Origin of the sequence: Citrobacter sp. wls619 (genome assembly GCF_005281345.1) — a bacterium.
In the GTDB taxonomy this organism is placed as follows: Bacteria; Pseudomonadota; Gammaproteobacteria; order Enterobacterales; family Enterobacteriaceae; genus Citrobacter.
The window spans coordinates 58,089-115,326 of the sequence record NZ_SZXJ01000043.1; the positions used below are offsets into that span (position 1 = coordinate 58,089).

The window sequence follows — 57,238 nt, forward strand, 5'->3', positions numbered from 1 at the left end:
TTGATGTCGGGATTCCGGTGCCACAGGCCATCGCGATGCTGACGGCAAACGTTGCGCGCTCGCTGGGTATTTCCGGAGGCGTGCTTTGTGCAGGAGAACGTGCTGATATTTGCGTGCTCAATGACGACCTCTCACTGGCCCACCTGTTTGCCGCCGGAAAGCCGTTACTGCGTGACGGTGAGTGTCTGGTCACCGGCAACTTTGAGTGAGGAGTTGAGAATGTCATTATTACTGGCGCTGGTCGCCATTATTTTTGCCGGGCGTCTGATCCTCAAAAAATATCACCCTCAGTCGGTGCTGCTCTTAACCGGGATCGTACTACTGCTTATCGCGCATTTTAGCGGGATGACTACGCTCAGTAGCCTGGTAAAAAAAAGCACCGGATTTGGTCCCTTTGACGCCTTTGAGTTTATTCGCGACACCCTGAGCGTGCGTCTTGGCGGTCTTGGGCTACAAATCATGCTGATAGGTGGCTTTGCCACCTATATGTCGGCTATTGGCGCAAGTCAGGTGCTGGTGCGCGTCACATCCCGCCCCTTGCAACGTCTGAACTCCCCTTATCTACTGCTCGGACTGGCCCTGCTACTGGGCCAATTTCTGTCGCTGTTTATCAGTAGCGCTACCGGACTGGGTCTGCTGCTGATGGCGACGCTTTACCCGCTGCTTACCCGTCTTGGCTGTAGCCGCGCCGCGGTTGCCGCCGTCATCGCCAGTACCTGTGCGGTTGAGTTTGGCCCCGGCTCCGGCAACTCTGTTCTCGCCGCCAAAACCGCAGGCATCGAGGTCGTGAACTATTTCGTGCAGGATCAGTTGCCGATCGTTGTGCCCGTCATTCTTTTCATCGCCCTACTGCATATTGTTGTGCAACGCTTTTTTGACCGTCGGGAAAGTGGCGACAATGCAGCTCAGCAAATGCAGACATTAACGGCGACTGATGAAGCCGACGCACCTATCGCCTGGCTGTTTCTGCCCATGCTTCCGCTGGTATTGATGCTAGTGTGCAGCGATTTAGTATTCAGCTCACTCAAGATCACGCTGGATACCGCCGTACTGATAAGCCTCGCTATTACGCTGGTTTGTGAGTACTGCCGTCATCGCAAGGCGCGCGAGGTGATGGCTGGCGTACAAAAAGTTTTCGACAGTATGGGCAGTGTGTTTGCCACGGTAGTCACGCTGATTATCGCCGGTGAAGTCTTTTCCGCCGGTCTGAAAGCCATTGGCGCGGTTGATGCGCTGCTGTCCCTCTCAGGAGAATTTGGCCTCAGCGCAGCGTCCATAATCTTGCTGATGACGCTCATCACCTTTGCGATTTCAGCGTTGATGGGCTCCGGGAATGCAGCATTTTTCTCCTTCGCCCCGATGGTGCCGGATATCAGCCGCCACATCGGCAGCGACGTGGCGGTTATGATGCTGCCGATTCAGATCTCAGCGGGCATTGGACGGACGTTATCGCCCATTGCCGGCGTCATCATTGCTATCGCGGGAATTGCAGGCGTTTCGCCTGTGGATATTGTTAAGCGTACCGCGATTCCGATGCTGGGCGGTTGGCTGCTGATGATTGCGCTGACCTTTGCCCGATCAGGGCATTTAATGGCGGTTCTGCCGTGGCTGGCAGTACTTGTACTACTGATGGTCGGCGGTTACGTCTGGCAGCGCCGACGTAAACACCAGCTTGCCGTACAGTAAAAAAAAGCCGGAGTATCTCAGACTCCGGCTCTTACGCTTTACGGAAAGGGTTAAACGGCTTTCACTGCATCCGCAATGCGGTGCGCAAACTCCGTAACCTGCGCTTCGTCTTCACCTTCAACCATCACACGGATTAATGGCTCAGTACCCGACTTACGCAACAGTACGCGTCCACGGTTACCCAGTGCCGCTTCAACCTCTGCCATCACCGCTTTCACGCTTTCATGTTCCAGCGGATCGCCGCTACCGGCGGTGTAACGTACGTTAACCAGCAGTTGCGGGAACATTTTCATGCCGCTGCACAGATCGTGCAGACTCATATGGTTACGCACCATCGCTGCCAGTACCTGCAGACCCGCCACAATACCGTCACCGGTGGTGGTTTTATCCAGCAGGATCACATGGCCTGAGTTTTCCGCACCGATACGCCAGCCTTTTTCCTGCATTTTTTCCAGCACATAACGGTCGCCCACTTTCGCACGGGCAAACGGAATGCCCAGTTGTTTCAGCGCCAGCTCCAGCCCCATGTTGCTCATCAGCGTACCCACCGCGCCACCGCGCAGTTGCCCCTGGCGCAGCGCTTCACGAGCGATGATGTACATGATCTGGTCGCCGTCGACCTTATTGCCCTCGTGGTCAACCATAATGACGCGGTCGCCGTCACCATCCAGTGCAATTCCCAGATCGGCTTTTTCCGCAATGACGCGCGCCTGCAGCGCACGAACATCGGTCGCGCCGACTTCTTCATTGATGTTCACGCCGTTCGGTTCACAGCCAATCGCAATGACGTTAGCACCCAGTTCGCGCAGTACATTTGGCGCAATGTGGTACGTTGCGCCGTTAGCGCAGTCCACCACAATTTTAAGCTCGTTCAGGCTCAGTTCATTCGGGAAGGTGCCTTTGCAAAACTCGATATAACGACCGGCAGCATCAACGATACGGGTAGCTTTACCCAGCTCGGCCGAATCCACACAGGTAATCGCTTTTTCCATCTCCGCTTCAATCGCTTCTTCAACGGCATCCGGCAGTTTGGTCCCGTCGGTGGAGAAGAATTTAATCCCGTTGTCATAAAATGGGTTGTGCGAAGCGGAGATAACAATCCCGGCTTCAGCACGGAAAGCACGCGTCAGATAAGCGACGGCAGGCGTTGGCATGGGGCCGGTGAAAGAAGCTGACAACCCCGCTGCTGCCAGGCCCGCTTCCAGCGCAGATTCCAGCATATAGCCGGAAATACGCGTATCTTTACCGATGATGATTTTGCGTGAACCATGACGTGCCAGCACTTTTCCTGCCGCCCAACCCAGCTTGAGCACAAAGTCAGGGGTGATTGGAGCGTCGCCTACACGACCACGAATCCCATCGGTGCCAAAATATTTACGATTACTCATAGCGTTTGTTTTCCTTTGCAGACAATGTGGCTTCCACCACACGCATCGCTTCTACGGTTTCTTTGACGTCATGGACACGAATAATCTGCGCTCCCTGCATTGCGGCAATGACCGCGCATGCAAGGCTGCCGCTCAAACGCTCAGATGGACCCACATTGAGCAATTGGCCAACCATTGATTTTCGTGACATCCCTACCAGCAGCGGCAGATTAAAATGATGAAATTCCGCCAGACGTGCCAGCAATGTGTAGTTGTGGGTAAGATTTTTACCGAATCCGAATCCTGGGTCGAGTAGCAATTTATCTTTTGTGATTCCGGCCCGTTCACAACGTGCTATTTGCTCCACAAAGTAACGATTTACCTCGGCAAATACATCCTCATACTTCGGCGCCTCCTGCATCGTTTTCGGCTGTCCCTGCATATGCATCAGGCAAACCGGCAACCCAGTTTCTGCCGCAGCTTCCAGCGCGCCCGGCTCAGAGAGCGAACGTATATCGTTAATGATATGCGCACCCACTCTGGCGCACTCACGAATGACCTCTGGTTTTGAGGTATCCACCGAAATCCACACTTCAAAACGTTGCGCAATTGCCTCAACAACCGGGATCACACGCTGCAGTTCTTCTTCCACGCTAACATCCGCCGCGCCCGGTCGCGTAGACTCACCGCCCACATCAATGATAGTCGCCCCTGCGTTAATCATCAGATTTGCGTGTTTTACCGCCTCAACCAGGGAGTTGTGCGCTCCACCATCAGAAAAAGAGTCTGGTGTGACGTTTAAAATCCCCATGACGTGGGGATGGCTGAGATCCAGCGAAGATCCCTGAGCAAAGAGTTTCATAGTGTTATCCCTGGTAAATCGTGAGTAAGCAGATAAGAAAAACCCCGGAGCAAGCCCCAGGGTTTTCAATTAAAACATGGTCATCAGATGACGATAACTTATTTGTCGCCTAACTGCTCTGACATGTTGCCCGGGTTCGGCGTACGCGGCTCTTCAGCCGGACGTGGAGCACTCGGGGTGCCATTGTTGCCAGAGTTGTTAGATGAAGCAGACTCTTCCCAACCCGCTGGCGGGCGCACATCGCGGCGAGCCATCAGATCATCAATCTGCGGTGCATCGATGGTCTCATATTTCATGAGCGCATCTTTCATCGAGTGCAGAATGTCCAGGTTATCGTTCAGCAGACGGCGAGCACGGTCATAGTTTCGTTCAATCAGCAATTTCACTTCCTGATCGATAATACGCGCGGTTTCATCGGACATATGTTTTGCTTTCGCAACAGAACGACCGAGGAACACTTCGCCTTCTTCTTCCGCATACAGCAACGGCCCCAGTTTGTCAGAGAAGCCCCACTGAGTGACCATGTTACGCGCCAGGTTCGTCGCGACTTTAATGTCGTTGGACGCACCGGTAGAAACATGTTCAGCACCGTAGATGATCTCTTCCGCCAGACGACCGCCGTACAGCGTGGAGATCTGACTTTCCAGTTTCTGACGGCTGGCGCTAATTGCGTCGCCTTCAGGCAGGAAGAAGGTGACACCCAGCGCACGACCGCGCGGAATAATCGTCACTTTGTGCACCGGATCGTGCTCCGGCACCAGGCGACCGATAATCGCGTGGCCAGCTTCGTGATACGCGGTAGATTCTTTCTGCGCTTCCGTCATCACCATGGAGCGACGTTCCGCACCCATCATGATTTTGTCTTTCGCTTTCTCGAACTCAACCATCGATACCACGCGCTTGTTGCCACGTGCTGCAAACAGTGCCGCTTCGTTCACCAGGTTCGCGAGATCCGCACCGGAGAAACCAGGCGTACCACGAGCAATGATTGCCGCATCGATATCCGGAGACAGCGGTACGCGACGCATATGCACTTTCAGAATCTGTTCACGACCGCGAACATCCGGCAGACCAACAACAACCTGACGGTCAAAACGGCCTGGACGCAGCAGCGCAGGGTCAAGAACGTCCGGACGGTTAGTTGCCGCGATAACGATAATACCTTCGTTACCTTCGAAGCCGTCCATCTCAACCAGCATCTGGTTCAACGTCTGTTCACGTTCATCGTGACCGCCACCCAGACCAGCGCCACGCTGGCGACCTACGGCGTCGATTTCATCGATGAAGATGATGCACGGTGCCGCTTTCTTGGCTTGTTCGAACATGTCACGCACACGAGATGCGCCCACACCGACGAACATTTCCACGAAATCAGAACCGGAAATTGTGAAGAATGGAACCTTCGCTTCACCCGCGATGGCTTTTGCCAGCAGGGTTTTACCGGTACCCGGAGGACCGACCATCAGGACGCCTTTCGGGATCTTACCGCCCAGTTTCTGGAAACGGCTCGGTTCACGCAGGTATTCAACCAGTTCAGCGACCTCTTCTTTCGCTTCGTCACAACCCGCGACATCAGCAAAAGTGGTTTTTATCTGATCTTCGGTCAACATGCGCGCTTTGCTCTTACCGAACGACATGGCACCTTTGCCACCACCGCCCTGCATTTGACGCATAAAGAAGATCCAGACACCAATCAGCAGCAGCATTGGGAACCAGGAAATGAAGATAGAAGCCAGCAGGCTCGGCTCTTCAGGCGGCTCGCCAACAACCTTGACGTTTTTGGTCAGCAGGTTATCAAGCAGCTTCGGATCGTTAACCGGAATGTAGGTCGTGTAACGGTTACTATCTTTCTTGGTAACGTTAATCTCACGTCCGTTGATACGCGCTTCACGAACCTGGTCCTGATTGACCTCTTGCAGGAAGGTAGAGTAATCAACCTTACGGCCATTAGACTCGCTGGGCCCAAAGCTCTGGAATACTGACATCAGCACAACGGCAATGACCAGCCAGAGTATTAGGTTTTTCGCCATGTCACTCAAGGGATTAACCTCATATTACAACTGTGTTAAAAACAGCGTCAGGATACTCTATATCCAGTGTCTTTCAAACTTTCGTTTGAAATCTACCGGTTATGGTTTACGCCCGGTCGCTACAATGTACACTTCACGCGAACGGGCGCGAGAAGAGTCCGGCTTACGAACTTTGACCTTCGTAAACAGGGAGCGAATGTCTCTTAGATACTCATCGAAGCCTTCGCCCTGGAACACCTTAACTACAAAACTACCACCTGGCGCTAATACATCACGAGCCATTCCAAGTGCCAGTTCAACCAGATACATGGCCCGGGGAATATCCACCGCCGGTGTTCCACACATATTTGGCGCCATATCAGACATGACAACTTGTACTTTACTGTCACCTACACGCTCAAGTAACGCTTTCAGGACTAATTCATCACGAAAGTCGCCCTGAAGGAAGTCCACACCAACGATTGGATCCATAGGTAAAAGATCGCAAGCGATAATGCGGCCGCTGTTTCCGATCTGCGTAACCGCATATTGCGACCAGCCACCGGGTGCAGCGCCGAGGTCAACAATCGTCATCCCCGGTTTAAAAATTTTGTCACTTTGCTGTATTTCATCAAGTTTAAACCAGGCACGGGAACGTAACCCCTTTTTCTGTGCCTGTTGAACATATTTATCGCTAAAGTGTTCCTGAAGCCAGCGACTCGAGCTGGCAGAACGCTTTTTACCTGTCATTTCACTTTCCCATCGGGCAGTTCATCGTAACCAATGGTGTAAATATCTACACAGCTATTTGGCGATATATGGGAGATGGCGGTAGAATGACCCGTTTTCAATCCCAACGTAAGCAAAAATATACGATGAATCTGAGTACTAAACAAAAACAGCACCTGAAAGGTCTGGCACATCCGCTCAAGCCTGTAGTTATGCTTGGCAATAATGGTTTGACCGAAGGGGTACTGGCCGAGATTGAACAAGCGTTAGAGCACCATGAGCTTATCAAGGTGAAAATCGCCTCGGAAGATCGCGATACTAAAACCTTGATCGTGGAAGCTATCGTACGCGAAACCGGCGCCTGCAATGTACAGGTCATCGGCAAAACGCTGGTACTGTATCGCCCGACTAAAGAACGTAAAATCTCGCTGCCACGCTAAGAATATCCCAAAGTTGAACACGAAGTTTGTGTAAAACGCGGGAATTTCCGCTAGCAGGAGAGCAAAATGCCACGCTCTCTTCGTTGATAAAAGGCCGCTATGCGGCCTTTTTCCTTTCTTTACAATACATCAACATCTTACAGATACACTAAATAATTCGAGCACCGCCAACGCGTATGCAACGTGAACCAGGATGTGCGTATTGGGAAGTTCTTACAGGTATTCGACCTTCGTCACTTCATACTCAACTTCACCGCCCGGCGTTTTGATAACCACCACGTCATCCTGCTCTTTACCAATCAGGCCACGAGCAATAGGTGAGTTCACCGAAATCAGGTTTTGTTTAAAATCGGCCTCATCATCGCCCACAATGCGCCAGGTCTGCTCTTCATCGTTATCAAGATTCAGAACGGTAACCGTTGCACCGAACACAACGCGGCCGTTATTTGGCATTTTAGTGACGTCAATAACCTGCGCGTTAGACAGTTTGGCTTCGATATCTTTAATGCGACCTTCGCAGAATCCCTGCTGTTCACGAGCCGCGTGATACTCCGCGTTCTCTTTCAGGTCACCGTGTTCACGCGCTTCCGCGATCGCGGCAATAATTTCAGGACGACGCACAGATTTGAGAAAATCCAGTTCTTCGCGCAGTTTTTCAGCACCACGTAAGGTCATCGGGATAGCTTGCATTTGTTATACCTCTTGAACATTCCTGTAGGGGGTGGTTGTCCTCACCCCGGCTGCTAAGCCCACCCTGGCATACGCCATGCCAGAGTCAGAAGCAAAAAAATACCGACCCGGGGCACGAGGTCCCAGGTCAGCTACAATTCTCTATTTGATGTTCATTTTACCCTGGAGTTCCCTATGGGTCATCGTTTACTTTTTAGGGCGTTGCGCCGTAGTATGACGGCCTGATTCCAGGTTGTTAGCGCGAGATTATGCGATTTCCCAGATTTGCCATTGGATTAACTGCCAGTATAGCGTTCAGCGTTCAGGCTGCGAATGTCGACGAGTACATCAACCAGCTTCCTGCCGGGGCCAACCTCGCCCTTATGGTACAGAAGGTTGGCGCGCCTGCGCCCGCGATTGATTACCATAGCCAGCAGATGGCGCTGCCGGCCAGTACCCAGAAAGTGATCACCGCTCTGGCGGCATTGATTCAACTCGGACCTGATTTCCGTTTCACCACGACGCTTGAGACAAAAGGCAACGTAGAAAATGGGATATTGAAAGGCGACTTAGTTGCGAGATTTGGTGCCGATCCGACGTTAAAACGTCAAGATATTCGCAATATGGTAGCAACTCTGAAAAAATCAGGGGTGATGCAAATTGCCGGAAATGTCCTGATCGACACCTCCATTTTTGCCAGCCATGATAAAGCGCCCGGCTGGCCCTGGAACGACATGACGCAATGTTTTAGCGCTCCGCCTGCTGCGGCGATTGTCGACCGAAATTGCTTCTCGGTGTCGCTTTACAGTGCGCAAAAAGCCAACGATTTGGCGTATATTCGCGTAGCGTCTTACTACCCGGTGACCATGTTCAGCCAGGTTCGCACCCTCGCACGTGGTTCTGCGGAAGCGCAATATTGTGAACTGGACGTGGTACCCGGCGATTTGAACCGCTTCACACTGACCGGGTGTCTGCCGCAGCGCGCCGAACCGCTGCCACTGGCGTTTGCTATCCAGGACGGTGCCAGCTATGCCGGAGCCATTCTAAAAGATGAGCTAAAACAAGCGGGTATTACCTACAGCGGCACGCTGCTGCGTCAGACGCAGGTCAACGAGCCGGGTACCGTAGTCGCCAGCAAACAATCAGCACCGCTGCATGATCTGCTTAAGATTATGCTGAAAAAATCAGACAACATGATTGCCGACACCGTTTTTCGCATGATTGGCCATGCACGATTTAACGTACCGGGTACCTGGCGGGCAGGTTCAGATGCCGTACGTCAGATCCTGCGTCAGCAGGCGGGCGTCGATATCGGCAACACGATTATTGCCGATGGCTCTGGCCTCTCTCGCCATAACCTGATTGCCCCCGCCACTATGATGCAGGTGCTGCAATACATCGCACAGCATGACAATGAGCTGAACTTTATCACCATGCTGCCGCTGGCGGGCCACGATGGCTCCCTGCAATACCGTGCAGGCCTGCATCAGGCGGGTGTAGATGGCAAGGTTTCCGCGAAAACAGGCTCACTGCAAGGGGTATACAACCTCGCAGGGTTCATCACCACCGCCAGCGGGCAACGCATGGCCTTCGTGCAGTATCTGTCTGGCTATGCGGTAGAGCCTGCAGACCAGCGCAACCGCCGTATTCCACTGGTACGCTTCGAGAGTCGGTTGTACAAAGATATATATCAGAATAACTGAGTGCATTATTGCCGGATGGCGACGCTAACGCGTCTTATCCGGCCTATAGCGCGTCCTGGAAACAAAAACCCCGGCAACATGGCCGGGGTTTTTATTGGGATTAACGCTTGTAAATAAACTCAACGCCTTCTTCGTCGTCTTCGTCCCAATCGTCATCCCAGTCATCTTCCGCTTCGTCTTCGACTTCAGCGAGCTGCTGACGGTGATAATCATCCCACATGAACTCAACTTTCTCCGGCTGTTTCGCTTCTTCAGCCTGAACGATTGGGTTCTCAATGATAAAGGTCATCACATCCCAGCAAAGATCCTTCACACCCAGCTGGCTGGCGGCAGAGATCAGGTAATATTTACCTTCCCAGCCCAGCGCTTCAGCGATGGCTTTCGCTTTTTCTTCCGCTTCAGCTTTGTCCATCAAATCAATTTTGTTGAACACTAACCAGCGCGGTTTAGATGCCAGATCCTGACTGTATTTTTCCAGTTCGCCAATAATGATACGGGCGTTTTCTACCGGATCGGAACCGTCAATCGGATCGATATCAATGAGATGCAGCAGCACACGGCAACGTTCCAGGTGCTTCAGGAAGCGGATACCAAGACCTGCGCCTTCAGCCGCGCCTTCAATCAGACCTGGAATATCGGCAACCACGAAGCTCTTCTCGTTGTCCATACGCACAACGCCGAGGCTCGGTACCAGCGTGGTGAACGGATAATCCGCCACTTTCGGTTTCGCCGCAGATACCGCGCGGATAAACGTCGATTTACCGGCGTTTGGCATGCCCAGCATACCCACGTCCGCCAGCAGCATCAGCTCCAGCATCAGATCGCGCTTATCACCCGGCGTACCCATCGTTTTCTGACGCGGAGTACGGTTAACCGAGGATTTGAAACGGGTGTTGCCCAGACCGTGCCAGCCGCCTTTAGCGACCATCAGACGCTGACCGTGTTTGGTCATGTCGCCCATCGTTTCGCCCGTACCCTGGTCGATAACGCGTGTCCCTACTGGCACTTTGATGGTAACGTCTTTACCACGCTTGCCGGTGCAATCACGGCTTGCGCCATTCTGACCACGTTCCGCACGGAATGATTTTTCAAAACGGTAATCGATCAGCGTGTTCAGGTTTTCGTCGGCTTCCAGCCAGACGTCACCGCCATCACCACCGTCACCACCGTCCGGACCGCCTTTTGGGATGTATTTTTCGCGGCGGAAGCTGACACAACCGTTACCGCCATCGCCTGCAACGACCAGAATCGATGCTTCATCAACAAACTTCATTTTACTCTCCGTAAATCATTCGCCTGAGCGGGGTTGCGAAACCACCGTTTCATGCTTACGTAAACCGCCCCAAATTCGATGACCAATGGCGGAATACATCGCGCCCGCAACCACGATAAACGCACCGAGATAACCTAAAAGGTTTAGCATCGGTCTGGCGAAGAAATCGGGCCAGGCCAGTGATAATAAATCTGAAAATAACAACGTAAACAGCGGTGTGAGCGTAATTATGGCGCTCACCTGTGCCGCCTGCCAGCGAGCCATTGCTTCCGCAAGGGCACCGTATCCTACCAGTGTATTCAGGCCGCAGAACACGAGGCAGGCAAGCTGCCAGTCGCTGAGTTGCGCTATTACACCGGGTTTAGCCAGCGGCAACAACGCTATCGTACATAAAGTGTACAGTAAAAACAGGATCTGCGGTGATGCCAGGCGGCGCAATAACACCTTTTGCGCGACCCCATAACACACCCAAACCGTCGCGGCACCGACACCAAAGATAACGCCCCAGGTGTAATCGGTCAGCCGGGTAAAAATTTCGATCAGACTGGTATTAAAAAACAACACCAGGCCGCTCAGAAGCATAATCGCGCCAATAATCTGCGTGCCGCGCATCTTCTCCTTCAGGATAAAGACGCTGGCGATCATCATGCCAACCGGTGACAGTTGACCGATAACCTGCGAAGCCGTTGGGCTCAAATATTGTAAAGACGAACTAAACAGAATGAAGTTACCGAACAGTCCACCCGTGGCAATAGCCAACAGCACCAGCCAACGCGCTTTGCGAAAAATACGCAATGGAGGGAGCTTTTTTTTAACCGCAAGAATAGCGCCAAGGCCAATGCTTGCCATTAAAAAACGGTAGAACACGACGGTAGGAGGTTCCATCACCTCCAGCACTTGCTTCATCGCTATTGGTAAAGCCCCCCAACAGACAGCTGTCGTGAGCGCTAAAAGAATACCAATACCTGCCTGCTGCTTCATGCCGTATTCCCTGCAAGGGCTCGTTTCCGGGTTATCACGGCGCGACGAGCGTATTTACCGGTCGTCGAATGTAAAAAGCCCCGCAACGTGTTGCGGGGCTTTTATCCGTTACCGGGACGCGAAAAACTTATTCAGCAACAATGCTGATGAATTTACGGTTTTTCGGGCCTTTCACTTCAAATTTCACTTTACCGTCTGCTTTAGCAAACAGAGTGTGGTCTTTGCCGCAACCAACGTTGGAGCCAGCGTGGAATTTAGTACCACGTTGACGAACGATGATGCTACCAGCCAGAACTGTTTCACCGCCGAAGCGTTTTACGCCCAGACGTTTAGCTTCTGAATCGCGACCGTTACGAGTCGAGCCGCCAGCCTTTTTATGTGCCATTTAATCTGCTCCCCTTAACTTAAGCGCTGATGCCAGTGATTTTCACATCAGTGAACCACTGACGATGGCCCTGCTGCTTACGGTAGTGTTTACGACGACGAAACTTAACAATTTTAACTTTCTCGCCACGACCGTGAGCAACGACTTCAGCTTTGATAACGCCGCCATCAACGAAAGGAACGCCGATTTTGACTTCTTCACCGTTTGCGATCATCAGAACTTCAGCGAATTCAACAGATTCGCCAGTTGCGATGTCCAGCTTTTCCAGGCGAACGGTCTGACCTTCGCTTACTCGGTGTTGTTTACCACCACTTTGGAAAACCGCGTACATAAAAAACTCCGCTTCCGCGCACACCTTTTTGATGATTCAGAGTGCGCTATAAATATTCACAATAGGGCGCGAATATTACGCAAAACGCGAGCCTTTGACAAGTGCTACCGTCAATACATGAAGAAAAAAAACACAACGTGTACGGTAACGTTTATCTGCGGCGTTTTTTCAGTACAATCAGCATATATTTCTAACCCTAAACCCGACGTTACCTTCTCAAATAGTGAGGTAATCGGGGCGAGAAGCCCGGCTTTTGCGATGAATTTAGAAAAAATCAATGAGTTAACCGCGCAAGATATGGCGGGGGTCAATGCGACAATCCTTGAACAGCTCAATTCCGACGTCCAGTTGATCAATCAACTGGGGTACTACATCGTGAGCGGCGGTGGAAAACGCATTCGCCCAATGATCGCTGTACTCGCGGCGCGCGCTGTTGGTTATCAGGAAAATGCCCACGTCACGATCGCTGCCTTAATCGAGTTTATCCACACCGCGACCCTGCTTCATGACGATGTAGTGGATGAATCCGATATGCGCCGAGGGAAAGCCACGGCAAACGCAGCGTTTGGCAATGCTGCCAGCGTTCTGGTCGGCGATTTTATCTATACCCGCGCCTTTCAGATGATGACCAGCCTCGGCTCCCTGAAAGTGCTGGAAGTGATGTCTAAAGCGGTCAACGTTATTGCTGAAGGCGAAGTCCTGCAGTTAATGAACGTCAACGACCCGGATATCACCGAAGAAAACTATATGCGTGTTATCTACAGCAAGACGGCTCGTCTGTTTGAAGCCGCGGCCCAATGCTCAGGTATCCTTGCAGGTTGTAGCGATGAGCAAGAGAAAGGCCTGCAGGATTATGGCCGTTACCTCGGTACCGCTTTCCAGCTTATCGACGATTTACTGGATTACAGCGCAGATGGCGAGCAGTTGGGTAAAAACGTGGGTGATGACCTCAACGAAGGTAAACCTACGCTACCGCTGCTGCATGCGATGCGCCACGGCACTCCTGAGCAGGCGCAAATGATTCGCCAGGCGATTGAGCAAGGTAATGGTCGCCACCTTCTGGAACCGGTTCTGGAAGCGATGAACGCTTGCGGGTCACTGGAATGGACCCGTCAACGTGCAGAAGAAGAAGCCGATAAAGCCATCGCGGCGCTTCAGGTGCTTCCAGATACTCCGTGGAAAGAAGCCCTGATTGGCCTGGCGCATATCGCCGTACAACGCGACCGTTAACTTCCCTCGTCTCGCTTCCCAGCATCCCGTGCAGCACACGGGATGTTCTTATAAGCTCTCAAAAAGTCACAAAAACAATCAGATCACCTGTTTAACCTTGGCATATTCTGAATATATAAGCACTTTACGAGAACATTTTAGAACATTCGTTCTCGAGGCGTATAGTAACTCCACAGGCTGATTGTGAAACCGTAACTGGTTAACCAAAGGAGATGTGGAACTATGGAAAGCAAATTCATTGACTGGCATCCGGCTGACATCATCGCGGGGCTACGTAAGAAAGGCACGTCAATGGCCGCTGAGTCACGTAAGAATGGCTTGAGTTCATCAACGCTGGCAAATGCGTTAACCCGACCATGGCCGAAAGGTGAATTGATTATCGCGAAAGCACTGGGAACAGACCCGTGGGTAATTTGGCCGTCACGCTACCATGACGCCAGGACGCATGAATTCATCGACAGAACGCGGATGATGAGAGTACGGAAAGAAAAAAAGAGTCTTGAGTAGCGGTAAAACAGCAACCCCCGGATCCACGATCCTGGGGGTTACAACACGCGTTGGCGATTACTCGCCTTTAATGCGCTCAATGTTTGCGCCCAGCGCACGCAATTTATCCTCGATGCGCTCATAGCCGCGATCGATGTGATAAATACGGTCAACGACCGTTGTGCCTTCAGCGATACATCCCGCTAACACCAAACTTGCGGATGCACGCAGATCGGTCGCCATGACCTGTGCACCGGAGAGCGTTTCAACGCCGTGACAAATCACAGTATTGCTTTCGATTTCCGCGTGAGCCCCCATACGGCTCAGTTCAGGCACGTGCATAAAGCGGTTCTCAAACACGGTTTCCGTAATGAAGCCTGTCCCTTCGGCCACCAGGTTCAACAGCGTGAACTGGGCCTGCATGTCGGTCGGGAAAGCCGGATGTGGCGCAGTGCGCACATTAACCGCTTTAGGACGTTTGCCGTGCATGTCGAGGCTAATCCAGTCTTCACCGACTTCGATATCCGCACCGGCATCACGCAGCTTCGCCAGAACAGCATCCAGTGTATCTGGTTGCGCATTACGGCAGATAATTTTGCCGCGAGAAATCGCCGCCGCCACCAGGAACGTCCCGGTTTCAATACGGTCTGGCAGAACGCGATACACACCACCGCCGAGACGTTCAACGCCTTCAATGGTGATACGATCGGTACCCTGCCCGGTGATCTTCGCACCCAGCGCAATCAGGAAATTAGCGGTATCCACAATTTCCGGTTCACGGGCGGCGTTTTCGATGATGGTGGTACCTTCTGCAAGCGTTGCCGCGCACATGATAGTGACCGTCGCACCGACACTCACTTTGTCCATGACAATGTGTGCGCCTTTCAGACGTCCCTCAACGGACGCCTTCACATAGCCTTCTTCCAGCTTGATGGTGGCACCTAACTGCTCCAGACCGGTAATATGCAGGTCAACCGGGCGCGCGCCGATAGTACAGCCGCCCGGAAGAGAAACCTGACCCTGACCAAAACGAGCGACCAGTGGCCCCAATGCCCAGATAGACGCACGCATGGTTTTCACCAGATCGTACGGCGCACAGAAGACGTTAACGTCACGCGCATCAATGTGCACAGACCCATTACGCTCTACTTTCGCCCCCAACTGGCTCAGTAGCTTCATGGAGGTATCTACGTCCTTCAGTTTTGGGACGTTTTGAATTTCTACAGGTTCTTCAGCCAGCAGCGCCGCAAAAAGGATCGGCAGTGCAGCGTTTTTAGCGCCTGAAATAGTGACTTCGCCCTGGAGCTTGGTTGGCCCCTGAACACGGAATTTATCCATTATTCTGTTCTCTGTTAAGAATTCATCTTCGCTACCGGCATATCACCCGTAGCTCAAAAACCGTTAAGTTTGCGATCGCGCGCCCATTCCGCTGGGGTAAACGCTTTAATCGACACAGCATGAATGCGGTTATCCGCAATATACTCCATCAATGGGCCATAGACCGATTGCTGCTTCTTGACCCGGCTCATGCCGTCAAACATCTCACCCACGGCAATAACCTGAAAGTGACTGCCGTCACCAGAAACGTGGACTTCCTGGAGGGAGAGTGCGTTCATCAGCACGCTCTGAATTTCATTATTTTCCATGGGCTCTTCATTTGTCAGATAGTGAAAACAGCCCAACATCTTAGAGCAAAGTGGCGCTGTCATAAATAAGCAAAAAGCCTCGCTGATAAATCAGACAAGGCTTTGGCGGCAGATCCCCAGCAGGGGTTTTGCCGGATGGCGGCACAAGGCCTTATCCAGCCTGGAAAAATTAACGCGGAAGGACGTCGTCAGGCAAATTGTAAAGCTGTGCCAGGGTGTAAACCTTATCGTTAACACCGGTAAGCGAAACGCGATTCCCCTGTTGCTTGCCCTGGTCAACCAGATGCAGCAGCAATGCCAGACCACCGGTATCAACCCGGGAAACCTGGCTCAGATCGATGCAGGTTACCCCTTTCATCGCCTCAACACGTGCATCCCATAACGGATTTAACACGTCCTGATCCAGCTCTCCCGCGAGCATCAGCTTGTCACCTTCACGCGTCCAGGTGAGTGACTGCGTCATTATTTCTTCTCTTCCAGAGTGATTTTCTGCTGAGAGATGGATTTCAGCTGTGCCGTCAGGCCATCAATACCTTTCGTGCGCAGCAGGTCGCTCCACTCATTCTGTTTAGTCGTGATCATGCTGACGCCTTCGGCGATCATGTCATACGCCTGCCAGTTACCGGTCTGGGAGTTTTTACGCCACTGGAAATCCAAACGTACCGGAGGACGACCGTTTGGATCGATAATCGTCACGCGGATCGGCACAATCGTCGCATCACCCAGCGGCTGTTCAGGCGCAATCTGATAGGTCTGACCGTGGTACATCGCCAGCGCCTGACCGTAAGCCTGCTTCAGATATTCACGAAACGCGGCGAAATAAGCGTCACGCTGGGCCGGTGTCGCATCTTTGTAGTAACGGCCCAGCACCAGCGCACCGGCATACTTAACCTGCACATAAGGCAGCAGTTCCTGATCAACCACCTGACGCAGGTAATCCGGGTTAGAACGGATCTTCGGCTGTTCGTTTTTCAGACGATCGAACGTTTTCTGCGCCGCCTCATTCATCAGTTTATACGGGTTCGTCTGGTCCGCTGCGGTTGCCACGCTAAGTGGGGCAATCACCAGCATAGCCACCATCATCAATCGTTTAAACATACGTCGATTCTCCTGAGATTATTTCGTTGCGCCCGCAGGCGTAGTGGCTTCATTATTGCCTTCAGTTGCGGCTGGCGCATCGCCAGAATTCTTATTGTCATCACCTTTACTGTTACTGTTGTAGAGGAATTGACCAATCATATCTTCCAGCACCATCGCGGATTTCGTGTCCTGAATCGTACTGCCATCTTTGAGGATAGACGTTCCCAGCTCAGGATCTTCAAAACCCACGTTTAATGCCAGATACTGCTCGCCCAGCAGACCAGAGGTGCGGATGCTCAGCGAGCTGGTGTCTGGGATATGGTTAAAGCGCGATTCGATGTCCAGCGTTACGCGTGGCAGGTACGTTTTGGGATCTAACGAGATATCCGAAACTCGCCCCACAACAACCCCACCAATCCGCACGGGAGAGCGCTCTCTCAGGCCGCCGATATTATCAAAGGTCGCATAAACCGTGTAGGTTGGTTCAGTACGCATGGAGGTCACATTAGCCGCTTTCAGGCAGACAAATAGCGCCGCCAGCAGCGCAACCAGCAGGAATACCCCGACCCAAATTTCATTTTTTTTCGTTTGCATGAACTCAATTCCCAAACATCAGTGCGGTCAGCACAAAATCCAGCCCCAGAACGGCAAGAGATGCGTGCACAACGGTGCGTGTTGTAGCCCGGCTAATACCGGCGGAGGTCGGAATCGCATCATAACCATTGAACAATGCAATCCATGTGACCGTAATGGCGAACACCACGCTCTTAATCAAACAGTTGACCAGATCCAGACGCCAGTCGACGGCATTTTGCATAGCCGACCAGAAAAAGCCTGCATCAATCCCCTTCCAGCTAACGCCGACCAGCGAGCCACCCCAGATCCCAACCGCGACAAAAATAATCGTCAGCAGCGGCAATGAAATGACACCCGCCCAAAAACGCGGAGAAACCACGCGACGCAGTGGATCGACCGCCATCATTTCCAGGCTAGAAAGCTGCTCGGTTGCTCGCATCAGGCCAATTTCCGCGGTTAACGCCGATCCGGCTCGCCCGGCGAACAGCAGCGCCGCAACAACCGGCCCCAGTTCTCGCAGCAAGGACAGCGCCACCAGCATACCGAGACTGGTTTCTGCGCTGTAGGTTGTCAGGACCAGGTATCCCTGCAATCCCAGCACCATCCCGATGAACACGCCAGAAACAATAATGATCAGCATCGACAGGACACCGACATTATAGAGCTGACGGATCAGCAGCGGCGCATGTTTGCGAAACTCCGGCTTGCCGACTACCGCATTGAACAACATTAATCCGGCTCGCCCGAACGTCCTGAGGGTTTTTATCCCTCGATGTCCGAGTGATGCCAGCGCATTTAACAACATGGGTGGCTTAACTCCCTGTTTTGAGTAAATCGGTGTGGTAATCGCCCGCCGGGTAGCGGAACGGAACCGGCCCATCGGCAATACCATCGAGGAACTGACGCACGCGCGGATCGGCATTTTCTTGTAGTGCCTGAGCACTACCGTAGGCCACTATCTTTTTGTCCGCCATAATATAGGCGTAATCCGCAATACTCAGTACCTCTGGCACATCGTGAGAGACCACCACGCAGGTGACGCCCAGCGCGTTGTTCAGTTCTGAAATCAGCTTCACCAGCACGCCCATGGTGATAGGATCCTGCCCGACGAACGGTTCATCAAACATGATGAGATCTGGCTCCAGCGCAATGGCGCGTGCTAATGCCGCACGTCGCGCCATCCCACCGGATAATTCAGAAGGCATGAGTTTTGCCGCACCACGCAGGCCGACAGCTTCCAGTTTCATCATCACCGTGCTCTTGAGCAACGCCTTGGGCAGCGTCGTATGCTCACGCAGTGGATAAGCGACGTTGTCAAACACGTTCATGTCGGTAAACAGCGCCCCGGACTGAAACAGCATACTCATGCGCTTACGCACAGTGTACAAACGTGAACGAGACATGGCTGGGACGTTTTCGCCGTCAAACAGGATTTCGCCCTTATCTGGCGGGATCTGCCCGCCAATCAGACGTAACAGCGTCGTTTTACCGATGCCTGATGGCCCCATGATCGCCGTCACCTTACCGCGCGGCACCGTCAGGGAAATATTATCAAAGATGCAGCGGTCACCTCGGGAAAAGCTGACATCGCGCATATCGACTAGATTCGCCACAGACTGACCCATTGATTCATCCTTTACTATTGCCTCGTTGATCGAAGAGTTGGCGCTCAATTTAGCCCTGAACTCGACATATTTACAGATTATTGCCTGTCCTGGTTAGCGAAAGCTGGCATTTGTTTTACTTTTTAGCCGCATAAAGTCAAAATTAAGAATTCGTTACGGCTTCCAGAAGATCCTTCACGTGGACCGGCGAGTATACCTGAAGAAAGGACTTTAGATGCTTTTAGCGACGGCACTGTTAATAATTGGTTTACTTCTGGTGGTCTACGGTGCCGACCGTCTGGTATTTGCTGCATCCATTTTATGCCGTACCTTCGGTATCCCCCCCATCATTATTGGAATGACGGTCGTCAGCATCGGCACATCCCTACCTGAGATTATTGTCTCTGTTGCGGCATCAATGAATGGGCAGCTCGATTTAGCCGTCGGTACCGCCATCGGCTCCAACATCACCAATATTCTTCTTATTTTAGGCCTGTCAGCACTCATTCATCCTTTTACCGTGCATTCCGATGTTCTGCGTCGTGAATTACCGTTAATGTTGCTGGTAAGCATTTTGGCTGCATCCGTACTGTATGACGGCCAGTTAAGCCGCAGTGATGGCCTGTTTCTTCTGCTTCTGGCCGTGCTATGGCTGCTATTCATTGTTAAAATCGCCCGTCTGGCAGAACGCCAGGGCAATGACAGCCTGACCCGGGAGCAAGTTGCGGAACTGCCTCGCGAAGGCGGATTGCCTGTCGCATTTTTATGGCTGGGGGTAGCGCTGATCATTATGCCAATGGCAACGCGTATGGTGGTTGATAACGCCACTGTACTGGCAAATTACTTTGCCATGAGCGAGCTTACTATCGGTTTGACGGTCGTCGCCATTGGTACCAGCCTGCCGGAGCTGGCAACCGCCATTGCAGGCTTACGTAAAGGTGAAAACGATATTGCCGTCGGTAACATCATCGGCGCGAACATTTTTAATATTGTTATCGTTCTTGGGTTACCTGCACTGATTACTCCGGGCGAGGTCAACCCGATGGCCTTCATCCGTGACTATAGCGTCATGCTGCTGGTGAGCGTTATTTTTGCATTACTCTGCTGGCGACGTCCGCGCCAGATTGGTCGTGGCGCGGGGGCGCTTCTGACCAGCGGTTTTATCATATGGCTGGCGATGCTGTATTGGTTATCGCCACTTCTCGTTGGATAACTGGAAACGCATTATGTCGCACTTAGAGTTGCAACCGGGTTTTGACTTTCAGCAAGCAGGCAAGGAAGTCCTGACAATTGAACGTGAAGGCCTGGCGGAGCTTGATCAGTACATCAACCAGAACTTTACCCTCGCCTGTGAAAAGATTTTCAGTTGCCCGGGCAAAGTCGTGGTGATGGGAATGGGAAAATCAGGGCATATCGGGCGCAAAATGGCCGCCACGTTTGCCAGTACCGGCACGCCCTCATTTTTTGTGCATCCTGGCGAAGCCGCACACGGCGATCTGGGTATGGTATCACCGCAGGACGTCGTGATTGCCATTTCTAACTCCGGTGAATCCAATGAGATAGCGGCGTTGATCCCGGTATTAAAACGCCTTCATGTACCGCTTATCTGCATGACCGGTCGTCCGGAAAGCAGTATGGCGCGTGCAGCAGATGTCCATCTGTGTGTTAAAGTGCCCAAAGAAGCCTGTCCGTTAGGTCTGGCGCCGACCAGCAGCACGACCGCAACGCTGGTCATGGGTGATGCGCTTGCCGTGGCATTACTAAAAGCGCGTGGCTTTACTGCAGAAGATTTTGCGTTATCGCATCCTGGTGGCGCACTGGGCCGTAAGCTTTTGTTGCGCGTTAACGATATTATGCATACGGGAGACGAAATCCCGCATGTGACTAAAAGCGCCAGCCTGCGTGACGCCTTACTGGAGATCACGCGGAAAAACCTCGGCATGACCGTCATTTGCGATGACGCGATGAAGATCGACGGCATCTTTACGGATGGCGATTTACGTCGTGTCTTCGATATGGGCGTTGATGTACGCCAGTTAGGCATTGCCGATGTGATGACTCCTGGAGGCATTCGCGTGCGTCCAGGGATTCTTGCCGTTGATGCCCTGAACTTAATGCAGTCCCGCCATATCACCTCGGTAATGGTTGCTGATGGCGACCAGTTACTGGGTGTGTTACATATGCATGATCTGCTGCGTGCAGGTGTAGTGTAAGAAACTCAAGGATAAAGAAAATGAGTAAAGCAGGTGCGTCGCTTGCGACCTGTTATGGACCCGTCAGTACTGACGTCATCACCAGGGCAGAAAACATCCGTCTGCTGATCCTTGATGTGGATGGCGTACTGTCTGATGGTCTGATTTATATGGGCAACAACGGTGAAGAGCTGAAGGCGTTTAACGTCCGCGATGGCTACGGAATTCGCTGCGCGCTCACTTCCGGTATTGAGGTTGCCATTATTACCGGACGAAAGGCTAAACTTGTAGAAGATCGCTGTGCCACATTAGGGATCACACATCTGTATCAGGGGCAGTCGGACAAACTGGTTGCCTTTGGCGATCTGCTTAGCAAACTGGCGATCGCGCCTGAGAATGTGGCGTATGTTGGCGATGATCTGATCGACTGGCCGGTGATGGCAAAAGTGGGATTAAGCGTCGCGGTAGCGGATGCTCATCCGTTGCTGATCCCGCGGGCCGATTACGTCACCCGCATTGACGGGGGACGCGGCGCAGTGCGCGAAGTCTGCGACTTATTACTCCTGGCGCAGGGCAAACTGGATGAGGCCAAAGGGCAATCGATATGAGCAAAACCAGACGTTGGGTTATCATTCTACTGTCGCTGGCTGTCCTTGTGATGATTGGTATTAACCTGGCAGACAAAGACGACACCGCTCAGGTTGTCGTTAATAACAACGAGCCCACCTATAAGAGCGAGCATACCGACACCGTCGTGTACAGCCCTGAGGGCGCGCTGAGCTATCATTTGATCGCACAACACGTTGAATATTATTCAGATCAGGCAGTTTCGTGGTTCACCCAACCGGTGTTAACCACGTTTGATAAGGACAAAGTACCGACCTGGTCAATCAAGGCTGATAAGGCCAAGTTGACCAACGATCGGATGCTGTACCTGTATGGCCATGTTGAGGTTAACGCGCTGGTGCCTGACTCTCAACTACGCAGAATTACTACCGATAACGCGCAGATCAACCTTGTGACGCAAGATGTCACTTCCGATGATCTGGTCACGTTGTATGGAACAACATTTAACTCCAGCGGACTGAAGATGCGCGGCAACTTACGCAGCAAGAACGCCGAGCTGATTGAAAAGGTTAGAACCTCATATGAAATCCAAAACAAACAAACTCAGCCTTAATCTTGTGCTTGCCAGCTCACTTCTGGCCGCCAGTATTCCGGCATTCGCCGTCACTGGCGATACCGAGCAGCCGATCCACATTGAATCGGACCAGCAGTCTCTGGATATGCAGGGCAACGTGGTGACGTTTACCGGCAATGTCATCGTGACTCAGGGCACGATCAAAATTAATGCCGATAAGGTTGTCGTCACACGTCCGGGCGGTGAAGACGGTAAAGAAGTGATTGACGGTTATGGTAATCCGGCGACCTTTTACCAGATGCAGGACAATGGTAAACCGGTTAAAGGCCACGCTTCACAGATGCACTATGAGCTGGCAAAAGATTTCGTCGTCCTTACCGGTAAGGCTTATCTGGAACAGCTCGATAGCAACATCACGGGTGATAAGATCACCTATCTGGTAAAAGAACAGAAAATGCAGGCCTTCAGTGAGAAAGGCAAACGCGTCACCACCGTTCTGGTTCCGTCGCAATTGCAGGACAAAAACAAGACCAAGGCTCCGGCAGAGAAAAAAGGTAACTGATTCGTTATGGCAACATTAACTGCAAAGAATCTTGCAAAAGCCTACAAAGGCCGTCGTGTGGTGGAAGATGTCAGCCTGACCGTCAACTCCGGGGAGATCGTCGGTCTGCTCGGTCCTAACGGTGCGGGCAAAACAACAACCTTTTACATGGTAGTCGGCATTGTGCCGCGCGATGCTGGCAACATTATCATTGATGACGAAGATATCAGTCTGTTACCCCTGCATGCACGTGCCCGTCGCGGTATCGGCTACTTACCGCAGGAAGCCTCTATTTTTCGTCGCCTGAGCGTATTTGATAACCTGATGGCGGTACTGCAAATTCGTGACGATCTTTCCAGCGAGCAGCGTGAAGATCGCGCCAATGAGCTGATGGAAGAATTCCATATCGAACATCTGCGTGACAGCCTTGGACAGGCACTCTCCGGTGGGGAACGTCGCCGCGTGGAGATCGCCCGTGCTCTGGCCGCTAATCCAAAATTTATCCTGTTGGATGAACCCTTTGCCGGTGTTGACCCGATTTCCGTCATTGATATCAAACGTATTATTGAACACCTGCGCGACAGCGGGCTTGGCGTGCTGATTACCGACCATAACGTGCGCGAAACGCTGGCTGTCTGTGAGCGCGCCTACATTGTGAGCCAGGGACACCTGATCGCACACGGTACGCCGACAGAAATCCTGCAGGACGAGCACGTTAAACGCGTATACCTTGGGGAAGACTTCAGACTCTGATAGGGTAGTAGACTTCACGTCACCGCAGGAGACAACAACTCTGAACATGAAGCAAGGTTTGCAACTCAGGCTTAGCCAACAACTGGCGATGACGCCTCAGCTACAACAGGCTATCCGTCTGTTGCAGTTGTCCACGCTGGAACTTCAGCAAGAACTTCAGCAAGCGCTGGAAAGTAACCCACTGCTCGAGCAAACCGATCTTCACGACGAAATTGATACCCAGGAAAAGCAGGATAGCGAATCCCTCGATACGGCTGACGCACTCGAACAAAAAGAGATGCCGGAAGAGCTACCGCTGGATGCCAGTTGGGATGAGATTTACACCGCAGGGACGCCGTCTGGCACCAGCGGAGATTACATCGACGACGAACTGCCGGTGTATCAGGGTGAGACCACGCAATCGCTGCAGGATTACCTGATGTGGCAGGTGGAACTGACGCCATTCTCAGATACCGATCGTGCTATTGCCACATCAATTGTGGATGCAGTCGACGAAACGGGCTATCTCACCGTCACGCTGGACGACATTCTCGACAGCATGGGCGATGATGAGGTCGGTATCGATGAAATCGAAGCCGTGCTTAAACGCGTTCAGCGTTTTGATCCCGTGGGTGTGGCGGCAAAAGATCTCCGCGACTGCTTACTGATCCAGCTTTCGCAGTTTGACAAAGCCACACCGTGGTTGGAAGAAGCCAGGCTTATCATCAGCGATCACCTTGATCTGCTCGCCAACCATGACTTCCGTACGCTGATGCGCGTAACCCGACTGAAAGAAGATGTGCTGAAAGAAGCCGTCAATCTTATCCAGTCGCTTGATCCAAGACCTGGACAATCTATCCAGACCGGTGAACCAGAGTACGTCATCCCGGATGTGCTGGTGCGTAAGCATAACGATCGCTGGGTAGTCGAACTCAACAGTGACAGCATTCCGCGTTTACAGATCAACCAGCACTACGCCGCCCTGTGCAATAACGCGCGCAATGATGCTGATAGCCAGTTCATTCGTAGCAACCTGCAGGATGCGAAATGGCTGATTAAAAGTCTGGAAAGCCGCAATGACACGCTATTGCGCGTTAGCCGCTGTATCGTTGAGCAACAGCAAGCCTTCTTTGAGCAAGGCGAAGAGTATATGAAACCGATGGTGCTGGCAGATATCGCCCAGGCCGTCGAGATGCATGAATCGACCATTTCCCGAGTGACCACGCAAAAGTATCTGCACAGTCCGCGCGGCATTTTTGAATTGAAGTATTTCTTCTCCAGTCACGTCAACACTGAAGGCGGAGGCGAAGCCTCTTCTACAGCTATCCGCGCACTGGTGAAGAAATTAATTGCGGCCGAGAACCCTGCGAAACCGCTGAGTGACAGCAAGTTAACCTCTATGCTGTCAGAACAAGGTATCATGGTGGCGCGCCGCACCGTTGCGAAGTACCGAGAGTCTTTATCCATTCCGCCGTCTAACCAGCGCAAACAGCTGGTTTGACCCAACCGATAAGGAAGACACTATGCAGCTCAACATCACTGGAAATAACGTCGAAATCACTGAGGCCCTGCGCGACTTTGTCACCACAAAGTTCGCCAAGCTTGAACAATATTTCGACCGGATTAATCAGGTCTATATTGTGTTGAAAGTGGAGAAGGTCACACACATCTCGGATGCAACACTGCATGTGAACGGTGGCGAAATTCATGCCAGCGCGGAAGGTCAGGATATGTACGCCGCCATTGACGGTTTAATTGATAAACTGGCTCGCCAGTTAACAAAACATAAAGATAAACTGAAACAGCACTAACTTGTCCGGGCAGTTAGCGGGTGCAGGACGGCCTGTTGTGCAGCACAACGGGCCATTTGTACAGTTAGCGCTTAGGTGAAATTATGACAAATAACGATACGACTCTACAACTGAGCAATGTTCTTAACCAGGAATGTACGCGCGCGGCCGTTCACTGCCAAAGCAAGAAACGCGCACTGGAAATCATCAGTGAACTGGCGGCAAAACAACTCAGCTTGCCTCCTCAGGTGGTATTTGAAGCCATTCTGACGCGTGAAAAAATGGGCAGTACCGGTATTGGCAATGGTATTGCCATTCCGCATGGAAAGCTGGAAGAAGACACCCTGCGTGCGGTTGGTGTATTTGTTCAACTTGAAACGCCAATCGCGTTCGATGCCATTGATAATCAGCCAGTCGATCTGCTTTTCGCCCTGCTGGTCCCGGCGGACCAAACCAAGACGCATTTGCATACGTTGTCACTGGTCGCAAAACGTCTGGCAGATAAAACTATCTGTCGTCGCCTGCGCGCCGCGCAGAGTGACCAGGAGTTGTATCAAATCATCACTGACACCGAAGGTGGGCAGGATGAAGCATAACAACCCAATGGCATCCTTTTCTGTCGTTGTGAGGAGAAACAGTACATGGTACTGATGATCGTCAGCGGTCGTTCAGGGTCAGGTAAGTCTGTCGCCCTGCGTGCGCTGGAAGATATGGGTTTTTACTGCGTGGATAACCTTCCCGTCGTGTTGTTGCCCGAACTGGCTCGAACCCTCGCCGATCGCCAGATATCTGCGGCTGTCAGCATTGATGTGCGCAACATGCCCGAGTCCCCGGAGATTTTTGAGCAGGCCATGAGTAACCTGCCCGAAGGCTTCTCACCGCAACTGCTGTTCCTTGATGCCGACCGTAACACGCTGATTCGCCGCTACAGCGATACGCGCCGTTTACACCCGCTGTCCAGCAAGAACTTGTCTCTGGAAAGCGCTATCGATAAAGAAAGCGATTTACTGGAGCCGTTGCGTTCGCGCGCTGACCTGATCGTAGACACCTCTGAAATGTCTGTGCACGAGCTGGCGGAAATGTTACGTACCCGACTGCTGGGCAAACGTGAACGTGAATTAACGATGGTATTTGAGTCCTTTGGCTTTAAACACGGAATCCCTATTGATGCGGATTACGTCTTTGATGTCCGCTTCCTGCCTAACCCGCACTGGGATCCAAAGCTACGTCCGATGACCGGTCTGGACAGGCCCGTCGCGGCCTTCCTCGACAGACACACAGAAGTACATAATTTTATCTACCAGACTCGCAGCTATCTTGAGCTATGGTTACCCATGCTGGAGACCAACAACCGCAGCTACCTTACCGTAGCCATCGGCTGTACCGGCGGGAAACACCGTTCGGTGTATATTGCAGAGCAACTGGCAGACTACTTCCGCTCACGCGGTAAAAACGTGCAGTCACGCCATCGTACGCTGGAAAAACGCAAATCATGACCGTGAAGCAAACTGTTGAAATCACGAATAAGCTGGGCATGCATGCCCGGCCGGCAATGAAACTGTTTGAGCTAATGCAGGGTTTTGAAGCAGAAGTTCTGCTGCGTAATGATGAAGGAACGGAAGCCGAGGCAAACAGCGTTATCGCTCTGCTGATGCTGGATTCCGCCAAAGGACGCCAGATAGAAGTTGAAGCCACGGGTCCGCAAGAAGTTGAGGCCCTGGCCGCGGTAATTGCCCTGTTTAATTCAGGGTTTGACGAAGATTAGTCGAGTACACAGAACGTAGCCAGTAGGCCGGATAAGGCGTTTACGCCGCATCCGGCAATAACTACGCTAATACAACTTATTTTCACGCATAAACGACTCACCGCCCAGCTGGCGCATTTGGCGCATGATCCACGCCTGACGACTGCGCACATAGCCGGAAGGCGCACTCGCCTTAAAACGTAACGGATTGGGCAGAACCGCCGCCAGCAATGCCGCTTCAGACGGGCTAAGACGGCTGGCGGGTTTATGGAAATAGCGCTGCGCTGCGGCCTCCACGCCAAAAATTCCATCGCCAAACTCCGCAACGTTCAGATAGACGGTCAGAATACGTTTCTTGCTCCAGACAGTTTCCATACCCAGCGTTAGCCCGGCTTCAAGGCCCTTACGCACCCAGCTACGTCCATCCCACAGAAAGAGGTTTTTTGCCGTTTGTTGCGATAACGTCGAGGCGCCCCGAATACGATTTTCATTACGTTCGTTATGCGCCAGCGCTTTCTCTATCGCAGAGACATCAAATCCCCAATGGTCGGGAAATTTCTGGTCCTCAGCAGCAATGACCGCCAGTCCCATCCACGGAGAAATATCATCCATACTGACCCAGTCAGAATGCGCTACATAACCGAAATCACCGGACAACCATGCGCTCAACTGCCGCTCGACCATTACCGCCGAGAAAGGCACTGGCATCACGCTAAAAAGCGCGATGCCCCCGCCCCAGAATACGGCGAGGACAACGACCACCCGCAGAATGATACGCCGCAGAAAGGCGGTAGCCCCTTTTCTCATTCAGCCAGTACCAGAACACGCGAGACCAGTTTGTCGATCCCACTCGCCGCCTGGGCGATATCCTGCGCCAGCATGTAAGCAGGCGTGGTGACCACTTTATTATCTTCATCAACCACAATGTCATCGACCGGGCAAGGCACATGTTCAGCGCCCATCTCTTCCAGCACTTCCGCTGTATCAATGTCAGTGCCAATGGTCAGACGCAGCGGGAAGTCAAAAATCTTAGGTAACATAGCAGGAGCAATACACATGAATCCCAGGGGCTTACCGGCCTGATGCAGTGCCTTCGCCAGCGCGGCTAAGTCGCTATCAACCCGACATTCACTGCCCTGGCTGGCAAAATTGCTCAGATTTTTTGCTGCGCCAAACCCGCCAGGCACAATTAGCGCATCCAGCTCCGTTGCAACCGCCTGGGCCAGGGGGCGAATATCACCACGCGTAATACGCGCAGCTTCAATCAGGACATTGCGCGTTTCCGGCATCGGCTCGCCCGTCAGATGATTAATCACATCCGCCTGCTGTTTATCTGGCGCAAAGCAGATAGCCTGAGCGCCATTGCGGGCAATAGCCAGCAGCGTGAGTACGGCTTCGTGGATTTCTGCACCGTCATACACGCCACATCCGCTGAGCACTACGCCAACTTTTTTCATCGTGATACTCCTTTCGCAACTGACTGAAGCATATTAATAATTCTGATTAGAATGCCACGCTTCACACATTTAACTGATTCATGTAACAAATTATTTAAGATTTGCTATCTTAACTGCGTGCGGCCTGAAAATTAGGGCTGCGCCCTTGTAAACAATGATAATAATTTACGGCGCAGCCACGATTTCCCTGGTGTTGGCGCAGTATTCGCGCACCCCGGTCAAGCCGGGGTCATTTTTTTTCCACGCTCGCAACCCAGGCTCTTAATACCGCCACGTCGTGCTGCCACTCCTGCTTCATCTCTTCAATCCATTCAGCCACGTTATCTTCCCAGGCAGGAAGGTCGGGTGATTGAATTTGCTGACCCAACTGTTGCAGGTGGCGCAGACCGACAGATCCGGCTGCACCTTTAATTTTATGGCCTTCCTCAACCACGCCTTTTTTATCACGGGCAGTCAGATTAGACTCCAGCACGCTCAAATATCCCGGCATCATTTTCTCAAACACCGCCAGACCGTCGGTGATCAACTTCGGCCCGACCAGTTCGAGGTATTGTTCCAACATGGGAATATCTAACAGCGCTTGCGATTTACTGCTTTCTTCAGACGTCACAGTGCTCTCCTCTTCGTTTCGGGTATCCCAGTATTTTTTGATCATGGCGGTTAACGCCGGAACTGACAGCGGCTTACTCAGCACGTCGTCCATTCCTGCATCCAGATATTCTTTTTTATCTTTCAGTACGTTGGCGGTGAGAGCCACCAGCGGTGGGAGATCCTCGCGCGCATATTTTTGCGTCAGCTCGCGGGAGATATCGAGCCCAGTCATATCCGGTAGCTGAATATCCAGCAGCACCAGGTCATATTCACCCGGTTTGAACATGTCCAGCGCGGCCTGCCCGGTCATCGCGACATCCACGCTATTGCCCAGCTTTTCCAGCACCGAACGCGCAACAATAACGTTCAGTTCAATGTCTTCCACCAGCAGCACATTCAGGGCGGGTAACGGCATTTCATCGTCTTCAAAAGCATCTTCAATCTCTTCCGCCACGGCAGGAGCATGCACGGTTAGCGTAAAGATAGAGCCTTTTCCGGCCTGGCTGGAAACCGTAATATCACCGCCCATGTTTTTCGCCAGACGCTTCGATACGGCCAGTCCAATCCCGGTTCCCGTTGCCGGTTTACCACCATGGCTGTCCTTCACCTGATAGTACATGGCGAAGATTTTATCCTGCTCATCCTGTGGAATACCGATCCCGGAATCCTCCACTTCAAAATGCAGTATGTCTCCCTCGTCATAGCGCGCCCGCACGGTCACCTGCCCTTGCTGGGTGAATTTCACGGCATTGCTGATCAGATTCCACAGAATTTGACGCAGACGCGTTCCGTCGGTGATGACCTTATGTGGCAGCGGTAGCGTTGGCTCAAGCACAAAACGCAGCCCTTTTTGCTGCGCCTGCAAGCCGGAGAGGTTTTCCAGATCCGCCATAAAGCTGGTGAAATCGATTGGCTGGTTATCGAGCTGGACTTTACGCCGCTCCATCTTATCCATGTCGATAATATCGTTGAAAATATTCCCCAGCGTCACGGCGGAAACATGGATAGTTTTGAGATATTTTTCCTGCTCCGCGGTTAAATCCGTATCCAACAGGATCCGACTTAAACCGACGATACCGTTAAGCGGCGTACGCAGCTCGTGGCTGATCGTAGAGATAAAGGTGGTCTTGTCACGGCTGGCGCGCTCAAGAGCGTCCTGATAGCGCTTACGCTCGGTAATATCACGACCAAAGCCCATCAGACCGTGTCGCTTCCCGACGCGGTCGTAGTAAGGCACTTTACGGATCTCAAAGCAGGCTTTGCGCCCGTCCGGATAGTCGAGCCATTGCTCATAGGTCAGTGAAACGTTATGGCGGAAGACCTTCTCGTCGGTTTCAATAACTTTTTCCGCCGCCTCTGGCGAATACACATCAGCCGGTTTTAGATTCACCAGTTGCTTTTCGCTCTTACCGGTCAGCAGCTCCATAGCACGGTTACAGCCGGAAAACTCTTTATCTTCATTACGATAAAAAACCAGATCCGGCGAAGCATCAAGGAAAGAACGTAAAAATGAAGACTGCTGCTCAAGCTGGATCTGCGCTTCTTCACGCTCTTTGATTTCAACCTTCAGTTGTTCAAACGTCTCCTGCCGCTCCGCTTCCGCCTTTTCACGTTCGACAATCTCCTGGTTAAGCTGCGCAATATTGTCCTTCAACTGCACGTTAAGTTTGAGATCGCGCTCGCGCATCTCTTCCAGCTTCTGTACCAGTCGTGACAGACGTTGCCGGGACTCCTCCAGTTGTTCAACCACCACCGACAGGAAGTAGACGGCCCAGGGGGTAATTAACAGGCCAAAAAAGATAGAACGGATGACATCAATGCTTTCTACCTGGCCATGCAGCACCATGGTGACAGCCATCTGCACCACAATTGCCAACACAACCAAAGCCAGCGCCAACAGCAGCGAAAAACGCACCAGACCTAACTTCATCATTAGGTCGACATAGTATTGCGCCAGCATACGAATTTGCTTCATAGAGGGTTCCTTCACGACAACTTGGCACAATAATACTCAATTCTCAGCGTGACGTTGAAGATTGTGCAAGAAATGCGGAGGTTATCGGTGAAATGACCGAGGAGTGGTTCATCGCGGCCTGATAAGCCAGACACCATCAGGCAAGCAGGCGCAGATTGCCGGATGTCACTTCGCTAATCCGGCCTACGACCCACAATAGGTTAGCACCCCGGCTGAATCCACGGCGTACCCAGCGCCGAGCCTTGCACGCCGTGCTCGTTAAGGTACTTATCCAGTTCGACCATCCCGGTCCAGCGGTTTTCACACCATAGCGGTGCCAACAGCGTTGGGCGGCGCGCGCTGGCGGAAATACGGTGATAAATCACCTCGGGTGGCGTATGGCGAATCATCTCACCTGCGGTGACCGTGTACGCATCCAGTTCGATGCCGTGCAACCGTCCGGCCTCCCAGGCTTTCGCCATCGTACTGCCCTTCACGATATGCAGCGGATGCAGCTTAATACCGTCGACGCCTGTCTCGACCACGCGTTCCATCGTTTGCAGGCATTCCTCCTGCCCTTCTCCCGGCAAACCGACAATAAGGTGTGAACACACTTTCAGCCCACGCTCCCGTGCCAGTTGGGTGGTACGCTGATAGCAGGCAAAATCATGCCCACGATTAATGCGATGCAACGTCTTGTCATGGGCCGTTTGCAAACCCAGTTCCAGCCACACTTCGTAGCCCTGATCCTTGTATTCGCATAGCAGATCGAGCACGGCATCCGGCACACAGTCAGGGCGCGTGCCAACACACAGCCCGACGATGCTGGCCTGACTGACCGCCTGTTGGTACATCGAACGCAGCACCTGTACTTCCGCAAAGGTACTGGTATAAGCCTGAAAATAGGCCAGATAACGCTTCGCGCGATTCACTAACTGCGCCTGATGCTCAAGCTGTTCAGCGATAGAATGATGCTGCTGCGCTTCGTCAGCAAAGGAGGCGACATTACAGAAGGTACATCCGCCACGTCCAATGGTGCCATCGCGATTTGGGCAGCTAAACCCGCCGTGCAGCGTGAGTTTATGAACCTTTTGCCCATAACGGCGAGAAAGATCCCCACCAAACATATTGACTAATTTCTGTAACTGCATAATCTGATAGACCGCGCCTTGAAAAGAGGCCAAAGCCTGCCATTTTTAGCCCCAGTCGGCGATGACCTGGATCAATCGCCCTGGCGAGCCTTTATTTATTGAATAACCATTCAAAATAATCGAAATTTCATTCAATCAAAAAGTCATTATTTTTCCTTATATCTCGCTATTTTTTTTATCTTCTGATGGCTCTCATATAAAAACAGTATCTTTAAGACGCCGAAAGTCTACAAACCAGCATAAAATACCAAACATTGAGATAAACAAAGGGAGGACGGGAGATAACCGGCCTTTCTGACAGTGAGACAGATCACACTTCACCAGCAATCACACTCAGGTTAAATCAATGTAAAAATACCTTTATTTTCAATACTTTCATAAAGTTAATCGCCCTATAGCACATTTTTGCATAAATAAGATTGCCATTTGACCTGTGTGTGGATTCCCGATAACTTGGAAATCCGCTGGAAGCTTTCTGGATGAGCAGTCTGCTCATCATATTTATGCAGTAATTGAGATTCCCTCTGAAGCAAGTCCTCAAACTTGTTTGACCTATGCGAAAAGGATAAAGAGGGCGAATGCGAGGTGAGCGTATGAAACGCCAACCCCGTCGCCATGCTCTTGGTGTGCCCGTGCGCAAACGGTATCGGAGAGGTGTCCCGCAGAGCCTGGGGAGGTTCACTAATATGTTGTACGATAAATCCCTTGAGAAGGATAACTGTGGTTTCGGCCTGATCGCCCACATAGAAGGCGAACCTAGCCACAAGGTAGTGCGTACCGCCATACACGCACTGGCCCGTATGCAGCACCGTGGCGCAATTCTTGCCGATGGCAAAACCGGCGATGGTTGTGGTTTGCTGTTACAAAAACCTGACCGCTTTTTCCGCATTGTTGCGCAAGAGCGCGGCTGGCGTTTAGCTAAAAACTACGCCGTTGGCATGATCTTTTTAAATAAAGACCCTGAACTGGCGGCGGCATCTCGTCGCATTGTTGAAGAAGAATTACAGCAGGAGACCCTGTCGATCGTAGGCTGGCGCGACGTGCCAACCAACGAAGGTGTTCTCGGTGAAATCGCCCTTTCCTCCCTGCCTCGTATTGAGCAAATTTTTGTCAACGCCCCTGCTGGCTGGCGTCCACGCGATATGGAGCGCCGCCTGTTCATCGCACGCCGTCGTATCGAAAAACGCCTCCAGGACGATAAAGACTTCTACGTCTGCAGCCTGTCTAATCTGGTTAATATCTATAAAGGTCTGTGTATGCCGGCAGATTTGCCGCGCTTTTACCTGGACCTCGCGGACCTGCGCCTGGAGTCGGCCATCTGCCTGTTCCACCAACGCTTCTCCACCAACACCGTGCCGCGCTGGCCGCTGGCACAACCGTTCCGCTACCTGGCACACAACGGTGAAATCAACACCATCACCGGCAACCGCCAGTGGGCGCGTGCGCGTACCTATAAATTCCAGACGCCGCTGATCCCTGACCTGCACGATGCCGCGCCGTTCGTCAACGAAACCGGTTCCGATTCGAGTTCAATGGATAACATGCTGGAACTGCTGCTGGCAGGCGGGATGGACATCATCCGTGCTATGCGCCTGCTGGTACCGCCGGCCTGGCAGAACAACCCGGATATGGACCCGGAGCTGCGCGCGTTCTTCGATTTTAACTCCATGCACATGGAACCATGGGACGGCCCGGCAGGTATTGTCATGTCAGACGGTCGTTTTGCCGCCTGTAACCTTGACCGTAACGGCCTGCGCCCGGCGCGCTATGTCATCACCAAAGACAAACTCATCACCTGCGCTTCTGAAGTTGGGATCTGGGATTATCAGCCGGATGAAGTGGTCGAGAAAGGTCGCGTCGGCCCGGGCGAATTGATGGTTATTGATACCCGCAGCGGGCGCATTCTGCATTCCGCCGAAACTGATGACGATCTGAAAAGCCGCCACCCATATAAAGAGTGGATGGAGAAGAACGTCCGCCGACTGGTGCCGTTTGAAGATCTGCCAGACAATCAGGTCGGCAGCCGCGAACTGGACGATGATACCCTCGCCAGCTACCAGAAACAGTTTAACTACAGCGCGGAAGAGCTGGACTCCGTAATCCGCGTGCTCGGCGAAAATGGCCAAGAAGCGGTCGGTTCAATGGGTGATGATACCCCGTTTGCCGTGCTCTCCAGCCAGCCGCGCATTATTTATGACTACTTCCGTCAGCAGTTCGCGCAGGTCACCAACCCGCCGATCGACCCGCTGCGTGAAGCGCACGTGATGTCGCTGGCCACCAGCATCGGTCGTGAGATGAACGTCTTTTGCGAGGCAGAAGGCCAGGCACACCGCCTGAGCTTCAAATCACCGATTCTGCTGTACTCCGATTTCACCCAGCTCACCACCATGAAAGAAGAGCACTATCGCGCCGACCGGCTGGATATCACCTTCGACGTGACGGAAACCACGCTGGAAGAAACGGTCAAAGCCCTGTGCGATAAAGCCGAACAGATGGTACGTAACGGTACGGTACTGTTGGTGCTTTCTGACCGTAATATCGCGAAGAACCGCTTACCGGTTCCGGCACCGATGGCCGTGGGCGCAGTGCAAACGCGTCTGGTAGAACAAAGCCTGCGTTGCGACGCCAACATCATCGTTGAAACCGCCAGTGCCCGCGACCCGCACCATTTTGCTGTCCTGCTGGGCTTTGGCGCGACGGCCATTTATCCGTATCTCGCCTATGAAACGTTGGGACGTCTGATCGATACCCAGGCGATCGCCAAAGATTACCGGACCGTGATGCAGAACTACCGTAACGGCATCAACAAAGGTCTGTACAAAATCATGTCCAAAATGGGCATTTCGACCATCGCCTCTTACCGTTGCTCCAAGCTGTTCGAAGCCGTTGGTCTGCATGATGATGTCGTGGCGCTGTGCTTCCAGGGCGTGGTCAGCCGCATCAGCGGCGCAGGGTTTAGCGACTTCCAGCAGGATCTGCTGAACCTATCCAAACACGCCTGGCTGGCACGCAAACCCATTAGCCAGGGCGGGCTGCTGAAGTACGTTCACGGCGGCGAATACCACGCCTACAACCCTGACGTGGTGCGCACACTGCAACAGGCGGTACAAAGTGGCGAATATAACGACTATCAGGAATATGCCAGGCTGGTGAATGAGCGTCCGGCAGCCACGCTGCGCGATCTGCTGGCGATCGCACCTGGTGATGAAGCCGTCAGCATTGACGAGGTAGAACCCGCAACCGAGCTGTTCAAACGCTTTGATACCGCGGCCATGTCTATCGGCGCATTAAGCCCGGAAGCACACGAAGCACTGGCTGAAGCCATGAACAGCATCGGCGGTAACTCCAACTCCGGCGAAGGTGGTGAAGATCCGGCGCGCTATGGCACGAATAAAGTGTCACGCATTAAGCAGGTCGCATCCGGTCGCTTTGGCGTGACCCCGGCATACCTGGTCAACGCCGATGTTATCCAGATTAAAGTCGCTCAGGGCGCGAAGCCTGGCGAAGGCGGTCAGTTACCGGGTGATAAAGTCACCCCGTACATCGCTAAACTGCGCTATTCGGTACCGGGCGTGACGTTGATCTCCCCGCCGCCGCACCACGATATCTACTCTATCGAGGACTTAGCGCAGCTGATTTTCGACCTCAAACAGGTCAATCCGAAAGCGATGATCTCCGTGAAGCTGGTTTCCGAACCGGGTGTCGGCACTATCGCCACTGGCGTGGCGAAAGCCTATGCGGATCTAATAACCATCGCGGGTTACGATGGCGGCACCGGCGCAAGCCCGCTCTCCTCGGTGAAATACGCGGGCTGCCCGTGGGAACTCGGTCTGGTGGAAACTCAACAGGCACTGGTCGCTAATGGCCTGCGCCATAAGATCCGTCTGCAGGTCGATGGCGGTCTGAAAACCGGTGTCGACATCATCAAAGCGGCCATCCTCGGCGCAGAAAGTTTTGGCTTCGGCACCGGCCCAATGGTCGCGCTGGGCTGTAAATACCTGCGTATTTGCCACCTGAACAACTGCGCAACCGGTGTGGCGACTCAGGACGACAAACTGCGTAAAAATCACTATCACGGCCTGCCGTTCAAAGTGACCAACTACTTTGAATTTATCGCCCGTGAAGTTCGCGAGCTGATGGCGTCACTTGGCGTAACCCGCCTCGTGGATCTGATTGGCCGCACCGACCTGCTGAAAGAGCTGGAAGGATTTACCGCCAAACAGCAGAAGCTGGAACTGTCTCGCTTGCTGGAAACCGCCGAGCCGCATCCCGGCAAAGCGCTGTTCTGCACCGAGAACAACCCGCCGTTTGATAACGGCGTGCTGAACGCCCAGTTGTTACAGCAGGCGAAACCGTATGTCGATGAGCGCCAGAGTAAAACCTTCTGGTTTGATATCCGCAACACCGACCGTTCAGTTGGCGCGTCGTTATCCGGTTATATTGCCCAGACTCACGGCGATCAGGGGCTGGCGTCTGACCCGATCAAAGCGCACTTCAGCGGTACCGCAGGCCAGAGCTTCGGCGTATGGAACGCGGGCGGCGTAGAACTGTATCTGACCGGCGATGCCAACGACTATGTCGGTAAAGGCATGGCGGGCGGCCTGCTGGCGGTGCGCCCTCCGGTTGGCTCTGCTTTCCGTAGCCATGAGGCGAGCATCATTGGTAACACCTGCCTGTATGGTGCCACCGGTGGTCGTCTGTTTGCCGCGGGCCGTGCGGGTGAGCGCTTTGCGGTACGTAACTCCGGGGCCATCACCGTGGTTGAAGGTATTGGCGACAACGGCTGCGAATATATGACCGGCGGCATCGTCTGTATTCTCGGAAAAACGGGCGTCAACTTCGGAGCGGGTATGACGGGCGGATTCGCCTACGTACTGGACGAAGACGGTGAATTCCGCAAACGCGTGAACCCGGAACTGGTAGAAGTGCTGAGCGTGGACTCTTTGGCTATCCACGAAGAGCATCTGCGCGGTTTAATTACCGAACACGTGCAGCATACCGGTTCTTCGCACGGCGAAGAGATCCTGGCGAACTGGCCAGCGTTCTCAGCGAAATTCGCGCTGGTAAAACCAAAATCCAGTGATGTGAAAGCACTGTTGGGTCACCGTAGTCGTAGCGCAGCTGAGCTGCGTGTGCAGGCGCAGTAAGGGGTAGCAGCAATGAGTCAGAACGTATACCAATTTATCGACCTGCAGCGCGTTGATCCGCCTAAGAAGCCGCTGAAGATCCGTAAGATCGAATTTATTGAGATCTACGAGCCGTTTTCCGAAGGTCAGGCTAAGGCACAGGCAGACCGCTGCCTGTCCTGCGGTAACCCGTACTGCGAGTGGAAATGCCCAGTACATAACTACATTCCGAACTGGCTGAAGCTGGCTAACGAAGGGCGTATTTTTGAAGCAGCAGAGCTGTCTCACCAGACCAACACGCTGCCGGAAGTTTGCGGCCGTGTCTGTCCGCAGGACAGGTTGTGCGAAGGTTCCTGTACGCTGAATGACGAATTCGGCGCAGTGACCATCGGCAACATCGAGCGCTATATTAACGATAAAGCCTTCGAAATGGGTTGGCGCCCGGATATGACCGGCGTTCGTCAGACGGACAAGCGTGTCGCCATTATCGGTGCAGGTCCGGCAGGCCTGGCCTGTGCGGATGTGCTGACCCGTAACGGCGTGAAGGCCGTGGTCTTTGACCGCCATCCGGAAATCGGTGGTCTGCTGACCTTCGGTATCCCGGCCTTCAAACTGGAAAAAGAGGTGATGACCCGCCGTCGTGAAATTTTCACCGACATGGGCATCGAGTTCAAACTCAACGTCGAAGTGGGCCGTGACGTGCAGCTCGAAGCGTTACTGAAGGATTACGACGCCGTGTTCCTTGGCGTCGGCACCTATCAGTCGATGCGCGGTGGGCTGGAAAACGAAGATGCTGATGGCGTCTTTGATGCCCTGCCGTTCCTGATCGCCAATACCAAACAGTTGATGGGCTTTGGCGAAAGCAGCGACGAGCCATACATCAGCATGGAAGGTAAACGCGTTGTCGTGCTGGGCGGTGGTGACACCGCGATGGACTGCGTGCGGACCTCCGTTCGTCAGGGTGCGTCACACGTTATCTGCGCCTACCGCCGCGATGAAGAGAATATGCCGGGTTCGAAACGCGAAGTGAAAAACGCGTGTGAAGAAGGCGTCGAATTCCAGTTCAACGTCCAGCCTTTAGGTGTTGAGGTGAATGCTAACGGCAAAGTGTGTGGCGTGAAAATGGCGCGCACTGAGATGGGTGAGCCGGATGCGAAAGGTCGCCGTCGCGCGGAGATCGTCGCCGGTTCCGAGCATATAGTACCGGCTGATGCCGTCGTACTGGCGTTTGGTTTCCGTCCACACAGCATGGAATGGCTGGCAAAACATAGCGTCGAGTTGGATTCGCAGGGGCGTATTATTGCTCCGGAACGCAGCGACAACGCCTTCCAGACCAGCAACCCGAAAATCTTTGCCGGTGGCGACATCGTGCGTGGTTCGGATCTGGTTGTCACAGCCATTGCCGAAGGCCGTAAAGCGGCTGACGGAATTATGAATTACCTGGAAGTGTAAGTCAGCCTCTTCAGGCATCTCATCTGCCCTGGTGGATGAGATGCCAAATTCCTGCCGCAATACCGCCAAACCTGCCAAATAAGCCAGCCTGACAACACGTTTTGTAAACAGGGCAAATAGCCTTAACACCCGAAATACATAAACACCATGAATAATAACCATGTAAAAATCATACGGAAACGTTTGCTTTATTCTGAGAAGTGTTTATGATGCGGCGGATTTTTTGGGCAAAATTCAAGGAGGCGTTGTGTCGCAGGACAACAATTATAGCCAGGGCCCCGTCCCTCTGGCAGCGCGGAAAGGCGTGATACCACTGACGTTTGTGATGTTGGGGTTAACATTCTTTTCAGCCAGTATGTGGACCGGAGGCACTCTCGGTACCGGTCTTTCCTATAATGATTTTTTCCTGGCAGTTCTCTTCGGTAATCTCCTCCTCGGTATTTACACTGCATTTCTCGGTTATATTGGCGCAAAAACAGGTCTCTCTACCCACCTCCTCGCACGTTACTCATTTGGCATAAAAGGTTCATGGCTTCCCTCAATGCTATTAGGTGGCACACAGGTGGGCTGGTTTGGCGTCGGCGTGGCAATGTTCGCCATCCCGGTGGGTAAAGCGACGGGTATTGACGTCAATATCCTGATTGCAGTTTCCGGTCTGCTGATGACCATGACCATCTTCTTTGGTATCTCGGCACTCACCATTTTGTCCATCATCGCCGTTCCCGCTATCGTCATTCTTGGCAGCTACTCTGTCTGGCTGGCAGTGAGCGATGTAGGGGGATTGGATCATTTAAAAGCCATTGTGCCGCAGACACCGCTGGATTTTTCCACGGCACTGGCGTTGGTCGTCGGATCGTTTGTCAGCGCAGGCACCTTAACCGCCGACTTCGTCCGCTTCGGGCGAAATGCCAAAGGCGCAGTGTTGATTGCCATGGTGGCATTTTTCCTTGGCAACTCGTTGATGTTTATCTTCGGTGCCGCCGGAGCCGCCGCGGTAGGACAGGCAGATATCTCAGATGTGATGATCGCGCAGGGGCTGCTGCTGCCCGCAATTATCGTACTCGGCCTGAATATCTGGACCACCAACGACAACGCGCTGTACGCCTCCGGTTTGGGGTTTGCTAATATTACCGGCCTTTCCAGCCGCACATTGTCCGTGGCCAACGGCATTATTGGAACACTGTGCGCATTATGGCTTTACAATAACTTTGTCGGCTGGCTGACATTCCTGTCGGCGGCGATCCCTCCTATTGGCGGAGTGATTATTGCCGATTATCTGTTAAACCACCGCCGCTACACCAACTTCAACACAGCACAGTTTATTCCGGTCAACTGGATAGCTATTCTGTCCGTCGCGCTGGGAATCGCCGCCGGACACTACATCCCAGGTATTGTGCCGGTCAACGCCGTGCTTGGCGGCGTATTCAGCTATATCCTGCTGAATCCCCTTTTCAATCGTAGCCTTGCAAAATCCCCGGAGGTCAGTCATGCAGAATAACACCATCACCCTAACTCAAACCCGTCTGCAGGGGCGTGAAGGATTGTGGCAAATCACGATTGAAAACGGGCGTTTTAGCCGTATTGATCCCCAGGAAACAGCAGCTGCGCCACAGGGCGAGGTGCTTGATGCTGAAGGCGGGCTGGCCATTCCCCCTTTCGTTGAACCACACATCCACCTGGACACAACGCAAACTGCAGGGGAGCCCAGCTGGAACCAGTCGGGTACGCTGTTTGAAGGTATTGAGCGCTGGGCCGAACGCAAGGCGATGCTCACCCACGAAGACGTGAAGACCCGCGCCATGCAGACCCTCAAGTGGCAGATGGCCAACGGCATCCAGTATGTCCGAACTCACGTAGACGTTTCCGATCCTACGCTGACGGCGCTGAAAGCCATGCTGGAGGTGAAGCAGGAAGTGGCACCGTGGGTGGAGCTGCAGATTGTGGCGTTCCCACAGGAAGGTATTCTTTCTTATCCCAACGGCGAAGCGCTGTTAGAAGAAGCCGTGCGTTTAGGTGCCGACGTCATTGGCGCAATTCCTCACTTTGAATTCACGCGTGAATATGGCGTTGAGTCGCTGCACAAAACTTTCGCCCTGGCGCAGAAGTATGACCGACTTATCGATGTGCACTGTGACGAGATTGATGATGAGCAATCGCGCTTTGTTGAAACCGTCGCGGCGCTGGCGCATCGCGATGGCATGGGAGCACGCGTGACAGCCAGCCACACCACGGCGATGCATTCCTATAACGGCGCATATGCTTCCCGCCTTTTCCGTCTGTTGAAAATGTCAGGTATTAACTTCGTTGCGAATCCGCTGGTGAATATTCACCTGCAGGGACGATTTGACACCTATCCTAAGCGCCGTGGCATCACCCGCGTCAAAGAGATGCTGGAAGCGGACATCAATGTTTGCTTTGGGCATGATGACGTTTTTGACCCGTGGTACCCGTTGGGAACCGCGAATATGCTGCAAGTTCTGCATATGGGATTACACGTGTGTCAGTTGATGGGGTACGGACAAATCAATGATGGGCTAAATCTCATCACCACCCACAGCGCGAAAACCCTGCACTTACAGGACTACGGTTTAAGTATTGGGAACGCCGCCAACCTGGTGATTTTACCTGCTGAAAATGGGTTTGATGCGGTTCGCCGCCAGACGCCTGCACGTTATTCCATCCGCCATGGGCGGGTTATTGCCGAGACGGTGCCAGCCCGGACTACGCTGCATCTGACCCAGCCAGAAGCGGTGACGTTTAAGCGCTAGGTCGTTATATTCCATGTCGGGTGGCGCAAGCCTTGCCATCCGACACGGTCTCTCATCGTCAGGCTTTTAATAAACTGGCGCGCACCTTGATCACCACCTTTTTGATATCCACCGGCTCCCCCACCACACAACCTGGTTTATGCGGCTCGCCCGGCATAAAAATCACAAATCTTCCCGGCTTCAGTACCATAGCCTGCTCATCTGCAATCTGGTTACACAGCTGATAATCATCCTCAACGTGCCTCTCTTCACACTGCCGGGCAGACCCCGTCATACCAAACAGAATACGTTCTTCACCCGCCAGCAGTACCTGAATATCACTATATTGCTCGTGCAGCTCCGCTTTCTTTTGCTCCGGTTGCTGCGTAACAAACTGCATGACGTTCATAAAGATATTCTCGCCTTGCAGCTCATAGCGCCCCGGTGCTTTATCCTGCGGTTTTGCCGCAACAGCCTGCGTTAATGCCTGCTGCAAGACCGGATGCAATCCAGCAGAATGCAGAGACTGTAAATCCCCTGACATCATCATCATTCTCCCTGGGCCAACAGCGCGGCCCCCAGTAGTCCAGCGTCATGACGGTAATGTGCCGCCAGTAATCTCACGTGGTAAGCCGCAGGTTCCTGTGCCAGCCAGGCTTTCACCTGCGCCAGATAACCTTCAGCCAACCCGACGCTTCCGCCAATAACAACGCACTGGCAGTCGGTTGTCGCCTTCACATCGGCAATCAGGCGTGCCAACGTGCATGCCGATCGCTGGATCAATTGACGCGCCTGCTCGTCCCCCTGTCCGGCTCGGCTAAAAATAGTTTTTGCATCACATCCAGCAAGTGAACCTTCGGCTGCCGCTGCAATCCCACGGCCGGAAGCGATAGCCTCCACGCACCCCACACGTCCACAACCACATTGCGGGCCATTCGGGTCCGCCAGTGTATGACCTACATGCCCCGCCAGCCCCCCGACTCCGGTTAACAACTTTCCGTTGCTAACCACACCGCCACCAACACCGGTCGATACAGTAATAAACGCCATATCGTGGTATTTCCCGCCAAGTGCATGATATTCAGCCCACGCAGCGGCCTGTGCGTCATTCACCGCCAACGTCGGTAGACCGGTGAGAGACTCCAGCGTTTGCACCAGCGGGAAAAGCATCAATCCCCCCAGATTTAATGGATTCAGTGCCAGGAGCGCGCCCTCACGGATGATGCCAGTCGAGGCAATCGCCACGCGCTGAGCCTGTGCCTGCAGCGGCTCAATCAGCGCTTCCAGGGCAGCTCGCAGCGCTTGTGGTGTTTTGCTGGCGGGTGTCGGAAGTTCGTGGCGGTCACGCATTTGCAAGCGACCATCCACCAGTGCAGCGGCCAGTTTAGTGCCGCCGATATCAATCGCCAGGGTGGTCATAGCGCGGCCTTTTTCATCGCCATGGTGTACCACTGGCAAATGTGTTCCAGTCGGGTAATAGCAGAACCCACTGTCACCGCCCAGGCCCCGTGGCGCATGGCTTCAGCCGCTTGTGCTGGCGTGTTATAGCGTCCTTCGGCTATCACCCGACACCCGGCATCACGTAACGCTTTCACCAGCGCCAGATCCGGCTCCTCTGGCGTTTCTGGTGTCGTATAACCCGACAGCGTCGTACCAATAATTTCCGCGCCGAGTTGCTGGCAGGCCAGGCCGTCTTCCAGCGATGAACAGTCGGCCATGGCCAGACAGTGATGTTGATGAATTCGTGCCAACAGTGTGGCGACGGGAACAGGACGCACGCGGTCTGTACCATCAATCGCTATAATGTCAGCTCCCGCCTGCGCCAACGCATCGACATCATCTAAAAATGCAGTGATGCGTACCGGGGAGTCAGTAAGATCGCGTTTCAGAATACCTATAATTGGCAGCGAAACGACCGCCCGGGTCGCCTGCAGGTTTTCCACGCCTTCAATGCGCAGCGCCACCGCACCCGCCTGCTCGGCTGCCAGCGCCATGGCGGCGACAATTTCAGGTTTATCCAGCGGGCTGTCCGGAACGGGCTGGCAGGAGACAATCAGTCCGCCACCAGCGGCAATTTTTTTATCCAGTAGCTCAAGTAACGACATACATCTTCCCTTTCGAATCTCGCCCGGCTCAACGCCGGGCAAGCGGATTAACTTTTTGATTTCACCATGGTGCTTTTACCGCCGCCAAACGGCACGGCTCCACTAAACGGTTTACCATCAATGGCATCATGTGTACGTAGTGCTTCAGGCCGCAGCCAACGCTGTACACGAGACGGCATATCAAGACCAATCAACAGGATCACCACAAATGTCAGGCCGAAAGAGAGCGATCCCAGCGCAGTACCCAGATCCAGACGTTGTGCAATCAGCGCCCCGATGATCGGTGCCAGTGCCCCACCAAGTGCCCCGACGTTGTACGTGAACCCCAGGCCCGCGGCACGTTGGTCGGTATCGAAATAACCGCCAATGAGTTTTGGTAAGATCCCTGAGATCCCCTGCCCAAGCATTTGTTGGAAAAACAGTAGCAAACCCAGGACCCAGACGTTGGCTCCGCCAATCGCAAACACAGGGATAATCAGCAACTGCGAGGCCAGCAGACTGCACACATAAGCCTTGCGGGTACCCAGCCAGTCGCCAAGGAAACCACCGACGCAGCAGCCAACCGCCGCACCAAAGCCGCTAAAGAACAGGACCCTGGCAACCGTTGAAGGGTCATACATCAGTTCAGTTTTCAAATACGTTGGCAGCAGCGCCTGAATCGGCCACGAATAGAGAAACGCGAACAGCACGACAACCATCAACATCACGCCCGTCGGCCAACGTTTACCGCTGCTTTGCACCATAAAGCTAATGAAGATGAAGGCACACATCAGCCCGAGGATCGCCACGATTGCCGCATTTTGCAGGTCGCCTGCAAAACAGAACCACAGCGCAGTCGCCGCTACGATGGTCATCAAGATATTGATTACCCGATGTTCGCCCCGATAGAGAATGTCCACCATCGTGCGTACCGGCGCTTTACCTGCGTGTTTTTCTTTCCAGTCCTCTGCCTCCGGAATATTTTTACGCAGCCAGAGGGCAAAGATAATCGGCAGAATGCCGATGAAGAACAGCGCACGCCATCCCCAGACCGGAACCACCAGGCTATAAACCTGGGCGGCAATCACAGCGCCAACCGAGAAACCAGAAATCAGGAAACCACTGGCTTTGTTACGCAGGTGTTTAGGCCAGCTTTCAATAACATAGGTGGCGCTGGAGCCGTACTCACCTGCCATTCCCATACCGATAACCAGGCGGGCGATAAACATGGTGGTGTAGCCCGGCGCGAAGCCACAGGCCAGCGTCCCCACAGAGAATAGAATGATGCTGGTGACCATTGCCAGGCGACGTCCATAGCGGTCACCCATCGCCCCCAGCATTAACCCGCCAAACCAGCGAGAGATGAAGGCAGCTGAAATCAGGCTGGCCGCCTGCACCGTCGTCAAACCGAATTCACCTTGTACTTCTGTCAGCACAAGGGCGATTAACACAAAATCAAAACCATCAAGCAGATACCCCAACCAGGCGGCAGAAAATGCCCGCCATTGTGCCCGGTTGAGATGGCGATACCACGGGATGCTCTGGGTAGAAGTACTCATTTTACTCTCCCGACGATTTTTTGGTGTTGTGCCGGATGGCGATTTCGTCTTTTCCGGCCTACGGTCGAAACATCCAGGCCGGGCACGCAAAGCGCCCCCGGCTACCCGCGGTTACGCTTTTTCCGCCAGCAGTTGGTTCGCCAGGGCTTTCAGTTCTGGCAGATATTGTTCATCTACGGGAGCGAACGGTTTACGGCACAACGGTACAGAAACCACATCCATATAGTGCAGTACCGTTTTCAGACCGCGGAATACGCCAACCTTGATGAGCAGATCGATAACCTTATTGCACTCGGTTTGCAGCTTTTGTGCAGCCCGGATATCGCCTTCTTTGAGCGCTTTCACAATTCCCTGATAACGCCATCCCATGATGTTGTAAGTACTGCCGATCCCACCATCCGCACCGGCCAGCACCCCAGAAGCAAAGATCTCGTCATAACCGTTGTAAAGCACCAGATCGGGATGAGCGCGGCGGATCTGTTCCATTTGATAGAGATCGCCTGAGGTTTGTTTCAGTGCGCCAACGCCTGGCAGCGTCACTAGCGTATTGATCTGCTCCAACGTCAGTTTTACGCCGCTCAGCGCCGGGATGTTATAGACCACCATCGGCAAACCCTCAGCGGAATCAATAATCGCGCGGTAGTGGTCGCAATGCTCTTCAAAGCTGAACGGATAGTAAAACGGGGTAACAGCGGACACTGCGTCAAAACCATAACGGTGTGCGGCGCCCGCCAGCTGCTGGCTCTCTTCTGTGCTCACCGTGCCAACGTGGGCAATTAAGGTCACTTTACCTTTCGCTTCTTCAGCAACAATTTCCAGCACCTGCTCTCTTTCAGCACGATTCTGCACAAAAGCTTCACCCGTTGAGCCACCGACATAGAGCCCATCAATGCCCTGCCCGATGTTGAAGCGCACCAGACGACGCAAGCTCTCGATGTCCAGTCGCTGTTGGTTATCAAATGGGGTTAACAATGCCGGCATTACGCCTTTTAAATCTCTTGCCATAACGACCTCTGTCAATGATTAGTGTTGACTGACTGCATACCTTTATACCTGTTATACCAGATCAAATAAGCAGCAATACAATACAGAACGCTTATAGTGCGATCTGCTTCACTAAAAGATCGTCAGGATCGCGATTACTTACGCAATTTTTTACTTTTGCTGAAAGCGTGCCAGGTCGCGGAAACGCTGTTGAGATGTTCTTGCAGTGCGCGGTCAGCCTCTTCAGGATCGCGCTGGCGAATTGCGTCAACAATAGCGATATGTTGTTGATAACTCACGCTATTGTGCTCATACAGTTCTTGATCGGCAACGGTCGGACGGGCGGCAATCAGCCAGTCTAACAGCGCGACATGGATCGCCATAAAGATAGGATTACCGGGGATCTCTGCCAACACACGGTGGAAATCAACGTCTGAACGGATGAAGAGCGCATTGTCTTCCAGCGACTGGCTGTTGATCTCCAGTGCTTTCGCCAGTCTGTCGATTTGCTCGTCAGTGGCATGCTCTGCGGCATAACGCACCAGGCTGGACTCAAAGAACAATCGCAGTTGCTCAAAATGGGAAATACCACCAGGATGCGAGAGGAAATCTTTCGCCATACCGGACAGTTCACTGATAATCGTATCAGCCGAAGGACGTGAAACGCGAGCGCGTTCACCGTTGTTAATTTGCACTAAGCCTTTACGCTTTAACGCCGCCAGGGCTTCTCGTACAGAAGGACGGCCAACATTGAAGAAAGCCATCAGTTCTCGCTCTGACGGCAACTGTTCCCCTTCGCCAAATTCCCGACGGCGAATCATCTGTTCAAGTTCTTCCTCAACCATTTCAGAGAGTTTTTTACGTGCCAGCGGGCGGCTGCGTAAACTACGACCAATGGTGGATGGAGAGTCTTCAGCTTGCGAATCAAATGCGTTCATAGGGTCCATTCAGCTAAGTCGTGGTGACAAATAACAGCGAGTTCATCGTAACACAGGATCGAAAGCAGGGTGAAATGGTGGTCGGTGGGGGATATGCTCATACAGAGGATATATACAATACATATAGTTAAATATGAATTATTGAGCGGATAGTTATTTATTACCATGGGATAAAACTAACTTTGTGAAATCTGCGAATATGATCTTTAAAATAAATCATAACCCACTATTTTAAAACGATAAATAACCACCCACCAATTATAAAAACACGATGTCCACTCCAAAACACATGCCAGAAAAAATATAACATCCGCATTTAAAACAGCGTTATTACCGGATTTATCTTCTTCTCTGGCATGGAGTGAAAAAATGTTCGGCATTATTATCTCTGTCATCGTTTTATTAACGATGGGTTACCTGATCCTCAAAAACTACAAACCACAGGTAGTACTGGCAGCAGCCGGGATCTTCCTGATGATCTGCGGCGTCTGGTTGGGGTACGGCGCACTGGTCGCCAGCGACAAAAGCAGCGGTTATCTGCTGGTCGATATTTATAATGAAATTCTACGTATGCTTTCCAATCGGGCGGCAGGTCTTGGGCTGTCCATCATGGCAGTGGGCGGTTATGCCCGCTATATGGACAGAATGGGAGCCAGCCGGGCAATGGTCAGCCTGTTGAGCCGCCCACTCAAGCACATCCGTTCACCGTATATTGTACTTGCCGCGACGTATGTCATTGGTCAAATCATGGCACAGTTCATCACCAGTGCTTCCGGATTGGGCATGCTGCTGATGGTTACGCTCTTCCCAACGCTGGTCAGCCTGGGCGTGAGCCGTTTATCCGCGGTAGCGGTCATTGCCACCTCGATGTCGATTGAATGGGGCATTCTGGAAACCAACTCAATTTTCGCCGCACAGGTTGCGGGGATGAAAATAGCCACTTATTTCTTCCACTACCAACTTCCTGTCGCGTCCTGCGTCATCATCGCCGTCGCCATCGCACACTTTTTCGTTCAACGCCGGTTTGATAAAAAAACACAGCCAGACAGCGCAGGCTTCAATGAACAAAAGACGCTGGACGATGTACCGCCACTCTATTACGCCATTTTACCGGTGATGCCGCTGCTCCTGATGTTGGGTTCGCTGTTGCTGGCGCACATGGGATTAATGCAGGCAGAGTTGAATCTGGTTGTGGTGATGCTAATGAGCTTGACGCTGACCATGTTTGTGGAGTTTCTTCATAAACATAACCTGCGTGAGACTATGGATGATGTGCAGGCGTTTTTTGACGGCATGGGAACACAGTTTGCCAACGTTGTCACGCTGGTGGTCGCCGGTGAGATCTTTGCCAAGGGCTTAACCACTATCGGCACCGTCGATGCGGTGATTAAAGGCGCAGAACATTCCGGGCTTGGCGGTATCAGTGTGATGATTATCATGGCCGTGGTTATCGCCGCCTGTGCAATTGTAATGGGATCCGGGAATGCACCGTTTATGTCATTCGCCAGCCTGATCCCGGATATTGCTGCGGGGCTGCATATTCCTGCGGTTGTGATGATTATGCCGATGCACTTCGCCACCACGCTGGCACGTGCGGTTTCACCGATTACCGCTGTGATTGTCGTGACATCTGGTATTGCTGGCGTGTCGCCTTTTGAGGTCGTAAAACGGACCGCCATCCCAATGGCGATAGGATTTGTGGTCAATATGATTGCCACTATCGCGCTGTTTTATTGATATCTGACGCAGAATGCAAAACAGGCCCGCAAGGGCCTGTTTGATTATTTCACTACGCGTAGCGCCGGACGCCCACCGCGAGGAGGTGGTGGTGTGTCGTCAGGATCGTCATCGTGATTATCCGGTTTATCGCCATCAATCACCGACATCACCGTTTCGTTTTCGCTCTCAGGCGCGACATCGTCATCATTGAGGCTGTCGACATCTTCGTCATAGGCCGCCTCAGGTTCAAACATCGTTCCTGCGCCGTTTTCACGGGCATAGATCGCGAGTACCGCCGCCAGTGGTACGGAAACATTGCGCGGCACGCCGCCAAAGCGCGCGTTAAAGCGCACTTCGTCGTTCGCCAGTTCCAGATTGCCCACGGCACGCGGCGCAATATTCAAAACAATTTGCCCGTCACGTGCATATTCCATCGGAACCTGCACGTCCTGGAGCGTCACATCCACCACCAGGTGCGGCGTGAGCTGGTTGTCCAGCAACCACTCATAGAATGCGCGCAGCAGATACGGACGGCGTGGCGTTAACTGTGGCAAATCCATACAGGTTAACCCCGGCCCAGACGCATTTCACGTTCAGGCTCAGTCAGAGAAGCCAGGAAAGAGTCACGTTCGAAGACGCGGGTCATATACCCTTTCAGTTCTTTCGAACCTGCACCGTTGAATTCAATACCCAGCTGCGGTAAACGCCACAGCAGCGGCGCCAGGTAGCAATCTACCAGGCTGAACTCATCGCTCAGGAAATACGGTTTTTGACCAAAGACTGGGGCAATTGCCAGCAGCTCTTCACGCAGACGTTTACGTGCAACATCGGCTTCAGATGCGGAACCGTTCACGATGACGTTCATCAGCGTGTACCAGTCTTTTTCAATACGCTGCATGTACAGGCGGCTCTCACCACGCGCAACCGGGTAAACCGGCATCAGCGGCGGATGCGGGAAACGCTCATCCAGGTATTCCATAATGATGCGAGATTCCCACAGGGTCAGCTCACGATCCACCAGTGTCGGGACGCTCTGATTCGGGTTGAGGTCGATCAGATCCTGCGGTGGATTGTCCTTTTCCACGTGCTCAATCTCGAAACTAACACCTTTTTCAGCCAGCACGATGCGGACCTGATGGCTATAGATGTCAGTAGGACCAGAAAACAGCGTCATTACCGAACGTTTGTTGGCAGCGACAGCCATGAAAACCTCCAGGTATATTCAGAATTTTTACTGCTACCAGCCACGTTGTGGCCAGCCAGAAGTGATGTCACCCAGATTCGGGAAAGTCATTGCTGTTCAAAATACAAACAAAAAATGAACAATACCGGATATTTGGGCAGAAAATTGGATGATAGTTTACCAGATTTTGTGACCTTTGTGGTGAGTCGATTCTGGAAATGGGGAAAAAGAGGTGGCAATCAGCGTATTACCGTGATCTTTGGCGGATGAAAATCATAAAAAAACCCGCCGAGGCGGGTTTTTTCGCAAATTGTAATCTGCCGAAGCAGAAAGCAATTAACGTTTGGAGAACTGCGGACGACGACGTGCTTTACGCAGACCGACTTTCTTACGTTCAACCTGACGAGCATCACGAGTAACGAAGCCAGCTTTACGCAGTTCGCCACGCAGGGATTCGTCGTACTCCATCAGAGCGCGGGTGATACCGTGACGGATCGCACCAGCCTGACCAGAGATACCACCACCTTTAACAGTGATGTACAGATCCAGTTTCTCAACCATGTCGACCAGTTCCAGCGGCTGACGAACTACCATGCGGGCAGTTTCACGACCGAAGTACTGTTCCAGAGAACGTTGGTTGATTACGATTTTACCACTGCCCGGTTTGATGAAAACGCGAGCTGCGGAACTTTTGCGGCGACCAGTGCCGTAGTATTGATTTTCAGCCATTGCCTATAATCCCGATTAGATGTCAAGAACTTGCGGTTGCTGTGCCGCGTGGTTGTGCTCGTTGCCAGCGTAAACTTTCAGTTTACGGAACATAGCACGACCCAGCGGGCCTTTTGGCAGCATGCCTTTAACCGCGATTTCAAGCACACGCTCAGGACGGCGAGCAATCATCTCTTCAAAGGTCGCTTGTTTGATACCACCGATGTGGCCGGTGTGGTGATAGTACACTTTGTCAGTACGCTTGTTGCCGGTTACAGCAACTTTATCAGCGTTCAGAACGATGATGTAATCACCAGTATCTACGTGCGGAGTGTATTCCGCTTTGTGCTTACCGCGCAGGCGCAGAGCCAGTTCGGAAGCCAGACGGCCCAGAGTTTTACCGGTCGCGTCAACAACATACCAGTCGCGTTTTACGGTTTCTGGTTTAGCTGTAAAAGTTTTCATTAAAAGCTTACCCAAATAAATAAGTTACACGTTGGTGAACACCCAAACGTTTTGTCAGTTGAGGTTCACACGACATTGTCCAGCAAACCTACCCCTTCGAATAGCCTATGCCGGCGCATAGAAAGTTTTGGGAAAAAAACTCTCTCGTAACGTGGGGTCGCAAGATTATAGAGAAGTCAGGGTCAAAGATCGACCCCTTTATGTGATTTGCGGCAGGTTTAACCGGCTAAATGTTCCCGCTTCAGATACTCCTCGCTTTGCATCTCCTGCAAACGCGACAAACAACGCTGGAATTCAAACTTCAGCCGCTCGCCCTGGTAGATTTCATATAAAGGCGCTGCGGCGCTGACCACCAGCTTAACGTGGCGTTCGTAGAACTCATCAACCAGCGCGATAAAGCGTCGTGCTTCACTTTCCATCAGCGTCGTCATTACCGGTACATCAGACAGCAGCACCGTGTGGAACAGGCGCGACAAGGCAATGTAATCGTGCTGGCTGCGGGCATCGACGCACAGTGTAGTGAACGAGACCGCCAGCGTTTGGTTCTCAACAGCCAGCGTCTGCATCGGGCGGTGGTTAATCTCCAGCGTCGGCGCATGATCACCTTTCGCTCCCGCCAAGGCCAGCCAGAGCTTATCCATCTGCCGCTGCGTTTCAGCATTAAGCGGGGACAGCCACAAGTGTGCCTGAGTTAACGTACGTAACCGGTAGTCAACGCCGGCATCCACATTCATGATGTCGCAATACTGTTTAATGGCGTCGATAGCGGGAAGGAAGCGCGCACGTTGCAAACCGTTACGATACAGTTCATCAGGCGGAATATTGGACGTTGCCACCAGCGTAATGCCGCGAGCAAATAGCGCCTTCATTAAACCACCGAGCAGCATGGCGTCGGTAATATCCGAGACAAAAAATTCATCAAAGCACAGCACATCGGTTTCGGCTTTGAAGCGGTCAGCAATCACTTCCAACGGGTCGCTCTGACCTTGCAGAGCCGTCAGTTCTTCATGCACGCGCAGCATGAAGCGGTGAAAGTGCAAACGTTGTTTACGTGCGCCAGGCAGGCTATGGTAGAACAAATCCATCAGCCAGGTTTTTCCGCGCCCAACTCCGCCCCACATATACAAGCCACGCACCGGTGCGTTGATCGGCGACTCACGCTTGCCCAGCAATTTACCAAAGCGGGCCATCAGTCCACTCTCCTGCGCCGCTGGAGGTGCAATCGTGGTGAGCTCCTGGTAAATCGTTTCCAGTCGATTCACCGCTTCTTTTTGTACGTTGTCGGGTTGATGGCTGCCGTTGTTAAGGGCCTGCAGGTATCGCGATGTCGGGGAAAGGCTTTGCATGATGTTATTGTTATTCCTTGAGAATCGATGTGCCGTCGCTCACGGTTGACGAAAAAAAGGCCGTTCTACATTACGTGATATAAACACGGGATTCCACTTCTACGGGATTAGCGGTTATAGTGGCATAATCAGGCGCAGGCATGGAGCCTAAAGCCAACACCCTACGGAAACAAAAGACAACGGGAGATGTTCATGACCTGGGAATATGCGCTAATTGGGTTAGTCGTCGGTATCATTATTGGTGCTGTAGCCATGCGTTTTGGTAATCGTAAATTACGCCAACAGCAGGCATTACAGTACGAACTGGAAAAGAACAAAGCTGAACTGGAAGAGTACCGCGAAGAGCTGGTGAGTCATTTCGCCCGCAGCGCTGAATTGCTGGATAACATGGCGGACGATTATCGTCAGATCTACCAGCATATGGCGAAAAGCTCCAGCAACCTGCTGCCGGGTATGTCGCCGGAAAACAACCCGTTCCGCAATCGTCTGGCTGAGTCTGAAGCGGGTAACGATCAGGCGCCGGTTCAGATGCCGCGTGACTATTCCGAAGGGGCTTCCGGCCTGCTGCGTAGTGGCGCAAAGCGCGACTAACTGCACATCGTTAAGAAATTTATGGGGCGCAGCAATTGCGCCCTCCGCTTCTCTTCCCGTCCCAGCTATTATTTAGTCGTTAGCCTCATTGTGACCAAACCGAAAATTCAATAACATCAAACTGTTTTGAATCATCTTCCGTTTACTCAAGGTACGAGAGCAGGATCCATGAAAAAACAAACCCAGCTGTTGAGTGCATTAGCGTTAAGTGTCGGGTTAACTCTCTCGGCGCCATTCCAGGCCATTGCGTCGATTCCCGGCCAGGTCCCCGGTCAGGCAGCGCTCCCCAGCCTCGCCCCCATGCTGGAAAAAGTGTTACCTGCCGTGGTTAGCGTGAGAGTCGAGGGCACCGCCGTTCAAGGGCAAAAAGTCCCGGAAGAGTTCAAAAAATTTTTTGGCGATGAGCTGCCCGACCAGCCCTCGCAGCCCTTTGAGGGACTGGGCTCAGGCGTCATCATTGACGCTGCCAAAGGCTATGTTCTGACCAACAACCACGTTATTAATCAGGCACAGAAAATTAGCGTTCAGCTGAACGATGGGCGCGAGTTCGATGCCAAACTCATCGGTAGCGACGATCAGAGCGATATCGCCCTGCTGCAAATTCAGCACCCCAGCAACCTGACTCAAATCGCTATCGCCGATTCCGACAAACTGCGCGTGGGTGACTTTGCTGTCGCCGTCGGCAACCCGTTTGGGTTGGGACAAACGGCAACCTCAGGGATCGTCTCCGCATTGGGTCGCAGTGGTCTGAACCTGGAAGGTCTGGAAAATTTTATTCAGACCGATGCGTCAATTAACCGCGGTAACTCCGGCGGTGCGTTGCTCAACCTGAATGGTGAGCTGATTGGTATCAATACCGCCATTCTGGCGCCCGGCGGCGGCAGCATTGGGATCGGCTTTGCTATCCCCAGCAACATGGCGCGTACGCTGGCGCAGCAGTTAATGCAGTTTGGCGAAATCAAACGCGGTCTGTTAGGTATTAAAGGTACTGAAATGACCGCTGACATCGCTAAAGCATTCAAACTGGATGTACAACGTGGCGCGTTTGTCAGCGAAGTTCTGCCGAACTCTGGTTCCGCCAAAGCGGGCGTGAAATCCGGTGACGTGATTACCAGTCTTAACGGCAAACCGCTCAATAGTTTCGCCGAACTGCGTTCGCGTATTGCGACAACTGAACCGGGGACCAAAGTCAAACTGGGCCTGCTGCGTAACGGTAAACCACTGGAAGTTGAAGTGACGCTGGATACCAGTACATCATCTTCCGCCAGTGCGGAAATGATTGCACCGGCGTTGCAAGGGGCCACGCTCAGCGACGGGCAGCTAAAAGACGGAGCCAAAGGCATTCGAATTGATAACGTTGAAAAAAGTAGCCCAGCCGCACAGGCCGGCCTGCATAAAGATGACGTCATCATCGCCGTTAACCGCGATCGAGTGAACTCGATTGCCGAAATGCGCAAAGTGCTGGAAACGAAACCGTCAATCATTGCGCTGCAGGTCGTTCGTGGTAACGAGAGTATTTACCTGCTTTTGCGTTAACCTGACCAACCGGACATCAGCCCCCCGTGTGATGTCCGGTAAACTCGTGATATGCTGCTGCCGTTCCCTTTTTTAATGACGCCGCCATCATGTTTGTGAAGCTTTTACGTTCGGTCGCGATTGGTTTAATCGTCGGCGCCATTCTGCTGGCCGCGATGCCCTCTCTGCGAAAAATTAATACGCTTACCGCACCACAGTTCGACAGCACAGATGAAACACCTGCCAGCTATAACCCGGCAGTTCGCCGTGCTGCGCCTGCCGTGGTCAACGTGTACAACCGCAGTATGAACAGCACGACGCATAACCAGCTTGAGATCCGCACGCTCGGTTCAGGCGTTATCATGGATCAGCGCGGCTATATCATCACCAACAAGCACGTCATTAATGATGCCGACCAAATCATCGTTGCATTGCAGGATGGACGTGTCTTTGAAGCGCTGCTTGTTGGCTCCGATACCTTAACCGACCTTGCCGTGCTGAAAATCAACGCAGCAGGCGGCCTGCCGACGATCCCGATTAATAACAAACGTGTACCGCATATTGGCGATGTCGTACTTGCCATCGGTAACCCGTACAACCTTGGGCAAACCATCACTCAGGGGATCATCAGCGCCACGGGTCGTATTGGCCTGAACCCAACGGGCCGACAAAACTTCCTGCAAACGGATGCCTCCATTAACCATGGTAACTCCGGCGGTGCGCTGGTTAACTCGCTAGGCGAGTTAATGGGGATTAACACACTGTCGTTTGATAAGAGCAATGATGGCGAAACACCGGAAGGGATTGGCTTTGCCATTCCGTTTCAACTGGCGACGAAAATCATGGATAAGCTTATCCGCGACGGGCGCGTTATTCGTGGCTACATCGGCATCAGCGGGCGTGAAATTGCACCGCTGCACGCACAAGGTAGCGGCATGGACCAAATTCAGGGGATTGTGGTAAACGAAGTGGCCCCGGATGGTCCGGCGGCCCAGGCCGGAATTCAGGTCAACGACCTCATCATTTCGGTAAATAACAAACCGGCGGTATCTGCGCTGGAAACGATGGACCAGGTCGCTGAGATTCGCCCCGGTTCGGTTATCTCAGTGGTTGTGATGCGCGATGATAAGCAATTGACGCTGCAGGTAACGATTCAGGAATACCCTGCCACCAATTAACGCTACATCTACCTCTCACTTGCCATAAAAAAACCGGAGCACAATATATGCTCCGGTTTCTATTAGGCGATATCATAGAGAGTTAGCATGTAATGCCTGATGGCGCTACGCTTATCAGGCCTACAAATACACGCTGGCCTCTCCTGGCGTTACTTAACGAACTCTTCGCCCAGCGTGATATCTTTCTTCAGCGTGTCCAGCATGCCTTCCAGCGAGCTTTGTTCGAACGCGCTCAGTTTACCGATGGACTGACGTTCTTCTACGCCATTTTTGCCCAGCAGCAGCGGCTGAGAGAAGAAGCGAGCATATTGGCCGTCGCCTTCAACGTAAGCGCATTCCACCACACCTTTTTCGCCGCTCAGCGCGCGAACCAGTGACAGACCGAAACGTGCTGCAGCCTGACCCATAGACAGGGTTGCAGACCCGCCACCGGCTTTTGCTTCCACAACTTCAGTACCCGCGTTCTGGATACGTTTGGTCAGGTCAGCCGCTTCTTGTTCAGTGAAGCTTACGCCAGGAATTTGTGACAGCAGCGGCAGAATGGTCACACCAGAGTGTCCACCGATAACCGGGACTTCAACGTCGCCAGGCTGCTTGCCTTTCAGTTCCGCCACAAAGGTGTTGGAGCGGATGATGTCCAGCGTAGTCACGCCGAACAGTTTGTTCTTATCGTATACGCCTGCTTTTTTCAGCACTTCAGCAGCAATAGCAACGGTCGTGTTCACTGGGTTAGTGATGATACCGATACACGCTTTCGGACAGGTTGTCGCAACCTGCTGCACCAGATTCTTCACGATGCCAGCGTTCACGTTAAACAGGTCAGAACGGTCCATACCTGGTTTACGTGCAACACCCGCAGAAATCAGCACCACGTCAGCACCTTCCAGTGCAGGGGTCGCATCTTCACCGCTGAAGCCTTTGATTTTCACAGCAGTAGGGATATGGCTCAAATCAACGGCCACACCAGGGGTTACTGGAGCGATGTCGTACAGGGAGAGTTCTGAACCTGAAGGCAGTTGGGTTTTTAACAGTAATGCTAGCGCCTGACCGATACCACCAGCAGCGCCGAGGACTGCAACTTTCATCCTAAACTCCTTATTATATTGATAAGCAAAATGTCTATTGCTCCGCGGCGGCGACCTTAATTCACAAATCCAACGAATTCAATAACCACGCTTCAAGAATGCGTAGTCACGCAAATTTGGCTTTTATGCATTTAACTTACGTAAAATAAAACCTAAGTTACGTAATTCAAAACCACTCGCACAGTAGAGCAACTTTCCAACAGGTGCT

Annotated in this window: 57 protein-coding genes (1 of these 57 running past the window's edge); 25 read left to right on the plus strand and 32 right to left on the minus strand. The window is 52.8% G+C overall.

What is annotated here, in order from left to right; translation table 11 throughout:
- On the plus strand, positions 1-209 hold the final stretch of the coding sequence (gene iadA / locus FDX19_RS08825; RefSeq protein WP_137382427.1) for a beta-aspartyl-peptidase. Its footprint begins 925 nt before the window's first position; the window shows 209 of its 1,134 coding nt (coding positions 926-1,134); its start codon lies off the left edge, out of view; it ends in the stop codon at positions 207-209.
- 10 nt (positions 210-219) lie between these two features.
- Positions 220-1,686: a C4-dicarboxylate transporter DcuC gene (dcuC, locus tag FDX19_RS08830; RefSeq protein WP_137382428.1), complete on the plus strand. Its 1,467-nt coding sequence runs from the start codon at positions 220-222 to the stop codon at positions 1,684-1,686.
- A gap of 50 nt (positions 1,687-1,736) precedes the next feature.
- Here the strand turns inward: dcuC (FDX19_RS08830) and glmM are convergent, their stop codons facing one another.
- The 4 genes from glmM to rlmE form a co-directional block, all read right to left on the minus strand.
- Positions 1,737-3,074 (minus strand): phosphoglucosamine mutase, encoded by a 1,338-nt coding sequence (glmM, locus tag FDX19_RS08835; RefSeq protein WP_137382429.1) that lies wholly within the window; start codon positions 3,072-3,074, stop codon positions 1,737-1,739.
- The gene (folP, locus tag FDX19_RS08840; RefSeq protein ID WP_048213410.1) at positions 3,067-3,915 is read right to left on the minus strand and encodes a dihydropteroate synthase; all 849 of its coding nucleotides are present in this window, start codon (positions 3,913-3,915) and stop codon (positions 3,067-3,069) included. Before folP ends, glmM begins: the two co-directional genes overlap by 8 nt.
- Before the next feature lie 98 nt (positions 3,916-4,013).
- Positions 4,014-5,945, minus strand: a complete 1,932-nt coding sequence (ftsH, locus tag FDX19_RS08845; RefSeq protein ID WP_137382430.1) for an ATP-dependent zinc metalloprotease FtsH — start codon at positions 5,943-5,945, stop codon at positions 4,014-4,016.
- Positions 5,946-6,044: 99 nt separating this feature from the next.
- Complete coding sequence (gene rlmE, locus FDX19_RS08850) at positions 6,045-6,674, minus strand: 23S rRNA (uridine(2552)-2'-O)-methyltransferase RlmE (protein WP_137382431.1); 630 nt, start codon at positions 6,672-6,674, stop codon at positions 6,045-6,047.
- A gap of 125 nt (positions 6,675-6,799) precedes the next feature.
- Between rlmE and yhbY the strand changes: the two genes are divergently transcribed.
- Positions 6,800-7,093 carry a ribosome assembly RNA-binding protein YhbY gene (gene yhbY, locus FDX19_RS08855; protein ID WP_003025016.1) on the plus strand — a complete coding sequence of 98 codons (294 nt, stop codon included), beginning with the start codon at positions 6,800-6,802 and terminating at the stop codon, positions 7,091-7,093.
- A 213-nt stretch (positions 7,094-7,306) separates the two neighbouring features.
- Here the strand turns inward: yhbY and greA are convergent, their stop codons facing one another.
- A complete protein-coding gene (gene greA / locus FDX19_RS08860; protein ID WP_003025019.1) occupies positions 7,307-7,783 on the minus strand; it encodes a transcription elongation factor GreA in 477 nt (158 codons plus the stop codon).
- A gap of 248 nt (positions 7,784-8,031) precedes the next feature.
- Here greA and dacB point away from each other — a divergent pair, with 248 nt between their 5' ends.
- Complete coding sequence (gene dacB / locus FDX19_RS08865) at positions 8,032-9,465, plus strand: serine-type D-Ala-D-Ala carboxypeptidase (RefSeq protein WP_137382432.1); 1,434 nt, start codon at positions 8,032-8,034, stop codon at positions 9,463-9,465.
- A 100-nt stretch (positions 9,466-9,565) separates the two neighbouring features.
- Here dacB and cgtA read toward each other — a convergent pair whose 3' ends face one another.
- The 4 genes from cgtA to rplU form a co-directional block, all read right to left on the minus strand.
- Positions 9,566-10,738 (minus strand): Obg family GTPase CgtA, encoded by a 1,173-nt coding sequence (gene cgtA, locus FDX19_RS08870; RefSeq protein ID WP_003828732.1) that lies wholly within the window; start codon positions 10,736-10,738, stop codon positions 9,566-9,568.
- A gap of 15 nt (positions 10,739-10,753) precedes the next feature.
- On the minus strand, positions 10,754-11,719 hold the full coding sequence (locus FDX19_RS08875; protein WP_048213413.1) for a DMT family transporter: 966 nt from the start codon (positions 11,717-11,719) through the stop codon (positions 10,754-10,756).
- 127 nt (positions 11,720-11,846) lie between these two features.
- Positions 11,847-12,104, minus strand: a complete 258-nt coding sequence (gene rpmA / locus FDX19_RS08880) for a 50S ribosomal protein L27 (RefSeq protein ID WP_003025030.1) — start codon at positions 12,102-12,104, stop codon at positions 11,847-11,849.
- 19 nt (positions 12,105-12,123) lie between these two features.
- Positions 12,124-12,435 carry a 50S ribosomal protein L21 gene (gene rplU, locus FDX19_RS08885; RefSeq protein WP_003025032.1) on the minus strand — a complete coding sequence of 104 codons (312 nt, stop codon included), beginning with the start codon at positions 12,433-12,435 and terminating at the stop codon, positions 12,124-12,126.
- Between the two features lie 258 nt (positions 12,436-12,693).
- Here rplU and ispB point away from each other — a divergent pair, with 258 nt between their 5' ends.
- Both ispB and sfsB read left to right on the plus strand, forming a co-directional pair.
- A complete protein-coding gene (ispB, locus tag FDX19_RS08890) occupies positions 12,694-13,665 on the plus strand; it encodes an octaprenyl diphosphate synthase (RefSeq protein WP_048213414.1) in 972 nt (323 codons plus the stop codon).
- 222 nt (positions 13,666-13,887) lie between these two features.
- Positions 13,888-14,172, plus strand: a complete 285-nt coding sequence (gene sfsB, locus FDX19_RS08895) for a DNA-binding transcriptional regulator SfsB (protein ID WP_137382433.1) — start codon at positions 13,888-13,890, stop codon at positions 14,170-14,172.
- A gap of 57 nt (positions 14,173-14,229) precedes the next feature.
- On the opposite strand, the gene murA is transcribed toward sfsB, so the two are convergent.
- The 7 genes from murA to mlaF all read right to left on the minus strand — a co-directional run bounded on the left by murA (position 14,230) and on the right by mlaF (position 19,078).
- Complete coding sequence (gene murA, locus FDX19_RS08900) at positions 14,230-15,489, minus strand: UDP-N-acetylglucosamine 1-carboxyvinyltransferase (RefSeq protein WP_040234132.1); 1,260 nt, start codon at positions 15,487-15,489, stop codon at positions 14,230-14,232.
- Between the two features lie 53 nt (positions 15,490-15,542).
- Positions 15,543-15,797 (minus strand): BolA family iron metabolism protein IbaG, encoded by a 255-nt coding sequence (gene ibaG / locus FDX19_RS08905; protein WP_005121314.1) that lies wholly within the window; start codon positions 15,795-15,797, stop codon positions 15,543-15,545.
- A 169-nt stretch (positions 15,798-15,966) separates the two neighbouring features.
- The gene (gene mlaB / locus FDX19_RS08910) at positions 15,967-16,260 is read right to left on the minus strand and encodes a lipid asymmetry maintenance protein MlaB (RefSeq protein ID WP_137382434.1); all 294 of its coding nucleotides are present in this window, start codon (positions 16,258-16,260) and stop codon (positions 15,967-15,969) included.
- Positions 16,260-16,895: a phospholipid-binding protein MlaC gene (gene mlaC, locus FDX19_RS08915; protein ID WP_040234134.1), complete on the minus strand. Its 636-nt coding sequence runs from the start codon at positions 16,893-16,895 to the stop codon at positions 16,260-16,262. The genes mlaB and mlaC overlap by 1 nt, the downstream gene beginning before the upstream one ends.
- Before the next feature lie 18 nt (positions 16,896-16,913).
- Positions 16,914-17,471, minus strand: coding sequence for an outer membrane lipid asymmetry maintenance protein MlaD (gene mlaD / locus FDX19_RS08920; protein ID WP_048213507.1), 558 nt, complete (start codon positions 17,469-17,471; stop codon positions 16,914-16,916).
- A 4-nt stretch (positions 17,472-17,475) separates the two neighbouring features.
- Positions 17,476-18,258 carry a lipid asymmetry maintenance ABC transporter permease subunit MlaE gene (gene mlaE / locus FDX19_RS08925; RefSeq protein ID WP_048213419.1) on the minus strand — a complete coding sequence of 261 codons (783 nt, stop codon included), beginning with the start codon at positions 18,256-18,258 and terminating at the stop codon, positions 17,476-17,478.
- Between the two features lie 7 nt (positions 18,259-18,265).
- Positions 18,266-19,078, minus strand: a complete 813-nt coding sequence (gene mlaF, locus FDX19_RS08930; RefSeq protein WP_048213420.1) for a phospholipid ABC transporter ATP-binding protein MlaF — start codon at positions 19,076-19,078, stop codon at positions 18,266-18,268.
- Positions 19,079-19,292: 214 nt separating this feature from the next.
- Here mlaF and FDX19_RS08935 point away from each other — a divergent pair, with 214 nt between their 5' ends.
- The 11 genes from FDX19_RS08935 to npr all read left to right on the plus strand — a co-directional run bounded on the left by FDX19_RS08935 (position 19,293) and on the right by npr (position 27,218).
- On the plus strand, positions 19,293-20,270 hold the full coding sequence (locus FDX19_RS08935) for a calcium/sodium antiporter (RefSeq protein WP_137382435.1): 978 nt from the start codon (positions 19,293-19,295) through the stop codon (positions 20,268-20,270).
- Between the two features lie 13 nt (positions 20,271-20,283).
- Positions 20,284-21,270, plus strand: a complete 987-nt coding sequence (gene kdsD / locus FDX19_RS08940) for an arabinose-5-phosphate isomerase KdsD (protein ID WP_048213422.1) — start codon at positions 20,284-20,286, stop codon at positions 21,268-21,270.
- A gap of 20 nt (positions 21,271-21,290) precedes the next feature.
- Positions 21,291-21,857, plus strand: a complete 567-nt coding sequence (gene kdsC, locus FDX19_RS08945) for a 3-deoxy-manno-octulosonate-8-phosphatase KdsC (protein WP_005121322.1) — start codon at positions 21,291-21,293, stop codon at positions 21,855-21,857.
- On the plus strand, positions 21,854-22,429 hold the full coding sequence (gene lptC, locus FDX19_RS08950) for an LPS export ABC transporter periplasmic protein LptC (protein ID WP_048213423.1): 576 nt from the start codon (positions 21,854-21,856) through the stop codon (positions 22,427-22,429). The genes kdsC and lptC overlap by 4 nt, the downstream gene beginning before the upstream one ends.
- On the plus strand, positions 22,398-22,952 hold the full coding sequence (lptA, locus tag FDX19_RS08955) for a lipopolysaccharide ABC transporter substrate-binding protein LptA (RefSeq protein WP_040234136.1): 555 nt from the start codon (positions 22,398-22,400) through the stop codon (positions 22,950-22,952). The genes lptC and lptA overlap by 32 nt, the downstream gene beginning before the upstream one ends.
- Before the next feature lie 6 nt (positions 22,953-22,958).
- On the plus strand, positions 22,959-23,684 hold the full coding sequence (gene lptB / locus FDX19_RS08960; protein WP_048213425.1) for an LPS export ABC transporter ATP-binding protein: 726 nt from the start codon (positions 22,959-22,961) through the stop codon (positions 23,682-23,684).
- Between the two features lie 46 nt (positions 23,685-23,730).
- Complete coding sequence (gene rpoN, locus FDX19_RS08965) at positions 23,731-25,164, plus strand: RNA polymerase factor sigma-54 (protein ID WP_137382436.1); 1,434 nt, start codon at positions 23,731-23,733, stop codon at positions 25,162-25,164.
- A gap of 22 nt (positions 25,165-25,186) precedes the next feature.
- Positions 25,187-25,474, plus strand: coding sequence for a ribosome hibernation promoting factor (gene hpf, locus FDX19_RS08970; protein ID WP_005121327.1), 288 nt, complete (start codon positions 25,187-25,189; stop codon positions 25,472-25,474).
- 83 nt (positions 25,475-25,557) lie between these two features.
- Complete coding sequence (gene ptsN, locus FDX19_RS08975) at positions 25,558-26,049, plus strand: PTS IIA-like nitrogen regulatory protein PtsN (protein WP_048213427.1); 492 nt, start codon at positions 25,558-25,560, stop codon at positions 26,047-26,049.
- Positions 26,050-26,094: 45 nt separating this feature from the next.
- Entirely contained in the window at positions 26,095-26,949 is an 855-nt protein-coding gene (gene rapZ, locus FDX19_RS08980; RefSeq protein ID WP_048213428.1) for an RNase adapter RapZ, read from the plus strand.
- Positions 26,946-27,218, plus strand: a complete 273-nt coding sequence (gene npr / locus FDX19_RS08985; protein WP_003828770.1) for a PTS phosphocarrier protein NPr — start codon at positions 26,946-26,948, stop codon at positions 27,216-27,218. The genes rapZ and npr overlap by 4 nt, the downstream gene beginning before the upstream one ends.
- A gap of 66 nt (positions 27,219-27,284) precedes the next feature.
- Here npr and mtgA read toward each other — a convergent pair whose 3' ends face one another.
- The 4 genes from mtgA to FDX19_RS09005 form a co-directional block, all read right to left on the minus strand.
- Positions 27,285-28,004: a monofunctional biosynthetic peptidoglycan transglycosylase gene (gene mtgA, locus FDX19_RS08990; RefSeq protein ID WP_137382437.1), complete on the minus strand. Its 720-nt coding sequence runs from the start codon at positions 28,002-28,004 to the stop codon at positions 27,285-27,287.
- Entirely contained in the window at positions 28,001-28,654 is a 654-nt protein-coding gene (elbB, locus tag FDX19_RS08995) for an isoprenoid biosynthesis glyoxalase ElbB (protein WP_137382438.1), read from the minus strand. Before elbB ends, mtgA begins: the two co-directional genes overlap by 4 nt.
- A 229-nt stretch (positions 28,655-28,883) precedes the next feature.
- On the minus strand, positions 28,884-31,220 hold the full coding sequence (arcB, locus tag FDX19_RS09000; protein WP_137382439.1) for an aerobic respiration two-component sensor histidine kinase ArcB: 2,337 nt from the start codon (positions 31,218-31,220) through the stop codon (positions 28,884-28,886).
- 200 nt (positions 31,221-31,420) lie between these two features.
- Entirely contained in the window at positions 31,421-32,350 is a 930-nt protein-coding gene (locus FDX19_RS09005) for a TIGR01212 family radical SAM protein (RefSeq protein ID WP_137382440.1), read from the minus strand.
- A 686-nt stretch (positions 32,351-33,036) separates the two neighbouring features.
- On the opposite strand from FDX19_RS09005, the gene gltB reads away from it, so the two are divergent.
- From gltB to FDX19_RS09025, 4 genes are all read left to right on the plus strand, one after another.
- Positions 33,037-37,497: a glutamate synthase large subunit gene (gene gltB / locus FDX19_RS09010; protein WP_137382476.1), complete on the plus strand. Its 4,461-nt coding sequence runs from the start codon at positions 33,037-33,039 to the stop codon at positions 37,495-37,497.
- Between the two features lie 12 nt (positions 37,498-37,509).
- Positions 37,510-38,928, plus strand: coding sequence for a glutamate synthase small subunit (locus FDX19_RS09015; protein WP_137382441.1), 1,419 nt, complete (start codon positions 37,510-37,512; stop codon positions 38,926-38,928).
- A 247-nt stretch (positions 38,929-39,175) separates the two neighbouring features.
- Positions 39,176-40,426 (plus strand): cytosine permease, encoded by a 1,251-nt coding sequence (gene codB, locus FDX19_RS09020; protein WP_137382442.1) that lies wholly within the window; start codon positions 39,176-39,178, stop codon positions 40,424-40,426.
- Complete coding sequence (locus tag FDX19_RS09025; RefSeq protein ID WP_137382443.1) at positions 40,416-41,696, plus strand: cytosine deaminase; 1,281 nt, start codon at positions 40,416-40,418, stop codon at positions 41,694-41,696. Before codB ends, FDX19_RS09025 begins: the two co-directional genes overlap by 11 nt.
- A gap of 58 nt (positions 41,697-41,754) precedes the next feature.
- On the opposite strand, the gene nanQ is transcribed toward FDX19_RS09025, so the two are convergent.
- The 6 genes from nanQ to nanR form a co-directional block, all read right to left on the minus strand.
- Positions 41,755-42,222, minus strand: a complete 468-nt coding sequence (gene nanQ / locus FDX19_RS09030; RefSeq protein ID WP_137382477.1) for an N-acetylneuraminate anomerase — start codon at positions 42,220-42,222, stop codon at positions 41,755-41,757.
- Between the two features lie 2 nt (positions 42,223-42,224).
- Positions 42,225-43,094 carry an N-acetylmannosamine kinase gene (gene nanK, locus FDX19_RS09035; RefSeq protein WP_137382478.1) on the minus strand — a complete coding sequence of 290 codons (870 nt, stop codon included), beginning with the start codon at positions 43,092-43,094 and terminating at the stop codon, positions 42,225-42,227.
- On the minus strand, positions 43,091-43,780 hold the full coding sequence (locus FDX19_RS09040; RefSeq protein ID WP_137382444.1) for an N-acetylmannosamine-6-phosphate 2-epimerase: 690 nt from the start codon (positions 43,778-43,780) through the stop codon (positions 43,091-43,093). Before FDX19_RS09040 ends, nanK begins: the two co-directional genes overlap by 4 nt.
- Positions 43,781-43,827: 47 nt before the next feature.
- Positions 43,828-45,318 (minus strand): MFS transporter, encoded by a 1,491-nt coding sequence (locus FDX19_RS09045; RefSeq protein WP_137382445.1) that lies wholly within the window; start codon positions 45,316-45,318, stop codon positions 43,828-43,830.
- A gap of 111 nt (positions 45,319-45,429) precedes the next feature.
- Positions 45,430-46,323, minus strand: coding sequence for an N-acetylneuraminate lyase (gene nanA, locus FDX19_RS09050; RefSeq protein WP_137382446.1), 894 nt, complete (start codon positions 46,321-46,323; stop codon positions 45,430-45,432).
- Between the two features lie 134 nt (positions 46,324-46,457).
- A complete protein-coding gene (gene nanR / locus FDX19_RS09055; RefSeq protein WP_137382447.1) occupies positions 46,458-47,249 on the minus strand; it encodes a transcriptional regulator NanR in 792 nt (263 codons plus the stop codon).
- Between the two features lie 360 nt (positions 47,250-47,609).
- Between nanR and dcuC (FDX19_RS09060) the strand changes: the two genes are divergently transcribed.
- Positions 47,610-48,977 carry an anaerobic C4-dicarboxylate transporter DcuC gene (gene dcuC, locus FDX19_RS09060; protein ID WP_137382448.1) on the plus strand — a complete coding sequence of 456 codons (1,368 nt, stop codon included), beginning with the start codon at positions 47,610-47,612 and terminating at the stop codon, positions 48,975-48,977.
- A 44-nt stretch (positions 48,978-49,021) separates the two neighbouring features.
- Here the strand turns inward: dcuC (FDX19_RS09060) and sspB are convergent, their stop codons facing one another.
- The 5 genes from sspB to zapE all read right to left on the minus strand — a co-directional run bounded on the left by sspB (position 49,022) and on the right by zapE (position 52,661).
- Positions 49,022-49,519: a ClpXP protease specificity-enhancing factor gene (gene sspB / locus FDX19_RS09065; protein WP_048213443.1), complete on the minus strand. Its 498-nt coding sequence runs from the start codon at positions 49,517-49,519 to the stop codon at positions 49,022-49,024.
- A 5-nt stretch (positions 49,520-49,524) separates the two neighbouring features.
- Positions 49,525-50,163, minus strand: coding sequence for a stringent starvation protein SspA (gene sspA, locus FDX19_RS09070; RefSeq protein WP_048213444.1), 639 nt, complete (start codon positions 50,161-50,163; stop codon positions 49,525-49,527).
- A gap of 315 nt (positions 50,164-50,478) precedes the next feature.
- Positions 50,479-50,871, minus strand: coding sequence for a 30S ribosomal protein S9 (gene rpsI, locus FDX19_RS09075; RefSeq protein WP_003025138.1), 393 nt, complete (start codon positions 50,869-50,871; stop codon positions 50,479-50,481).
- A 15-nt stretch (positions 50,872-50,886) separates the two neighbouring features.
- Positions 50,887-51,315, minus strand: a complete 429-nt coding sequence (gene rplM, locus FDX19_RS09080; protein ID WP_003025141.1) for a 50S ribosomal protein L13 — start codon at positions 51,313-51,315, stop codon at positions 50,887-50,889.
- 218 nt (positions 51,316-51,533) lie between these two features.
- A complete protein-coding gene (zapE, locus tag FDX19_RS09085) occupies positions 51,534-52,661 on the minus strand; it encodes a cell division protein ZapE (protein WP_137382449.1) in 1,128 nt (375 codons plus the stop codon).
- 192 nt (positions 52,662-52,853) lie between these two features.
- On the opposite strand from zapE, the gene zapG reads away from it, so the two are divergent.
- From zapG to degS, 3 genes are all read left to right on the plus strand, one after another.
- Positions 52,854-53,252, plus strand: coding sequence for a Z-ring associated protein ZapG (gene zapG / locus FDX19_RS09090; RefSeq protein ID WP_003025147.1), 399 nt, complete (start codon positions 52,854-52,856; stop codon positions 53,250-53,252).
- Positions 53,253-53,420: 168 nt separating this feature from the next.
- Complete coding sequence (gene degQ, locus FDX19_RS09095; protein ID WP_137382450.1) at positions 53,421-54,788, plus strand: serine endoprotease DegQ; 1,368 nt, start codon at positions 53,421-53,423, stop codon at positions 54,786-54,788.
- Between the two features lie 89 nt (positions 54,789-54,877).
- Positions 54,878-55,945, plus strand: a complete 1,068-nt coding sequence (gene degS, locus FDX19_RS09100; RefSeq protein ID WP_005121354.1) for an outer membrane-stress sensor serine endopeptidase DegS — start codon at positions 54,878-54,880, stop codon at positions 55,943-55,945.
- Positions 55,946-56,094: 149 nt separating this feature from the next.
- Here degS and mdh read toward each other — a convergent pair whose 3' ends face one another.
- Entirely contained in the window at positions 56,095-57,030 is a 936-nt protein-coding gene (mdh, locus tag FDX19_RS09105; RefSeq protein ID WP_040234161.1) for a malate dehydrogenase, read from the minus strand.
- Positions 57,031-57,238: the final 208 nt, after the last annotated feature.

Bases quoted from the DNA above. Each gene is read 5' to 3' on its own strand.
- zapG (WP_003025147.1), top strand. From the start codon at position 52,854: ATGACCTGGGAATATGCGCTAATTGGGTTAGTCGTCGGTATCATTATT.
- gltB (WP_137382476.1), top strand. From the start codon at position 33,037: ATGTTGTACGATAAATCCCTTGAGAAGGATAACTGTGGTTTCGGCCTG.
- greA (WP_003025019.1), bottom strand. From the start codon at position 7,783: ATGCAAGCTATCCCGATGACCTTACGTGGTGCTGAAAAACTGCGCGAA.
- mlaE (WP_048213419.1), bottom strand. From the start codon at position 18,258: ATGTTGTTAAATGCGCTGGCATCACTCGGACATCGAGGGATAAAAACC.
- hpf (WP_005121327.1), top strand. From the start codon at position 25,187: ATGCAGCTCAACATCACTGGAAATAACGTCGAAATCACTGAGGCCCTG.
- mlaC (WP_040234134.1), bottom strand. From the start codon at position 16,895: ATGTTTAAACGATTGATGATGGTGGCTATGCTGGTGATTGCCCCACTT.
- sspA (WP_048213444.1), bottom strand. From the start codon at position 50,163: ATGGCTGTCGCTGCCAACAAACGTTCGGTAATGACGCTGTTTTCTGGT.
- nanQ (WP_137382477.1), bottom strand. From the start codon at position 42,222: ATGATGTCAGGGGATTTACAGTCTCTGCATTCTGCTGGATTGCATCCG.
- FDX19_RS09005 (WP_137382440.1), bottom strand. From the start codon at position 32,350: ATGCAGTTACAGAAATTAGTCAATATGTTTGGTGGGGATCTTTCTCGC.
- FDX19_RS09025 (WP_137382443.1), top strand. From the start codon at position 40,416: ATGCAGAATAACACCATCACCCTAACTCAAACCCGTCTGCAGGGGCGT.
- ftsH (WP_137382430.1), bottom strand. From the start codon at position 5,945: ATGGCGAAAAACCTAATACTCTGGCTGGTCATTGCCGTTGTGCTGATG.
- rapZ (WP_048213428.1), top strand. From the start codon at position 26,095: ATGGTACTGATGATCGTCAGCGGTCGTTCAGGGTCAGGTAAGTCTGTC.
- rplU (WP_003025032.1), bottom strand. From the start codon at position 12,435: ATGTACGCGGTTTTCCAAAGTGGTGGTAAACAACACCGAGTAAGCGAA.
- rpoN (WP_137382436.1), top strand. From the start codon at position 23,731: ATGAAGCAAGGTTTGCAACTCAGGCTTAGCCAACAACTGGCGATGACG.
- ptsN (WP_048213427.1), top strand. From the start codon at position 25,558: ATGACAAATAACGATACGACTCTACAACTGAGCAATGTTCTTAACCAG.
- zapE (WP_137382449.1), bottom strand. From the start codon at position 52,661: ATGCAAAGCCTTTCCCCGACATCGCGATACCTGCAGGCCCTTAACAAC.
- dcuC (WP_137382428.1), top strand. From the start codon at position 220: ATGTCATTATTACTGGCGCTGGTCGCCATTATTTTTGCCGGGCGTCTG.
- dacB (WP_137382432.1), top strand. From the start codon at position 8,032: ATGCGATTTCCCAGATTTGCCATTGGATTAACTGCCAGTATAGCGTTC.
- FDX19_RS09040 (WP_137382444.1), bottom strand. From the start codon at position 43,780: ATGTCGTTACTTGAGCTACTGGATAAAAAAATTGCCGCTGGTGGCGGA.
- mlaF (WP_048213420.1), bottom strand. From the start codon at position 19,078: ATGGGTCAGTCTGTGGCGAATCTAGTCGATATGCGCGATGTCAGCTTT.
- arcB (WP_137382439.1), bottom strand. From the start codon at position 31,220: ATGAAGCAAATTCGTATGCTGGCGCAATACTATGTCGACCTAATGATG.
- dcuC (WP_137382448.1), top strand. From the start codon at position 47,610: ATGTTCGGCATTATTATCTCTGTCATCGTTTTATTAACGATGGGTTAC.
- rplM (WP_003025141.1), bottom strand. From the start codon at position 51,315: ATGAAAACTTTTACAGCTAAACCAGAAACCGTAAAACGCGACTGGTAT.
- mtgA (WP_137382437.1), bottom strand. From the start codon at position 28,004: ATGAGAAAAGGGGCTACCGCCTTTCTGCGGCGTATCATTCTGCGGGTG.
- ibaG (WP_005121314.1), bottom strand. From the start codon at position 15,797: ATGGAAAATAATGAAATTCAGAGCGTGCTGATGAACGCACTCTCCCTC.
- npr (WP_003828770.1), top strand. From the start codon at position 26,946: ATGACCGTGAAGCAAACTGTTGAAATCACGAATAAGCTGGGCATGCAT.
- mdh (WP_040234161.1), bottom strand. From the start codon at position 57,030: ATGAAAGTTGCAGTCCTCGGCGCTGCTGGTGGTATCGGTCAGGCGCTA.
- elbB (WP_137382438.1), bottom strand. From the start codon at position 28,654: ATGAAAAAAGTTGGCGTAGTGCTCAGCGGATGTGGCGTGTATGACGGT.
- mlaB (WP_137382434.1), bottom strand. From the start codon at position 16,260: ATGACGCAGTCACTCACCTGGACGCGTGAAGGTGACAAGCTGATGCTC.
- FDX19_RS09015 (WP_137382441.1), top strand. From the start codon at position 37,510: ATGAGTCAGAACGTATACCAATTTATCGACCTGCAGCGCGTTGATCCG.
- cgtA (WP_003828732.1), bottom strand. From the start codon at position 10,738: ATGAAGTTTGTTGATGAAGCATCGATTCTGGTCGTTGCAGGCGATGGC.
- rpsI (WP_003025138.1), bottom strand. From the start codon at position 50,871: ATGGCTGAAAATCAATACTACGGCACTGGTCGCCGCAAAAGTTCCGCA.
- FDX19_RS08935 (WP_137382435.1), top strand. From the start codon at position 19,293: ATGCTTTTAGCGACGGCACTGTTAATAATTGGTTTACTTCTGGTGGTC.
- sfsB (WP_137382433.1), top strand. From the start codon at position 13,888: ATGGAAAGCAAATTCATTGACTGGCATCCGGCTGACATCATCGCGGGG.
- yhbY (WP_003025016.1), top strand. From the start codon at position 6,800: ATGAATCTGAGTACTAAACAAAAACAGCACCTGAAAGGTCTGGCACAT.
- degQ (WP_137382450.1), top strand. From the start codon at position 53,421: ATGAAAAAACAAACCCAGCTGTTGAGTGCATTAGCGTTAAGTGTCGGG.
- lptA (WP_040234136.1), top strand. From the start codon at position 22,398: ATGAAATCCAAAACAAACAAACTCAGCCTTAATCTTGTGCTTGCCAGC.
- nanA (WP_137382446.1), bottom strand. From the start codon at position 46,323: ATGGCAAGAGATTTAAAAGGCGTAATGCCGGCATTGTTAACCCCATTT.
- degS (WP_005121354.1), top strand. From the start codon at position 54,878: ATGTTTGTGAAGCTTTTACGTTCGGTCGCGATTGGTTTAATCGTCGGC.
- ispB (WP_048213414.1), top strand. From the start codon at position 12,694: ATGAATTTAGAAAAAATCAATGAGTTAACCGCGCAAGATATGGCGGGG.
- kdsD (WP_048213422.1), top strand. From the start codon at position 20,284: ATGTCGCACTTAGAGTTGCAACCGGGTTTTGACTTTCAGCAAGCAGGC.
- kdsC (WP_005121322.1), top strand. From the start codon at position 21,291: ATGAGTAAAGCAGGTGCGTCGCTTGCGACCTGTTATGGACCCGTCAGT.
- mlaD (WP_048213507.1), bottom strand. From the start codon at position 17,471: ATGCAAACGAAAAAAAATGAAATTTGGGTCGGGGTATTCCTGCTGGTT.
- murA (WP_040234132.1), bottom strand. From the start codon at position 15,489: ATGGATAAATTCCGTGTTCAGGGGCCAACCAAGCTCCAGGGCGAAGTC.
- folP (WP_048213410.1), bottom strand. From the start codon at position 3,915: ATGAAACTCTTTGCTCAGGGATCTTCGCTGGATCTCAGCCATCCCCAC.
- nanR (WP_137382447.1), bottom strand. From the start codon at position 47,249: ATGGACCCTATGAACGCATTTGATTCGCAAGCTGAAGACTCTCCATCC.
- rpmA (WP_003025030.1), bottom strand. From the start codon at position 12,104: ATGGCACATAAAAAGGCTGGCGGCTCGACTCGTAACGGTCGCGATTCA.
- lptB (WP_048213425.1), top strand. From the start codon at position 22,959: ATGGCAACATTAACTGCAAAGAATCTTGCAAAAGCCTACAAAGGCCGT.
- lptC (WP_048213423.1), top strand. From the start codon at position 21,854: ATGAGCAAAACCAGACGTTGGGTTATCATTCTACTGTCGCTGGCTGTC.
- FDX19_RS08875 (WP_048213413.1), bottom strand. From the start codon at position 11,719: ATGAAGCAGCAGGCAGGTATTGGTATTCTTTTAGCGCTCACGACAGCT.
- sspB (WP_048213443.1), bottom strand. From the start codon at position 49,519: ATGGATTTGCCACAGTTAACGCCACGCCGTCCGTATCTGCTGCGCGCA.
- glmM (WP_137382429.1), bottom strand. From the start codon at position 3,074: ATGAGTAATCGTAAATATTTTGGCACCGATGGGATTCGTGGTCGTGTA.
- FDX19_RS09045 (WP_137382445.1), bottom strand. From the start codon at position 45,318: ATGAGTACTTCTACCCAGAGCATCCCGTGGTATCGCCATCTCAACCGG.
- nanK (WP_137382478.1), bottom strand. From the start codon at position 43,094: ATGACCACCCTGGCGATTGATATCGGCGGCACTAAACTGGCCGCTGCA.
- rlmE (WP_137382431.1), bottom strand. From the start codon at position 6,674: ATGACAGGTAAAAAGCGTTCTGCCAGCTCGAGTCGCTGGCTTCAGGAA.